Source organism: Nocardia sp. NPDC041819 (assembly GCF_055590505.1).
In genome coordinates this window covers 113,571-169,042 of sequence record NZ_JBVJAP010000013.1, presented here as the reverse complement: position 1 = coordinate 169,042, position 55,472 = coordinate 113,571, and the positions used below count along the sequence as shown (strand labels likewise).

53 protein-coding genes (1 of these 53 only partly in view) are annotated in these 55,472 nt (G+C 69.7%); 27 read left to right on the top strand and 26 right to left on the bottom strand.

Going from position 1 to position 55,472, the window contains the following annotated elements; all coding sequences use genetic code 11:
- Positions 1-18: 18 nt before the first annotated feature.
- Together ACZ6DL_RS29695 and ACZ6DL_RS29690 are read right to left on the bottom strand one after the other, a co-directional pair.
- Positions 19-3,312: an AAA family ATPase gene (locus ACZ6DL_RS29695; protein WP_466056024.1), complete on the bottom strand. Its 3,294-nt coding sequence runs from the start codon at positions 3,310-3,312 to the stop codon at positions 19-21.
- Between the two features lie 34 nt (positions 3,313-3,346).
- Positions 3,347-4,522 carry an exonuclease SbcCD subunit D gene (locus ACZ6DL_RS29690; RefSeq protein WP_466056022.1) on the bottom strand — a complete coding sequence of 392 codons (1,176 nt, stop codon included), beginning with the start codon at positions 4,520-4,522 and terminating at the stop codon, positions 3,347-3,349.
- Positions 4,523-4,818: 296 nt separating this feature from the next.
- Between ACZ6DL_RS29690 and ACZ6DL_RS29685 the strand changes: the two genes are divergently transcribed.
- On the top strand, positions 4,819-5,964 hold the full coding sequence (locus tag ACZ6DL_RS29685) for a DNA recombination protein RmuC (protein WP_466056020.1): 1,146 nt from the start codon (positions 4,819-4,821) through the stop codon (positions 5,962-5,964).
- A gap of 58 nt (positions 5,965-6,022) precedes the next feature.
- A complete protein-coding gene (locus tag ACZ6DL_RS29680; RefSeq protein WP_393233904.1) occupies positions 6,023-6,889 on the top strand; it encodes a DUF6542 domain-containing protein in 867 nt (288 codons plus the stop codon).
- Positions 6,890-7,036: 147 nt separating this feature from the next.
- Here the strand turns inward: ACZ6DL_RS29680 and ACZ6DL_RS29675 are convergent, their stop codons facing one another.
- Positions 7,037-8,047: a 4-hydroxy-3-methylbut-2-enyl diphosphate reductase gene (locus tag ACZ6DL_RS29675; protein ID WP_357036068.1), complete on the bottom strand. Its 1,011-nt coding sequence runs from the start codon at positions 8,045-8,047 to the stop codon at positions 7,037-7,039.
- Between the two features lie 296 nt (positions 8,048-8,343).
- Here ACZ6DL_RS29675 and ACZ6DL_RS29670 point away from each other — a divergent pair, with 296 nt between their 5' ends.
- The 4 genes from ACZ6DL_RS29670 to ACZ6DL_RS29655 are packed head-to-tail and all read left to right on the top strand — an operon-like array spanning position 8,344 to position 10,941.
- On the top strand, positions 8,344-9,006 hold the full coding sequence (locus ACZ6DL_RS29670) for a lipid droplet-associated protein (RefSeq protein ID WP_466056017.1): 663 nt from the start codon (positions 8,344-8,346) through the stop codon (positions 9,004-9,006).
- Positions 9,003-10,325, top strand: a complete 1,323-nt coding sequence (gene xseA / locus ACZ6DL_RS29665) for an exodeoxyribonuclease VII large subunit (protein WP_466056015.1) — start codon at positions 9,003-9,005, stop codon at positions 10,323-10,325. The genes ACZ6DL_RS29670 and xseA overlap by 4 nt, the downstream gene beginning before the upstream one ends.
- Before the next feature lie 2 nt (positions 10,326-10,327).
- Positions 10,328-10,600 carry an exodeoxyribonuclease VII small subunit gene (locus tag ACZ6DL_RS29660; RefSeq protein ID WP_466056013.1) on the top strand — a complete coding sequence of 91 codons (273 nt, stop codon included), beginning with the start codon at positions 10,328-10,330 and terminating at the stop codon, positions 10,598-10,600.
- Positions 10,597-10,941, top strand: a complete 345-nt coding sequence (locus tag ACZ6DL_RS29655) for a VOC family protein (RefSeq protein WP_040869583.1) — start codon at positions 10,597-10,599, stop codon at positions 10,939-10,941. Before ACZ6DL_RS29660 ends, ACZ6DL_RS29655 begins: the two co-directional genes overlap by 4 nt.
- Before the next feature lie 18 nt (positions 10,942-10,959).
- Here the strand turns inward: ACZ6DL_RS29655 and ACZ6DL_RS29650 are convergent, their stop codons facing one another.
- Positions 10,960-11,457: a GNAT family N-acetyltransferase gene (locus ACZ6DL_RS29650; RefSeq protein ID WP_466056011.1), complete on the bottom strand. Its 498-nt coding sequence runs from the start codon at positions 11,455-11,457 to the stop codon at positions 10,960-10,962.
- A gap of 196 nt (positions 11,458-11,653) precedes the next feature.
- Positions 11,654-12,220: a DUF4245 domain-containing protein gene (locus ACZ6DL_RS29645; protein WP_040869587.1), complete on the bottom strand. Its 567-nt coding sequence runs from the start codon at positions 12,218-12,220 to the stop codon at positions 11,654-11,656.
- Positions 12,221-12,350: 130 nt separating this feature from the next.
- Here ACZ6DL_RS29645 and glpX point away from each other — a divergent pair, with 130 nt between their 5' ends.
- Together glpX and ACZ6DL_RS29635 are read left to right on the top strand one after the other, a co-directional pair.
- The gene (glpX, locus tag ACZ6DL_RS29640; protein ID WP_062972466.1) at positions 12,351-13,394 is read left to right on the top strand and encodes a class II fructose-bisphosphatase; all 1,044 of its coding nucleotides are present in this window, start codon (positions 12,351-12,353) and stop codon (positions 13,392-13,394) included.
- Between the two features lie 446 nt (positions 13,395-13,840).
- Entirely contained in the window at positions 13,841-15,244 is a 1,404-nt protein-coding gene (locus tag ACZ6DL_RS29635) for a class II fumarate hydratase (RefSeq protein ID WP_466056008.1), read from the top strand.
- A 273-nt stretch (positions 15,245-15,517) separates the two neighbouring features.
- Here ACZ6DL_RS29635 and ACZ6DL_RS29630 read toward each other — a convergent pair whose 3' ends face one another.
- From ACZ6DL_RS29630 to ACZ6DL_RS29615, 4 genes are all read right to left on the bottom strand, one after another.
- The gene (locus ACZ6DL_RS29630) at positions 15,518-16,375 is read right to left on the bottom strand and encodes an acyl-ACP desaturase (RefSeq protein ID WP_466056006.1); all 858 of its coding nucleotides are present in this window, start codon (positions 16,373-16,375) and stop codon (positions 15,518-15,520) included.
- Between the two features lie 122 nt (positions 16,376-16,497).
- Positions 16,498-17,100, bottom strand: coding sequence for an LGFP repeat-containing protein (locus ACZ6DL_RS29625; RefSeq protein WP_466056004.1), 603 nt, complete (start codon positions 17,098-17,100; stop codon positions 16,498-16,500).
- A gap of 189 nt (positions 17,101-17,289) precedes the next feature.
- A complete protein-coding gene (locus tag ACZ6DL_RS29620) occupies positions 17,290-18,675 on the bottom strand; it encodes a PhoH family protein (RefSeq protein WP_357036043.1) in 1,386 nt (461 codons plus the stop codon).
- A gap of 266 nt (positions 18,676-18,941) precedes the next feature.
- Complete coding sequence (locus ACZ6DL_RS29615) at positions 18,942-19,310, bottom strand: DUF488 domain-containing protein (RefSeq protein ID WP_062972470.1); 369 nt, start codon at positions 19,308-19,310, stop codon at positions 18,942-18,944.
- Positions 19,311-19,396: 86 nt separating this feature from the next.
- Here ACZ6DL_RS29615 and ACZ6DL_RS29610 point away from each other — a divergent pair, with 86 nt between their 5' ends.
- A complete protein-coding gene (locus ACZ6DL_RS29610; protein ID WP_466056002.1) occupies positions 19,397-19,669 on the top strand; it encodes a hypothetical protein in 273 nt (90 codons plus the stop codon).
- Between the two features lie 7 nt (positions 19,670-19,676).
- Here ACZ6DL_RS29610 and ACZ6DL_RS29605 read toward each other — a convergent pair whose 3' ends face one another.
- Positions 19,677-20,099, bottom strand: a complete 423-nt coding sequence (locus tag ACZ6DL_RS29605; RefSeq protein WP_466056000.1) for a limonene-1,2-epoxide hydrolase family protein — start codon at positions 20,097-20,099, stop codon at positions 19,677-19,679.
- 23 nt (positions 20,100-20,122) lie between these two features.
- Complete coding sequence (locus ACZ6DL_RS29600) at positions 20,123-20,839, bottom strand: TetR/AcrR family transcriptional regulator (protein WP_466055998.1); 717 nt, start codon at positions 20,837-20,839, stop codon at positions 20,123-20,125.
- A gap of 111 nt (positions 20,840-20,950) precedes the next feature.
- Between ACZ6DL_RS29600 and ACZ6DL_RS29595 the strand changes: the two genes are divergently transcribed.
- The 5 genes from ACZ6DL_RS29595 (at position 20,951) to ACZ6DL_RS29575 (ending at position 25,263) form a co-directional block, all read left to right on the top strand.
- Positions 20,951-22,147 (top strand): FAD-dependent monooxygenase, encoded by a 1,197-nt coding sequence (locus ACZ6DL_RS29595; RefSeq protein WP_466055996.1) that lies wholly within the window; start codon positions 20,951-20,953, stop codon positions 22,145-22,147.
- A gap of 199 nt (positions 22,148-22,346) precedes the next feature.
- Positions 22,347-22,733: a hypothetical protein gene (locus ACZ6DL_RS29590; protein ID WP_466055994.1), complete on the top strand. Its 387-nt coding sequence runs from the start codon at positions 22,347-22,349 to the stop codon at positions 22,731-22,733.
- Complete coding sequence (locus ACZ6DL_RS29585) at positions 22,730-23,311, top strand: DUF3558 domain-containing protein (protein ID WP_466055992.1); 582 nt, start codon at positions 22,730-22,732, stop codon at positions 23,309-23,311. The genes ACZ6DL_RS29590 and ACZ6DL_RS29585 overlap by 4 nt, the downstream gene beginning before the upstream one ends.
- A gap of 18 nt (positions 23,312-23,329) precedes the next feature.
- Positions 23,330-24,526, top strand: a complete 1,197-nt coding sequence (locus tag ACZ6DL_RS29580; protein WP_466055990.1) for a hypothetical protein — start codon at positions 23,330-23,332, stop codon at positions 24,524-24,526.
- A complete protein-coding gene (locus ACZ6DL_RS29575) occupies positions 24,523-25,263 on the top strand; it encodes an ESX secretion-associated protein EspG (protein ID WP_393233863.1) in 741 nt (246 codons plus the stop codon). Before ACZ6DL_RS29580 ends, ACZ6DL_RS29575 begins: the two co-directional genes overlap by 4 nt.
- 91 nt (positions 25,264-25,354) lie before the next feature.
- Here the strand turns inward: ACZ6DL_RS29575 and glyA are convergent, their stop codons facing one another.
- Positions 25,355-26,650 (bottom strand): serine hydroxymethyltransferase, encoded by a 1,296-nt coding sequence (gene glyA, locus ACZ6DL_RS29570; RefSeq protein ID WP_466055987.1) that lies wholly within the window; start codon positions 26,648-26,650, stop codon positions 25,355-25,357.
- Between the two features lie 113 nt (positions 26,651-26,763).
- A complete protein-coding gene (locus tag ACZ6DL_RS29565) occupies positions 26,764-27,342 on the bottom strand; it encodes a TetR/AcrR family transcriptional regulator (protein WP_466055985.1) in 579 nt (192 codons plus the stop codon).
- A gap of 94 nt (positions 27,343-27,436) precedes the next feature.
- Here ACZ6DL_RS29565 and ACZ6DL_RS29560 point away from each other — a divergent pair, with 94 nt between their 5' ends.
- Positions 27,437-27,895 (top strand): PaaI family thioesterase, encoded by a 459-nt coding sequence (locus ACZ6DL_RS29560; protein ID WP_373283909.1) that lies wholly within the window; start codon positions 27,437-27,439, stop codon positions 27,893-27,895.
- 43 nt (positions 27,896-27,938) lie between these two features.
- Here the strand turns inward: ACZ6DL_RS29560 and ACZ6DL_RS29555 are convergent, their stop codons facing one another.
- Positions 27,939-29,138, bottom strand: coding sequence for a DUF885 domain-containing protein (locus tag ACZ6DL_RS29555; protein ID WP_466055983.1), 1,200 nt, complete (start codon positions 29,136-29,138; stop codon positions 27,939-27,941).
- 181 nt (positions 29,139-29,319) lie between these two features.
- Between ACZ6DL_RS29555 and coaA the strand changes: the two genes are divergently transcribed.
- A complete protein-coding gene (coaA, locus tag ACZ6DL_RS29550; RefSeq protein ID WP_040869612.1) occupies positions 29,320-30,252 on the top strand; it encodes a type I pantothenate kinase in 933 nt (310 codons plus the stop codon).
- Between the two features lie 6 nt (positions 30,253-30,258).
- Here the strand turns inward: coaA and ACZ6DL_RS29545 are convergent, their stop codons facing one another.
- Positions 30,259-30,858: a hypothetical protein gene (locus tag ACZ6DL_RS29545; RefSeq protein ID WP_466055981.1), complete on the bottom strand. Its 600-nt coding sequence runs from the start codon at positions 30,856-30,858 to the stop codon at positions 30,259-30,261.
- A 61-nt stretch (positions 30,859-30,919) separates the two neighbouring features.
- The gene (locus ACZ6DL_RS29540) at positions 30,920-31,699 is read right to left on the bottom strand and encodes an isoprenyl transferase (protein ID WP_062972490.1); all 780 of its coding nucleotides are present in this window, start codon (positions 31,697-31,699) and stop codon (positions 30,920-30,922) included.
- A 259-nt stretch (positions 31,700-31,958) separates the two neighbouring features.
- Between ACZ6DL_RS29540 and trhA the strand changes: the two genes are divergently transcribed.
- On the top strand, positions 31,959-32,597 hold the full coding sequence (gene trhA / locus ACZ6DL_RS29535; RefSeq protein ID WP_466056089.1) for a PAQR family membrane homeostasis protein TrhA: 639 nt from the start codon (positions 31,959-31,961) through the stop codon (positions 32,595-32,597).
- Positions 32,598-32,642: 45 nt separating this feature from the next.
- On the top strand, positions 32,643-34,271 hold the full coding sequence (locus tag ACZ6DL_RS29530) for an adenylate/guanylate cyclase domain-containing protein (RefSeq protein ID WP_466055979.1): 1,629 nt from the start codon (positions 32,643-32,645) through the stop codon (positions 34,269-34,271).
- 161 nt (positions 34,272-34,432) lie between these two features.
- Here the strand turns inward: ACZ6DL_RS29530 and ACZ6DL_RS29525 are convergent, their stop codons facing one another.
- The 5 genes from ACZ6DL_RS29525 to mca form a co-directional block, all read right to left on the bottom strand.
- Positions 34,433-36,487, bottom strand: coding sequence for a thioredoxin domain-containing protein (locus tag ACZ6DL_RS29525; RefSeq protein WP_466055977.1), 2,055 nt, complete (start codon positions 36,485-36,487; stop codon positions 34,433-34,435).
- A gap of 600 nt (positions 36,488-37,087) precedes the next feature.
- Positions 37,088-37,666: a TIGR03086 family metal-binding protein gene (locus tag ACZ6DL_RS29520; protein ID WP_393233841.1), complete on the bottom strand. Its 579-nt coding sequence runs from the start codon at positions 37,664-37,666 to the stop codon at positions 37,088-37,090.
- 415 nt (positions 37,667-38,081) lie between these two features.
- Entirely contained in the window at positions 38,082-39,392 is a 1,311-nt protein-coding gene (locus ACZ6DL_RS29515) for an FAD-binding oxidoreductase (RefSeq protein WP_466055975.1), read from the bottom strand.
- A gap of 160 nt (positions 39,393-39,552) precedes the next feature.
- Positions 39,553-39,831: a hypothetical protein gene (locus tag ACZ6DL_RS29510; protein WP_466055973.1), complete on the bottom strand. Its 279-nt coding sequence runs from the start codon at positions 39,829-39,831 to the stop codon at positions 39,553-39,555.
- A complete protein-coding gene (gene mca, locus ACZ6DL_RS29505) occupies positions 39,828-40,712 on the bottom strand; it encodes a mycothiol conjugate amidase Mca (protein WP_466055971.1) in 885 nt (294 codons plus the stop codon). Before mca ends, ACZ6DL_RS29510 begins: the two co-directional genes overlap by 4 nt.
- Positions 40,713-40,814: 102 nt before the next feature.
- On the opposite strand from mca, the gene ACZ6DL_RS29500 reads away from it, so the two are divergent.
- Both ACZ6DL_RS29500 and greA read left to right on the top strand, forming a co-directional pair.
- Positions 40,815-41,285, top strand: coding sequence for a DUF4307 domain-containing protein (locus tag ACZ6DL_RS29500; protein WP_466055969.1), 471 nt, complete (start codon positions 40,815-40,817; stop codon positions 41,283-41,285).
- Between the two features lie 297 nt (positions 41,286-41,582).
- Entirely contained in the window at positions 41,583-42,077 is a 495-nt protein-coding gene (greA, locus tag ACZ6DL_RS29495) for a transcription elongation factor GreA (protein WP_040869622.1), read from the top strand.
- A gap of 97 nt (positions 42,078-42,174) precedes the next feature.
- Here greA and ACZ6DL_RS29490 read toward each other — a convergent pair whose 3' ends face one another.
- Positions 42,175-43,317 (bottom strand): cystathionine gamma-synthase, encoded by a 1,143-nt coding sequence (locus ACZ6DL_RS29490; RefSeq protein WP_466055967.1) that lies wholly within the window; start codon positions 43,315-43,317, stop codon positions 42,175-42,177.
- Positions 43,318-43,549: 232 nt separating this feature from the next.
- Here ACZ6DL_RS29490 and ACZ6DL_RS29485 point away from each other — a divergent pair, with 232 nt between their 5' ends.
- On the top strand, positions 43,550-44,725 hold the full coding sequence (locus ACZ6DL_RS29485) for an acyl-CoA dehydrogenase family protein (RefSeq protein ID WP_466055965.1): 1,176 nt from the start codon (positions 43,550-43,552) through the stop codon (positions 44,723-44,725).
- Between the two features lie 96 nt (positions 44,726-44,821).
- On the opposite strand, the gene ACZ6DL_RS29480 is transcribed toward ACZ6DL_RS29485, so the two are convergent.
- Positions 44,822-45,808 (bottom strand): membrane protein, encoded by a 987-nt coding sequence (locus tag ACZ6DL_RS29480; protein WP_466055963.1) that lies wholly within the window; start codon positions 45,806-45,808, stop codon positions 44,822-44,824.
- Between the two features lie 278 nt (positions 45,809-46,086).
- Between ACZ6DL_RS29480 and ACZ6DL_RS29475 the strand changes: the two genes are divergently transcribed.
- Positions 46,087-47,721: an HD domain-containing phosphohydrolase gene (locus ACZ6DL_RS29475; RefSeq protein WP_466055961.1), complete on the top strand. Its 1,635-nt coding sequence runs from the start codon at positions 46,087-46,089 to the stop codon at positions 47,719-47,721.
- A gap of 287 nt (positions 47,722-48,008) precedes the next feature.
- Complete coding sequence (locus ACZ6DL_RS29470; protein ID WP_466055959.1) at positions 48,009-48,488, top strand: DUF4254 domain-containing protein; 480 nt, start codon at positions 48,009-48,011, stop codon at positions 48,486-48,488.
- A gap of 95 nt (positions 48,489-48,583) precedes the next feature.
- Here ACZ6DL_RS29470 and ACZ6DL_RS29465 read toward each other — a convergent pair whose 3' ends face one another.
- The gene (locus ACZ6DL_RS29465; RefSeq protein WP_466055957.1) at positions 48,584-49,972 is read right to left on the bottom strand and encodes a cystathionine beta-synthase; all 1,389 of its coding nucleotides are present in this window, start codon (positions 49,970-49,972) and stop codon (positions 48,584-48,586) included.
- 103 nt (positions 49,973-50,075) lie between these two features.
- On the opposite strand from ACZ6DL_RS29465, the gene ACZ6DL_RS29460 reads away from it, so the two are divergent.
- The 3 genes from ACZ6DL_RS29460 to ACZ6DL_RS29450 are packed head-to-tail and all read left to right on the top strand — an operon-like array spanning position 50,076 to position 52,709.
- Positions 50,076-50,537 carry a hypothetical protein gene (locus ACZ6DL_RS29460; RefSeq protein ID WP_040869630.1) on the top strand — a complete coding sequence of 154 codons (462 nt, stop codon included), beginning with the start codon at positions 50,076-50,078 and terminating at the stop codon, positions 50,535-50,537.
- Between the two features lie 59 nt (positions 50,538-50,596).
- Positions 50,597-51,448 (top strand): SGNH/GDSL hydrolase family protein, encoded by an 852-nt coding sequence (locus tag ACZ6DL_RS29455; RefSeq protein ID WP_466056087.1) that lies wholly within the window; start codon positions 50,597-50,599, stop codon positions 51,446-51,448.
- 40 nt (positions 51,449-51,488) lie between these two features.
- Positions 51,489-52,709, top strand: coding sequence for an acetyl-CoA C-acetyltransferase (locus ACZ6DL_RS29450; RefSeq protein ID WP_466055955.1), 1,221 nt, complete (start codon positions 51,489-51,491; stop codon positions 52,707-52,709).
- A gap of 57 nt (positions 52,710-52,766) precedes the next feature.
- Here ACZ6DL_RS29450 and ACZ6DL_RS29445 read toward each other — a convergent pair whose 3' ends face one another.
- Together ACZ6DL_RS29445 and ACZ6DL_RS29440 are read right to left on the bottom strand one after the other, a co-directional pair.
- The gene (locus ACZ6DL_RS29445; RefSeq protein WP_466055953.1) at positions 52,767-53,630 is read right to left on the bottom strand and encodes a Bax inhibitor-1/YccA family protein; all 864 of its coding nucleotides are present in this window, start codon (positions 53,628-53,630) and stop codon (positions 52,767-52,769) included.
- A gap of 133 nt (positions 53,631-53,763) precedes the next feature.
- The gene (locus ACZ6DL_RS29440) at positions 53,764-54,915 is read right to left on the bottom strand and encodes a class I SAM-dependent methyltransferase (protein ID WP_396981388.1); all 1,152 of its coding nucleotides are present in this window, start codon (positions 54,913-54,915) and stop codon (positions 53,764-53,766) included.
- 224 nt (positions 54,916-55,139) lie between these two features.
- On the opposite strand from ACZ6DL_RS29440, the gene ACZ6DL_RS29435 reads away from it, so the two are divergent.
- On the top strand, positions 55,140-55,472 hold the 5' portion of the coding sequence (locus tag ACZ6DL_RS29435; RefSeq protein ID WP_040869644.1) for an AMIN-like domain-containing (lipo)protein. Its footprint extends 243 nt past the window's final position; the window shows 333 of its 576 coding nt (coding positions 1-333); it begins with the start codon at positions 55,140-55,142; its stop codon lies off the right edge, out of view.

Sequence of the window (55,472 nt, the reverse complement as noted above, 5' to 3'; positions counted from 1 at the left end):
CGCTGGGGAGGCCCACGCTCAGGCGATGGTCGCTCGCAGGTGGGAGCCCGCGCGGCCGCGCAGGACGTGCAGGCGGCTGGGGATGCGTTGACGCATCTCGTCCACGTGGCTGACCACGCCGACCACGCGGCCGCCCGCGCGCAGTTCGTCCAGCACGCCCATCACGGCGTCCAGGGTGTCGGCGTCCAGGCCGCCGAAACCCTCGTCGATGAACAGGGTGTCCAGCACGAGGCCACCGGATTCGGCGGCGACGGTGTCGGCCAGGCCGAGCGCCAGCGACAGCGAGGCCATGAAGGTTTCGCCACCGGAGAGCGTCTTGGCCGGGCGGATGGCGCCGGTGTAATCGTCACGGATGTCCAGCCCGAGGCCGCCGCGGCGACCGCGCGGACCGGCCTTGTCCGAGTGGACGAATTCGTAGCGGCCGCCGGACATCCTGCGTAACCGTAGCGATCCCGCTTGGGCGACTTCTTCCAGACGGGCGGCGAGGACGTAGGAGTGCAGGGACATGCGGCGGTTGTTCGCACCGCGCCCGGCGACCACGTCGGCGAGACCGTCCAGTTCATCGAACGCGCGCTGGGCCGGCGCGATCCGGTCCACGGCGGCCCAGAGCTGGCCGCCGAGGTCTTCGAGCTGGCCGGCCCGCCTACTCGCTTCGGCATGGGTGGCTACCGCCGCGTTGAGCGCGGTCTGCGCGTCCGCCACGAGAGCGTCGAGCTCGGCCGGATCGCCGGGCTCCTGCTCCGCTGCCGCCCGGATCTCCGGTTCCTCGAGCACCGCTTCGGCCGCGGCTCGGGCACGGTCGGCGGCCACGAGTTCCGCGTCGATCTCGGCCTGCTGCCGCGGGCTGCGGGACGCGGCGGCGACGACCTTCGCGTAGGCGGTCAAGAGCGCGACATCGTCGCGAGCGGTGACGGCAGCGGCGGCGAGGCGCAACGGGTCATCCGGACCAGCGGAGCCGGGGGTGACCGTCTCGCCGGATTCGGTGAGGTGAGCCGAATTCGCGCCAGGCGAACCCGTCCGGTCGGTCGCGGCCGAACCAGCGGAGCCGGAAACACCCGTCTCGCCGGAGTCCAGCGACAGAGCCGAACCCGCGCCGGGCGATCCCGCCTCATCGGTGGCGGCCGATGCGCCGGGAACAAGCAGCGGACCGCCGAACTCGCCCTCCGGCACGAACCCCGCGGCGCGCGCGAGGTTGCGGACCCGATCGGCGATGACCGACACCTGTTCTCGCGCCGCCACAGCTTCGGCGCGGGCGTCGCGCAGGGCGGTGGCCTCGCCGACGAGGGCGGCGAGCCGTGCACGGCGGCGGTCGATGGTCTGGTCGGCGCCCGCCGCGGTACGCAGCCGTTCGGTGAGTTCGACCAAGCGCTCCTCGGCGGAGACGATGGTGGCGGCGACCGCGCTGCGGCGCGCCTCGGATGCGCGCAACTCCTCGTGCAGGCGGGCCTCGCCGTCGCGCAAACGGGTGAGTTCGGCTTCCAGCCCATCGGCGTTCGCGGCCAGTTCCGAAGTGTCCTCGTAGCGGTCGGTCGCGGCGCGCAGCGCGGCGGCGAGTTCGACACGGTCGGTATCGCCGCCGCGAGCGATGAGCGCTTCGATCTCGCGCTCGAGCCCGGTGATGCGGGCCAGCGCGCGGTCGCGGGTGCCCTCCGCCGCGCGCTCGGCCGACACGGCGGCCTCCTCCTCGTCCTTGGACACCGCGGCGTCGGTGGGCCGGGCGGGTGCGGGATGCTCCGCCGAACCGCAGACCGCGCACGGACTCCCGTCCACCAATTCGCCGGCCAGTTCGGCGGCCATCCCGCTGAGCCTGCGCTCGCGCAGATCCAGTACGCGTTCCTTTGCGTCGAGATGCGCGGTGCGGGCGGCGTCGAACTCGATCCGGGCGTGATCGAGCGCGGTGCGGCGGGCCGCCAGATCGACCGCGGCCGTCGCGGCGGTCTGTAGCCGCTCGGTCTCCGCGGTGATGCCGGGCAGGGCCGCGGCCGCTTCGGCGGCCTCACGCAGCCGGGCCTCGGCCGCGGTGAGCGCGGCGGGCAATTCGTCACGCCGCGTGGCGAGTTCGGTGACGCGCCGGGCCAGCGTCGCGTCCTCGGTGCGCAGTGTGGCGAGTTCACCATCGAGCCTGGTCGCGGTGGCGGCATCGGTCCGCACCTCGTCCAGCGCGCCGATCTGCGCGCTCCAGCGCTGGATCGCCGCGTCGATGTCGGCATCGTCCCGGACCTGCTCGCCGTCGGGATCGACCAGTTCGGCGCCACCGAGTTCGGCGCTCTCCGGTTCCCGCAGCCTGGCGGCGAGTCGCTGGGCCGCGGCCTGCTTTTCGCCGTCGCGCCTGCGCTGGGTTTGCACCGCCGAACGCGCTTCGTCGATAGCGGCCGCGACCGGTTCGGCCCGGCGAGCGAGGTCGAGTTCGGCTTGCAGCTCGGCCCGCCTGCCGGTGCCCGCGGCATAGTCGTCCAGCTGGGCGCGCGCCACGCTCAGGCGGCGGCGCAGCTCGCGCAGCCGACGCGCCTGTTCGGCCTGCTCGCGGACGCGCGCCGAATCTTGTTGGCAGCGTTGTACTTCCGCGACGGCGGCGGCGAGATCGGCGCGTGCCGTGGCCAGCAGGTCCTGCGACCATCCGACGCACTCGGTGGGACCGACCGAATCCGCCACTCCGGCCGCCATACCCACTTGCGTGATCAGCCGCTTCACGCCGTCCGCGCGAGCGTCCAGGTCCGCTTCGGCGGCGCGGCGCTTGTCGGCGAGCCACTGCTCTGCGGTGCCGAAACGTCTGGTATCGAAGAGCTTTTCGAGCAGTTTCTCGCGATCTTCGTTGTCCGCGCGCAGGAAGCGGGCGAAATCGCCCTGCGGCAACAGCACCACCTGGAAGAACTGGTCGGCGCTCATGCCGAGCAGGCGCAGCACCTCCTCGCCGATATCCGGTATCCGGGACAGGTTCTCCCCGCGGCCGTCCAGCCAGCTCAGCGTCGCCTTCGGGTTGATGGTGCGTGTGCCGGTACCGTCGCGCTTCGCGCGCTGGAATTCGGGGCTGCGGGTCAGGCGAACGCGCCGCCCACCCAAGGTCGCCTCCAAGACCACTTGCGGTGGTGTCTGCTCCGGGGCGTGATCGGAGTGCAGTCGCTTGCTCTCCCCGCGCGCGCCGGGGACCCTGCCGTAGAGCGCGAACGCGATGGCGTCCAGCACCGTGGTCTTGCCCGCGCCGGTCTGACCGTGCAGCAGGAACAGCCCGTCGGCGCCGAGCGCGTCGAAGTCGACGACCGTGGTGCCGGCGAACGGACCGAACGCGGTCATCTCGAGCTTGTGCAGCCTCATCCCGCCGCGCCTACGCCCGGCTCCGGCAGGACGCTCATGCGGTCAGTTCCTCGGCGGCGGCCACCGCGGCCACCTGCTCCGGCTCCGCGACGGCAGCGGACAGCGCCCGCTCCAGCCAGCTCATCTCGCTCGAGCTGGGTACACCGCGGACGTCGGTGAGGAAGCTGCGGGCTACTTCGATGTCGCGGCGGCCGTGCACTCGCTCACGGTAGCGCAGCTCGGGGCTCCCCTCGGGCCGCGCCCATTCGACGTGGACGGCGTAGGGGAACCGTTCGCGCAGTTTGCGCATGGCGTCGACCGGGCGGGCGACGTCGGTGAGCACGGCGGATACGTAGTGCTGTTCGGCCACGCTGTGCTGCGCGCCGCTCAGCAGCTCGTCCAGGGTGCCGGTCAGTTTGCTCAGGCCACGTACCGTCGGCAGGTCCCGGCGGCGCACCGCGCGCAGACCGGACGCGTCCAGGTCGACGATCCAGACGGCTTTGCGATGCGCGTTCTCACCGAACGAATACGGCAGCGGCGAGCCGGAGTAGCGGACCTGCTCGGCGAGCGTCTGCGGCGAATGCAGGTGGCCGAGCGCCACGTAGTCGATGCCGTCGAAGGCGGCCAGCGGGACCGTCTCCACCCCGCCGACCGAGATCGAGCGCTCCGACCCCGTGGATTCCCCGCCGACCACGAAGGCGTGCGCCAGCACGACCGTCCGCGCCCCCTGTCGTCGCGCGATGTCGGCTCGCACCCGGGCCATGGCCGCGTCGAGGATCTCGGCATGCGAACGCGCTTGCGGCACTTCTAGTTCGGCGCGGGTGATCTCCGGCTCCAGGTACGGGATGCCGTAGAACGCCACCGTTCCGTGCGCGTCCTCGAGCAGAACGGGGTGATCGGCGTCGGCCACGGTGGTACGCAGATGCAGCCCGCCCGCCGCGGCGAAACTCGCGCCGGCGCCCAGCCGGGCGGGCGAATCGTGATTCCCCGAGGTGGCGACGATCTGGGCCCCCGCCGCCCGGATCGCCTCGAATCCACGGTTGCACACCGCGATCGCGTCGGCGCTCGGAATCGACCGGTCGTACACGTCACCCGGTAGCACCACCACGTCGACCGACTCCTCGGCCACCAGCTCCGCGATGGCGGCCAGTGAACGCGCCTGATCGGCAAGCAGATCGACCCCATGGAACGTGCGCCCGATGTGCCAGTCCGAGGTGTGCAGCATCCGCATGCCGCGAAACCGTAGGGCAACCCACCGACAGACTTCAATCGCACCGCCCGCTGCGCCGGGTTCGCCCAGCAAGGGCCCGGCGTGTCCGGCGGAGGGGACGGACGTGTTCGAGCCGGTCGGCCCGCCGAGTCGAATCATCACATCTCGCATGGGCTCCCGAACCCGACTCCGGATGCCGGATTCCGGATGGTCCGCGGAACGCGCACGGAACACGCTGGCAGAACCGGGTGCCGACTCGATGCCGAACAGTTGCCGGGTGCGCGATCTTGTCGGTGACCTACGGCACTATCTGCGCTATGACCGCACCGATGCTCGTCGCACTGACGCTGGTGTTCGCCGCCGGTTTCGGCCTGGGCTGGCTGAGCCACGCCGCACGGGCCGGACAGCGCGCCACGGCGGCGGAAGCGCGGCTCGCGGTCGCCGCCGACAACGAACGGCTGCTACGGCAGTCGCTCACCGCGGCCAACGAGGATGCCGCGCGGAGGCATTCGCACGCCGTCGGCGCGATGGTGGAACCGCTGCGCGCGGCGGTGGGGGCGTTGAACGAGCACATCCAGCAGGTGGAGCGGCAGCGGCTCACCGCGTATTCCGGCCTGCGCGAACAGGTCGCGAACATGCAGCGCACCTCGCACCAGCTCACCGGGCAGACGGGGCAGCTGGTCGCGGCGCTGCGCGCGCCCCAGGTCCGGGGCCGATGGGGCGAGATCCAGCTGGAGCGGGTGGTAGAGCTGGCCGGGATGACCAGGCACTGCGACTTCGGCACCCAGGTGACCCGCACCGGTCGCGACGAGGGCGACCGCACGGTGCGACCGGACCTGGTGGTGCGCCTGTCCGGCGGCAGGCACATCGTGGTGGACGCCAAGGTGCCGTTCGCCGCCTACCTGGACGCCTGCGGCACCGACGACCCCGACGTGCGCGCCGAGCTGCTCACCCGGCACGCCAAGCATCTGCGCGCGCATGTCGATCAGCTGTCGGACAAGGCGTACTGGGCCGCTTTCGATCCTGCGCCGGAATTCGTGGTCTTGTTCGTGCCGGGCGACCCGTTCCTGGACGCGGCCCTGACCACCGACTCTGAGCTGCTGGAGTACGCGTTCGGTCGCAACGTGATCCTCGCTACCCCGACCACCCTGATCGCGTTGCTGCGCACCATCGCCTTCGGCTGGCGGCAGGAGGCGCTGTCCAGGGACATGGCCACCGTGCAGCGGCTGGGCCGTGAGCTGTATCACCGGCTGGGCATGACGGGCAAGCACCTGGACCGGCTGGGTACGCAACTCGGCAGGGCGGTGGAGGCTTTCAACTACACCGTGGCCTCGGTGGAGTCGCGGGTGATGGTCACCGCGCGCAAACTGCACGACCTGGAGATGGCAGAGCAGGAAGTGCCCGCCATCGGGCGCGTGGATTCCCGGCCCCGCGCGGTGGGCTTCGCCGACGCGGGCGAGTAACCAGGAGTATGGCCGTGCCGCCACGCCGCCACGAGCGGCGGCAACTAGTGTGCATGTCGTGGCTGCTTCCGAACGTGTGCGATCCCGGGTGCCCGCGCCGCAACGCTCGATCCTGCCGTCGGTGCCGGGGATCCCGGTCGGCGCGGCGATCCTGATCGCGGTTGCCTGCACGTTTCTGGGGTTCCTGATCGATGCCGGCGGCGGCAATAACGAGCTGACCGGCACGTTCGCCGCGCTGTACATCCTCGGGTGTGTGGCGGCGGTCGCCGCCGTCCGCTATCGAGGCTTGTTCAGCACGATGGTGCTGCCGCCGCTGCTGCTGTTCGTCGCCGTGCCGCTGGCCTATCAGCAGCTCACCGGCCGTGGCTCGACCTCGCTGAAGGACATCCTGCTGAACCTGGCGATCCCGCTGGTGAACCGGTTCCCGACCATGATGCTCGCCACGGTGGTCGTCCTGCTGATCGGTGGCGCGCGGATCTATCTGCACCGCCGCGAAGAGGAGTCCACTCGTCCGCCGTCGACCCGCCGCGGCGCGGGCTGGGGCAAGGCGCCTGCGAAGAAGACCAAGCCCGGCCGTCCGTCCCGCGGTCTCGCGGACTCGTCACGCCGCAAAACCCGCCGTCCGAAGGCGGAGCCCGCCGAACCCGAGGCGGACGGCTCGGACGAGTCCACCCCACGGCCGGCCCGCCGACCAGCGGCGCAGGTCGCCGATACCCCGCCGCGCGTCGCACCCGCTCGCCCGCGGGAAGGACGGGCGCCCGCCAGGGGCGCTACCCGCCCGGCCGGGGCTGTGCCGCGGCCCGAAGGAGAACCACCGCGCGGCGCGGGCCGTCGCCGCGATATGCCCCCGCATCCCCAGCCCAATGTGCGTTACCGCGAACGTGATTCGGGCCGCCCGGAACGGCGCAGGCCGGAGAACCTGTAGCCGGTTCGCTCGGGTGCGAGGGCGCGGCTACCGCGCCTGCCGACCTCACCACGACGCGACGCGGTATCGGAGGTGTTGCTCGGCCCGCATGCACGCGAGAACCGAGGCGCGCGGACCGGAGCCGGCCCCGTCGGGCGGGGCCCGGCGTCAGCGACGGGCGTCGCGCAGTTCTCGGGGAAGGGCGAAGACGAGGGTCTCGTTGGCCGTGGTGACCGGCTGGACCTCGCCGTAGCCGTGCTCGGCCAGCATGTCCAGCACGCCGCGGACCAGGATCTCGGGCACCGAGGCGCCCGAGGTGATGCCGATCGTGCGAACGCCGTCGAGCCAGGCCGGGTCGACCTCGCGAGCGAAGTCCACCAGGTACGCGGCCTTGGCGCCCGCACCGAGCGCCACCTCCACCAGGCGCACCGAGTTCGACGAATTACGCGAGCCGACCACGATCACCAGGTCGCATTCCGGCGCCATCGCCTTCACCGCGACCTGGCGGTTCTGCGTGGCGTAGCAGATGTCGTCGCTCGGCGGGTCCTGCAGCGCGGGGAAGCGCTCCCGCAGCCGCTGCACCGTCTCCATCGTCTCGTCCACGCTCAACGTGGTCTGCGAGAGCCAGATCACCTTCGACTCGTCGCGCACGTTGACGTTGTCCACCGCGCCGGGCCCGTCGACCAATTGGACGTGCTCGGGCGCCTCACCCGCGGTGCCCTCGACCTCCTCGTGACCCTCGTGACCGATCAGCAGGATGTCGTAGTCGTCGCGAGCGAAGCGCTTCGCCTCCTGGTGCACCTTGGTGACCAGCGGACAGGTGGCGTCGATGGTGTGCAGACTGCGCGCGGCGGCCGAAGCGTGCACCGCGGGCGACACGCCGTGCGCGGAGAACACCACGACCGCGCCCTCGGGGACCTCGTCGGTCTCGTCCACGAAGATCACGCCGCGGTCGCGCAGCGTCTCCACCACGTGGCGGTTGTGCACGATCTCCTTGCGTACGTAGATCGGCGCGCCGTGCTTGTCCAGCGCCTTCTCGACGGTTTCGACCGCGCGGTCCACGCCGGCGCAGTACCCGCGTGGTTCCGCGAGCAGCACGCGTTTTCCGCCCTCGGCAAGGGCGTTTCCGACGCCTGCCGAGCGCGCGATTCCGACGTTCAAGGGAATGGCCGAAGACATGCCCACAGGATACGTGCGGACCGCGACCACGCCACGTCCGGGAGTTGCCCGTCACATCCGCGCCGGAGCCGGTGCGTACGGGCCGCGAACTGGGCCGGAGAGCCCGCCGTGGCCGAGTTGCCGACCCGCCGCGGCGAATGTCTCGGACACTCCCGCCGGGACCTGCGTTTATTCTCCGCATTATGAGCACAGCGCCGCGTAATTCCCGCCGATCGGCCGCACGCCGTAAGCGGCGAATATCGGAACCGGGCGCGCCCCTCCTTTGCATAACACACCATTTCGGGCAGGCTAGGACCATGTTTCGACCACCCTTTCTGGCCCGCGTCGCCGCCGGCGCCGCCGTATACGCCCTCGAGGAATCCCGCCGGCTACCCACGGCGGCAATGAATTTCCCGATCACGGCCATCAGTCAGGTACTGCAGACGACGATGCACGTCCAGCAGTTCGTCACCAGCCTGGCCCTGAAGGGCGACGCGGTATTCGACCGGCTGTCCAACCACCCGGTCGAGCAGCCGGAGTGGGCCACTTTCGACGAGGACCTCACCGACGACCCGAGCCCCACCGCTCATCGCGGCAGTCGATTCGATCTCTTCACCGCCGACGATCCCGAACCGTTCCGCGCGAACGAGTCCTTCGCCGCGGACGACACCCGCGCCGAGGCGACCAACGGCCATGTCGCCTCGGTGACGAGGATCGCCGAGGAGCCGGCCGGAGAACCGGAGCCGGGCGACTCGGAAACCGGTCCCGAGCCTGCCGCGCAAGCGCCCGAGATCGCCGAACCGGAAGTCGCCGTCCGCTACGACTACGCCAACATGACCCTGGCCCAGCTGCGCGCCCGGCTGCGCCTGCTGACGATCGAAGACCTCACCGCGCTGCTGGAGTACGAGCAGCGCACCCGCGCCAGGGCGCCGTTCGTGACCATGCTCACGAACCGGATCGCCACTGTGCAGGCCCAGTGACCGAACCCCGGACTCCTTCGTCGCCGACGGCAAGCCGGGGGACCTCCGGCGGGCCCGCCGCCGCACCGGCCAACTCCGCCGAGCACCCCTGGCCGGTGCGTTCGGTGTCCATGAAGGTCGCCCAGTGGATCGACCGGCTCGGCAGCGTCTGGGTGGAGGGCCAGATCACCCAGATCAACCTCCGTCCGGGCACCCGCACCGCGTTCTTGGTGCTGCGGGACCCGTCGGCCGACATGTCGCTGTCGGTGACCTGCGATCCGGACCTCATTCGCAATTCCCCCGTCCCCCTGCAAGAGGGCAGCCGGGTGGTCGTCTACGGCAAGCTCTCGTTCTTCACCGGGCGCGGCACGATCTCGTTGCGCGTCTTGGAGATTCGGCCGGTGGGCATCGGCGAGCTGCTGGCCCGCATCGAACGGCTGAAGGCGCTGCTGGCCGCCGAGGGCATGTTCGATCCCCGGCTCAAGCGCCCGATCCCGTTCCTGCCAGGGACGATCGGCCTCATCACCGGCCGCGCGAGCGCCGCGGAGCGCGACGTGCTGAGCGTCGCCCGCAACCGTTGGCCCGCGGTACGTTTCGAAATCCGCAACACAGCCGTACAAGGACCCACCGCGGTCGCGCAGATGCTCACGGCGCTGGCCGAACTCGATCGGCATCCCGCCGTCGAGGTGATCGTGCTGGCGCGCGGCGGCGGCAGCGTGGAAGACCTGCTCCCGTTCTCCGACGAGGCGCTGTGCCGCGCCATCGTGGCCGCCACCACGCCGATCGTGAGCGCGATCGGCCACGAACCGGACAACCCGCTCAGCGACCTGGTCGCCGATCTGCGCGCGGCCACCCCGACCGATGCCGCCAAGCGGATCGTCCCCGACGCCGCCGCCGAACTGGCCTGCATCCGCGAGCTGCGCGAACGCACCGCCGCCGCGCTGCGCGGCTGGGTGGACCGGGAGACCAGGGCGCTCGCCCAACTGCGGTCGCGGCCCGTGCTGGCCGACCCGCTGCGCGAGATCGATCGCCGCCGGGAAGAGGTCGAACGCCTGCGCACGGCCGCGCACCGCTCGGCCGAACAGCTGATCCGCACCGAATCCACGGCCACCCGGCACCTGCGCGAGAAACTCACCGCCGTCGGCCCCGCCGCGACGCTGGCCCGTGGCTACGCTGTCGTACAACGCGTCACCGGCCCGGAACGGGAGGTGGTGCGCTCGATCGACGACGCGCCCGCGGGCAGTCAGTTGCGCATCCGGGTGGCCGACGGGGCCGTCACGGCCGCCGCGCTCGGCGCCCAGGCGCTCGGCGCGAAGCACACCGACACAGGGAGGAACTGACCTTGGCCGAGTCCGGCAAGTCCACGGGCAAGAACGGGACGGGAGCCGATCCGGCCGACGACGCGGCCGAGATCGCCGGTTTCGGTTACGAACGCGCCAGGGACGAACTCGTCAACGTCGTGAAGATCCTCGAACAGGGCGGCCTCGACCTGGACGAATCCCTGGCCCTGTGGGAACGCGGCGAGGCGCTGGCCACCCGCTGCGAAGAGCACCTGGCGGGCGCGCGCAAGCGCGTCGAGGACGCGCTGCACCGCACCGACCTGGAGCAGGAATGACCATCCGCCGGGCCACACCCGACATCCGCACCACCGACCTGGCCGCCAGCCGGGATTTCTACCGGCTGCTCGGCTTCCAGGAGGCGATGGACCTGGGCTGGGTGGTGACCATGGCCTCACCGTCCAACCCGACCGCCCAGGTCCTGCTCGTAGGTCCCGACGCCGAGCGGCTCCAGCCCGACATGAGCGTGGAGGTCGACGACGTCGACGCCGTACACGCCGAGGTGCTCGCCGCGGGCGCCGACATCGTCTACCCCCTGCGCGACGAGCCGTGGGGCGTGCGCCGCTTCTTCGTCCGCGACCCGAGCGGGACCATCGTCAACGTGGTGAGCCACCGCTGACGACGGTCCCGCGCGCGCTTACCGCGGTGCGGCCGCTACCCGGTACCGCGCGACGCCGTCCGCGCTGCTCACCTGCTCGAACCCGGCTTTCTCCAGCACACGCACCGACGGCGGATTGGACAACTCCACGTCGGCGCGCACCACACGGACGCCCGGCGCGGTGAACGCGTGCGCCGTCAGCGCGGCGGTGGCCTCGGTCGCGTAACCACGACCGCGCCGCGAGGCGACGATGCCGTACCCGATCTCCAGCTCACCGTCGGCGGGCGGCCAGAACAGCCCGATCGATCCGACGACGAGCCCACTCGATCGTTCGACGATCAGCCGGTGCCCGAAGGATCCGAGCCAGTCCGAATGCTCGGCGAGCAAGCCTGCGATGACGCGATCACCCTCGGCCGGGAAATCCGCCGCCCACGCGGCCCGACGCTGGTCGTCGAGCACGGCGGCCGCCGCATCGGCGGTCCACAACCGCAGGATCAGGCGTTCGGTGAGCAGATCGGAGGAAAGGAAAACAGACACGTGACACTCCTGGTCATCGAGAAGAGACCGGTTCGCGTCGGCGCGTCTGCGAAAGAATCAGGGGCGCGCGAACCGGCGAAGGGCATGCGGAATACAGCTGGCGACAGCCATATTCATCGACCTCCGAGATCCGGTTCGGCACGTGTCTCGTACCGCGGCAAACTTAACGGTCGCGCGCGGCCGAAGGCAAGCGTGTTCAGGGCTTCAGTGGTTGCGCCGCGGCGATCGCCTGGGCGAGCGTGGTGAACGCCGCCTGATTGCCCGCGCCGGTGATCAGCACGCGGGACTGGCCGAGGTCGGTGATCCACGCGGTCTCCGACCCCTGCTCGGCGTAGACGATCCACTTCTGCGCGCCGACCTGCTCGGTACCGCTGGCGTACCGGGACCCGAGCACGAACCGGGCCAGCGCCTCCTCGGTCGCGTTGCTCTGGCTGAAACGCATGTAGGTGCCCTGCGGCGTGATGTAGCCGACCGTGCTGACCGGTCCGCCGCCATTGCCGCCGATGGACTCGCGGCTGCCGGAATTCGGCGTCCATTCCGCGGGCAGGTCCGGGTTGCGGATCGGGAACGGCAGGGATCGAGCGTCGGCGGTGAGCGCCGCCCGCGCGTCGAAGTGCGGGATCTGCCCCTGTGTCGGACCGTTCGCCGCGAAACTGCACTGGCTGGCCAGGCCCGCGAAAACCAGCGCGATCAACACCAACGGGATCAGCGACCAGAACAGATCCCGGTAGTCGTTCAGGATGCGTGGCTTTTGGTACGACACGCTCCCAGTATCCACTCGGACGGCGACGCCGCCCCGCGCACCCCGACGCCGCCGAGCAGGGGTGTACGCCCGTGCCACATCGAATGAGACAATTGACCGGTACGTACCGACGCACAGGAGGCACCCCGCAATGACGGCAACTTCTCCCACACCTAGCCGCCGCGAGGCGCCCGACCGCAACCTCGCACTCGAGCTGGTCCGCGTGACCGAGGCCGGGGCGATGGCCGCGGGCCGGTGGGTCGGACGCGGCGACAAGGAGGGGGGCGACGGCGCCGCCGTCGACGCCATGCGGCAGCTGGTCAGCTCGGTGTCCATGCGCGGCATCGTCGTCATCGGCGAGGGCGAGAAGGACGAGGCGCCCATGCTGTACAACGGCGAGGCCGTCGGCGACGGCACCGGCCCCGAAGTGGACTTCGCGGTGGATCCCATCGACGGCACCACGCTGATGTCCAAGGGCGTCCCCGGCGCGATCTCGGTGCTCGCGGTCGCCGAACGCGGCGCCATGTTCGATCCGTCCGCGGTGTTCTACATGCACAAGATCGCCGTCGGCCCGGATGCCGCCGATGTGATCGATATCTCGGCCCCGATCGGCGAGAACATCAGCCGGGTCGCCAAGGCCAAGAACTCCTCGAAGTCCGACCTGACCGTCTGCATCCTGGACCGCCCCCGGCACGCCGAGCTGATCCAGCAGGTGCGCGACGCGGGCGCCCGCATCCGCCTGATCTCCGACGGTGACGTCGCGGGGGCCATCGCCGCGGCCCGCCCGGAATCCGGCACCGACATCCTGGTCGGCATCGGCGGCACGCCCGAGGGCATCATCGCCGCCGCCGCGATCCGCTGTATGGGCGGTGAGTTGCAGGGCATGCTCGCGCCGAAGGACGACGAGGAGCGGCAGAAGGCCATCGACGCGGGCCACGACCTCGACCGCGTGCTGACCACCGAGGACCTCGTCTCCGGTGAGAACGTCTTCTTCTGCGCCACCGGCGTCACCGACGGCGACCTGCTGCGCGGCGTGCGCTACTACGGCGGCGGCGCCTCCACCCAGTCGATCGTCATGCGCTCGAAGTCCGGCACGGTCCGCATGATCGACGCCTACCACCGCCTGACCAAGCTGCGCGAATACTCCTCGGTCGATTTCATCGGCGACGAACACGCGGTCCCGCCGCTGCCGTAATTTTTGGCAGCGCCTGCGGCGCTGCGTGTTCGCGGCCCCTTTGTGGCTCCCGTTCGCGCGACCACCGCTGGCGACTTCGTCGCGGACGCGGTGGCCGCGCGAACGGGAGCCGGGCCGCGAACGGCGCATGCTCGGTCTCGCTTCGCTCGAAACCGGGAGCTGGGGTCAGTGGTTCCGCAATGTGGGGGACCGCGCGCCGTTCATGGTGCCTTGGTCGCTTTCCACCGTGGCGCCCGGTGGCCGGATGGTGCGGCTTTCCGCAGCGATAGTGCGGCAGACCCGGGTCGAGGCGGATGCGACTTCATGCTCGGCCGCCGCCACCCGGGGGCCGTGTGGCACCCACCGAGCGAACGGCTCGTATTCCCCGGCGCATGCCTGCCGAGGTGTGCGAATGACCTCAGGCGTGGCTGCCCCATGGGCAGCGGCTGCGGCATAGGGTCGGGATCATGAGCGAGGAGACGCAGTACCGCATCGAGCACGACACCATGGGCGAGGTCCGGGTTCCGGTGGACGCTTTGTGGCGGGCGCAGACCCAGCGGGCCGTGGAGAATTTCCCGATCAGCGGACGCGGCTTGGAGCGGGCGCAGATTCGCGCGCTCGGCCTGCTGAAGGCCGCGTGTGCCACGGTGAACCGTGACCTGGGTCTGCTCGATCCCGCGAAGGCCGATGCGATCATCGCCGCGGCGAACGAGATCGCCGAGGGCAGGCACGACGACCAGTTCCCGATCGACGTCTTCCAAACCGGCTCCGGTACCAGCTCGAACATGAACGCCAATGAGGTGATCGCCTCGCTGGCCAAGGCCAACGGCGTCACGGTCCACCCGAACGACGACGTGAACATGTCCCAGTCGTCCAACGACACCTTCCCCACCGCAACGCATCTCGCCGCCACCGAAGCGGTCATCACCGACCTGGTTCCCGCGCTGGAGCATCTGCGGCTGGCGCTGCTGGACAAGTCGACGGAGTGGCGCACCGTGGTGAAGTCCGGTCGCACGCACCTGATGGACGCCGTCCCGGTGACCCTCGGCCAGGAGTTCGGCGGCTACACCCGCCAGGTCGCGGCGGGCATCGACCGCATCATGGCGACGCTGCCGCGGCTCGGCGAGCTGCCGATCGGCGGAACGGCGGTCGGCACCGGGCTGAACGCGCCGGAGGGCTTCGGCGCGAAGGTCGTCGCGGAACTCGTGCGCGCCACCGGCATCGACGCGTTGCGCGAGGCCGAGGACCACTTCGAGGCGCAGGCCGCGCGCGACGGGCTGGTCGAGGCGTCCGGCGCGCTCCGCACGATCGCGGTGAGCCTGACCAAGATCGCCAACGACATCCGCTGGATGGGTTCGGGCCCGCTCACCGGATTGGCCGAGCTCCAACTGCCGGATCTGCAACCGGGCAGCTCGATCATGCCCGGCAAGGTCAACCCGGTGCTCCCCGAGGCGGTGACCCAGGTCGGCGCGCAGGTGATCGGCAACGATGCCGCGGTCGCCTTCGCCGGCGCGAACGGCGCGTTCGAACTGAACGTGTACATCCCGGTGATGGCGCGCAACTTGCTGGAGTCGATTCGCCTGCTGGCCAACGTCGCCCGCCTGTTCGCGGACAAGTGCGTGCGCGGCCTGGTCGCCAATGTCGAGCACCTGCGCATGCTCGCGGAGTCCTCCCCCTCGATCGTCACGCCGCTGAACTCCGCGATCGGCTACGAGGAGGCGGCCGCGGTCGCGAAGGAAGCGCTGCGGGAGAAGAAGACCATCCGCCAGACCGTCATCGATCGCGGCTTGCTGGACGAGAAGCTGACCGAGGAGGAACTCGACCGCCGCCTCGACGTGCTGGCCATGGCGAAGGTGAAAGAACAGGACTGACGGAACGGGACTAAGGAACCGGCCGCGTCGCCGCGCGAGGCGGGACCTCCGTCGGCCATCAGGAGCGAGGAACCGGGAATCCTGTCTCGTCGCCACCGCTGAGCGTCGGAGCGATGCCAGAGGAGTCGCGTCCCGGCAAGCTGCGCGGAAACGAAACGCCACCTCGGGAAACCGGGGGTTTGCCGAGGTGGCATTCGACTGGAGATTCCGAACTCCGACCGGGCGACCCGACCGCGAGCGTGGAAGGGAGCGCCCGGTGGCCGGGACGGCGGGTCAGTCGCGCAGGCGCGAGAGTTCCTCGCGCGCCAGCTCGCCGTCCGGGCCCAAGTCGGTGCGGGTGAAGATGTTCCACCGCCGCAGCAGGGGGGCGAAGACCAGCTCGTCCTCCTTGGCGCGGTCGTAGACGCCCGCCTCGGCGAGCACCTCGTCGCTGCTGCGGCCGTTCGGCAGCGTCACCGTGGGGACCTCGAAACCGGCGACCCGGTCGGCGATGGCCCGCACGGTCTGGTCGGGCGCCAGATCCAGGGCGGCGGCGACCAGGTCGGCGAAGAACACCGACTGCAGTTCGTCGTCCAGCGCGATGCGCTCGGCGATGGCGGTGACCAGGGGGTTCTCGCCGAGCGCCGCGGTGTTGCGATGCCGGACCGCGCTGGCGGCCTCCTCGAACGCGCAGTTCGCCAGCACGTCCAGCAAGTGCATCGCCGGGCGGCGGAAGCCCTTGGTCATGTGCTCCATGCGCAACCGCTCCAGTTCGACCGGGTCGACGGCCCTGGTCACCATGAGGTAGTTGCGGATGGTGATCTCGTGGCGGTTCTCCTCGGCCGTCCAGCGGCCGACCCAGCGCCACCACGCGCCGGTGCGCAGGTACTTGCCGATCTCCCGGTGGTAGGAGGGCAGGTTGTCGGCGATCAGCACCGAGACGGTCAGCGCCAGCTTGGCGGTTTCGCTGAGCTCGGACTGCTCCGGCGCCCAGTCGGTACCGCCGAGGAAGGCGAAGTTGCGGCCGTCGTCCCACGGGACGAGGTCGTGTGGCTGCCACCCGTCGGCGACATCGATGTGCTTACGCAGCAGCAGTTCTACGTCCACCGCGAGCGATTCGAGCAATTCGCGATCGGTCAGGAGAGTTTGCACCGAGATAACCTAGCGGCTTGGCCCGCGTAGCGGGGGCGGATGGATGGGATTCATAGGTAACCGGAACCGGAGGCACGGCAACCGGGACCGCACCGCGATCCCGGACGCCGTACATCTGGTTCCTACTTGGGCGTGACGGTGATAGTACCGTTCACCCAGGTGATGGTGCCGCCACTGAAGTCGCTCTGCTTGCCACCGGGGATGTCCTTCTCGTCGCTGACGGGGTAGCCGAGCTGCCCCTGCGCACCGCCGTTGTCTTCCCACGCCTTGCGGATCTCACCCCAGATTACGTGCGGATCGCCGTCCTTGGCCTCGTAGATCGTGCCGCCCGCGAAGTCCTGGTATTCCCCGTCCTCGGGGCCCTTCTCCTCCGCCTCCAGCGGAAGACCGAGCGTGCCGGTCGGGCCACCGAGCTGCGTGTACTTCTCGTAGATATCGCCGTCGACGGCGATCTCACCGCCCGGCGTGGCGATCTTGGTGCCCTCCGCGCTCGCGCCCGTGGTGGCCGTGGCGCCCGTGGTGCCGGTCGACTCCTCTCCGGTGCGCGTCGGGCTACCGGTGCCGCTGCCGGGGCTCATCATCGAGGTGACCATTCCGGTCATGCTGGCCATACCGGTCTTGGCGCTGTCGCCTTTGTCGTCATCGTCGCCGCAACCGGCCAAGACCAGCCCTGCCGCGGCGAGCACTGCGGTGAATCCAGCCGTTCGTCGAGCGAAGTGGTGCATGTCCATCCTCTCGCTGTGGGCTACCGGCACACCACGTACTCCGTGACGACGCCGCACATAGCCTCGGCCGATTGTCAGGCGATGACCCGGTGACCGACAGACGGTCACCGGGTCATACCGAACAGCTATCGCGGCGGATGATACCCACCGGATATGCCGTGAAACACAGCGTGCGACGGCCGTGCGGGATCAGGCGTTCGGGCCGTACTCCTCCAGCATCTCGGTGACCAGCGCCGCGATCGGCGAGCGCTCGCTACGGGTCAGCGTGATGTGCGCGAAAAGCGGGTGACCTTTCAGCTTCTCGACCACCGCCGCGACACCGTCGTGCCTGCCGACACGCAGGTTGTCGCGCTGGGCCACGTCGTGGGTGAGCACCACCCGCGAGCCGGTTCCCAGGCGGCTGAGCACCGTGAGCAGCACGTTCCGCTCCAGTGACTGGGCCTCGTCCACGATCACGAAGGAGTCGTGCAGCGACCGCCCGCGAATGTGGGTCAGCGGCAACACCTCCAGCATGTCGCGGCTGAGCACCTCCTCCATCACCTCGCGGCTGGCCAGCCCGTCGAGCGTGTCGAAGACCGCTTGGGCCCAGGGGCCCATCTTCTCGCTCTCGGTGCCGGGCAGATAGCCCAGCTCCTGGCCGCCCACCGCGTAGAGCGGACGGAAGACGACCACCTTGCGCTGCGTCCGCCGTTCCAGCACCGCCTCCAGGCCCGCGGTCAACGCGAGCGCCGACTTGCCGGTACCCGCTCGGCCACCCAGCGAGACGATGCCGACGCTCTCGTCCAGCAGCAGGTCGAGCGCGATGCGCTGCTCGGCGGAACGGCCGTGCAACCCGAACGCCTCGCGTTCGCGCACCAGCTGCACCCGTTTGTCCGGCGTGACCCGGCCCAGCGCACTGGAGCTGACGCCGAGCAACCGAACTCCGGTGTGGCAGGGCAGCTCTCGCGCTTCGTCCAGATCGATCACCGATTCGGCGTAGAGCTGATCGATGCGCGCGGTGCTGACGTCGAGTTCCACCATGCCGGACCAGCCGGAGGTCACCACGTCCTGGGCGTGGTACTCGTCGGCGTGCAAGCCAACCGCACTTGCCTTCACCCGCAGCGGGATGTCCTTGGACACCAACACCACTTCGCGGCCCTCGGCCGCGAGGTTGAGCGCACAGGCCAGGATCCGGGAGTCGTTGGTGTCGGTGCGGAAGCCGACCGGAAGGACCGCGGGATCGGTGTGGTTCAGTTCCACCTGCAACGTGCCGCCCTCGGTGCCGATCGGCACCTGCTGATCGAGCCTGCCGTACTGCAGGCGCAGATCGTCCAGATTGCGCAGGGCTTCTCGCGCGAACCAGCCCAGTTCGTGATGGTGCCTTTTGGCTTCGAGTTCACTGATGACCACCAGGGGTAATACCACGTCGTGTTCGCCGAACCGCGTGAAGGACCAAGGATCCGACAGCAGGACGGACGTGTCGATGACGAAGGTTGTGCCGGCTGATTGCGAGGGGCGGGCCCCCTTCGCGGCGGCTCCGCCTTTCGCGGAGCTGGAGTTCGCCGAGGGAGCGGAAACGGAGCGTGCAGCAGTCACGGTGGGCTCCTCTGTGTTCGCGCGGCAGTCGCACGAACGATCTCGCTGGACCGGTCCGTCCTGTTGGACCCGACGTTGCCGTCAGGTGCCACGAGGGCCGGGTCCCGGCCCCCTCGTACTGAGTAGCTCAGTCACGGTCAGGACCTCCCGTACGAGCCACACCGCCGCGGCCCGCACACCCGACGCTACCTCCGATTACCATGTCCGCGCTCGGGGACCGGGAGGCGTGTCCGTGAACTTGTCGTAAACTGGCACGTCGCGGCTATTCACCGCAGCACGTCCAGCAGCACCGGAACATGGCTGTGCGCCGGATCCTGTACGGCCGTGAGCAATGTGACCGGACCTTCGGCGGCCAGGTCCCGCAAATCCCGCAAATCTTGCTGAACTTCCGGCGCGGCGAGCTCGGCACGGTAGCGGCGGGCGAATTCCGCGCCTCGCGCGTCCCGGTCGGCGTGGAACCAGCGCCGCAACTCGGTGGACGGGGTGAGGTCCTTGGGCCAGCGATCGACCCGCGCTTGCGCTTTGGTGATACCCCTCGGCCAGAGCCGATCGACCAGCACCCGGGCGCCGTCGTCCGGGTCGGGGCTGTCGTAGACGCGCTTGACGCGGAAGCCGGGCTGCGGTTGCGGGGTCATAGCAGTCATCGCAGCACGGGGTTCGAGCGGCTACGGGATTCGCCACGCCGTCGCTGTCGGCCGATTCGACGGATAGAGTCGCTGGTATGTCCGGTAACGAGGATTTGGAGAAGCTGTCGTCGAAGGAGCTGCACGACCGGGCGATGAAGCTCGCCGTGCGACGCGGTGATGTGAAGTTCCTGTGGCGGTTGCTCACGTCGATCCCGGCGGCGGAAGCCGCCGCGGGCAATGTCGGCGAGAGCGAGGCGGACATCAAGTACGTGCTGCCCATGCTCGACGACTACGTCCACGCGGGTGACGGCGCGGTCGCCGAGGTGTTGCGGCCGGTCTACCTGGAGTACTTGGCCCAGCACTCCTGAGGCCGGGTCAGCCGCGGGTGAGCGCGGCCCGCCAGAGGCCGGCGGCGGTGCCGCGCAGGAAGTTCCCCCAGCTGAAGTGGTCGTGCCACAGGATGATTCGGCCGTCCCGCAGTGCGAACGTGCCGGTGACCCAGAAACCGACCCGCACCGGCCCGAAGCGCAGGTAATCGGTGCGGTCGGTGAGTACGACGTCGCCGTCGGCCGCGATGTGGTGCAGGTCCACCCCGAAGCCGATCGAGTCGCGGCTCAGGCCGCGCAGCACGCCGCCGACGCGGCGGATGCCGCGCAGGTCGGGCAGCGAGGTGTTCTTCCAGACGATGTCCGGGTGCAACAGGTCGATCGCCTCCTCGGCGGCGCCCATCTCCAGCGCGGCGAAGAACTCCCGCACGGTGGTGATCGAGTCCTGTCTCAGGTCGGGTTCGTCGGTCATGGTCCGAGCGTAGGCCGCGCGGGTCATCCGCGGCGCGCGATGAGCACGGCCAGTCCGTCCAGAATGCGCGCGATGCCGAATCTCAGCGCACCAGCCCCTCCCGCGACCGCGCCTTCCTCGGCGAACGCGGCGGCCGTGGCCGGGTATCGTTCCGCCGCGGCCGCCACCATCTCGGCGAACTGGCCCGCGATCTGTTTCTCGAACTCCTCGGCGTCCGCCATCCGCACCTGCTGCGCCAGGCTGCGGGCGTGCCCGGTCAGCAGAACGATGGTGTCCAGGCGTTCGGCGGTGGTGAGCCCGGTCCCGGCGAGCGCGCCCAGCGCGGCTTCCATCCAGGCCAGCTCGTTCGGGCCGATCGGCCGCATGCCGGCCAACGCCTCCAGCGACCAGGGATGAGCGCGGAAGCGTTCGTAGATCGTCTCGCACCACAAGGCCAGCAGATCCCGCCAAGCGTCCTGCGACGTCGCCGCGGCCGCGCTCATCTCCGGCGGCGCGCCCAGCGCCGTGTCAAGCATCAGCGCGACGAGCTCGGCCTTGCCGGGCACGTAGCGGTACAGCGACATCTTCGTGAAGCCGAGCCGCTCGGCCAGCCGCTGCATGGACAGGTGCGCCAGTCCTTCGGCATCGGCCAGCTCGATGGCCTCCGCGACGATCCGCTCCAAGGACAGCGCTGGTTTGGGGCCCCGCTTGGGGCGCTGACCGGTGCCCCAGAGCAATTCGAGTGCGGTCGGTGTCGGCATGCCCGAAATCCTTCCGGAGAACGTCTTGACGTGAAACTGTGTCCACCATACTCTTATTCGAGTCCTACGGATACAGTTTCCATTGGACGCAGATTCCGACAGGAGTTCATCATGCGCAACACCACCGTCCTCATCTCCGGCGCCAGCGTCGCCGGACCGGCGCTGGCCTACTGGCTGCACCGTTACGGGTTCGCGGTCACCGTGGTGGAGCGCGCTCCGGCGCTGCGCCCCGGGGGCCAGGCGATCGACTTCAAGGGCCGTACCCACCGCACGGTGCTGGAGCGGATGGGCGTGCTGGAGGACATCGAGCAACGCAGGACGGGCACCACCGACACTGTGTTCGTGGATGAGCAGGGCACCCGGCTGGCCCTGATGTCGGGCGAATTCACCGGCGGCGACGTCGAGATCCTGCGCGGCGACCTGGCCGAGATCCTCTACCGGCGCACGGCAGACCACTGCGAATACCTGTTCGGCGATTCGATCACCGCGCTGACCGAGAACGCGGACGGCGTCCACGTCGAGTTCGAGCACGCGGACGCCCGCACCTTCGACCTCGTCTTCGGCGCCGACGGCATCCACTCGCGGGTCCGCAGGCTGGCGTTCGGCCCCGAGCGCGACTTCGTGAAATACCTGGGCTACTACTACGCCGTCGCGGGCGCCAGCCCATGGAGCGGCAAGACCACCGGAGCACGCGAGCGGGTGACCGCGCACGCCCACAACGCTCCCGGACGACTCGCGATCAGCGGTGGCCCGAAGGCACAGCAGATGTACATGTTCGCCTCCCCCGAACTCGACTACGGCCGTGACGACAGCGCGGCCCAGCGCCGCATCCTCGCGGAGACCTACGCCGAGGTGGGCTGGGAAGTACCGCGGATGCTCACCGAGCTGGCCGGATTCGACGACTTCTACATGGACACGATCAGCCAGGTGCGCATGCCGGACGGATACACCAAGGGACGTGTCGCGCTGGTCGGCGACTCCGGATACGGAAACACGCTCGGAGGGTTCGGCACCGGGCTCGCCGTCGTCGGCGCGTACGTCATCGCGGGCGAGTTGGCATCGGCCGGCGGCGATCACACCGTGGCGTTCGCCCGCTACGACGAGATCATGAAGCGCTACGCGAAGATCGCGGGCAACAGCAACGCCGGTCGTTTCCTGGCGCCGAAGACCGCGCGCGGCATCAGGATGCGCAACTGGTTCTTCGATTCCCGGCTGTTCGCGTTGATGACGAAATACAGCGACAACGCCGCCAACGACATCGATCTGAAGGACTACCCCGCACTGGTCGGCGCGGCGAACCCGCGCTGAGCATTCGTCAGCGGCCTTGACAACGATCGGATCGGCCGCGCCCATCGGGATTCGGCACAACCTCCCAGTTCGGAACCGTCGCGCCGCCGACGACGAGCGGCACGACGGGGCGCACCGAGAAGTCGGCTGTGTTTCGATGGAACCGGAGTGCGGCGGGACGCGTCTATAAGGTCAGACGGCACTGACGGAAGGGGCGGCGATGGCGGACAGCCCGTTTCCCGGGTACATCGAAGCTGCGAAAACCGGGGCGCTGCGGGTACGGATGGACCCGCAAGGGTTCGTGGAGATCGACCAGGCCTGCCAGGATTTGATCGACGCGCTCGTGGCGGCGCAAACCGACGCTCGCGAACTCGGCGAGCGGCAGCACTGGGGTCTGGGTGAGGACGATTCGAAGCTGACCTCCGCCGTCGAGTTGGTGCGGCTGTTCCGCGAGAAAGCTTTCGGCGGCCCGAACAACGCGTTCGACACACTGACCGAGTACATCTCCGTGGCGCAGGAAATCCGATCCATGTTCCAGTCCATCCGCGATGGCTACGTTCGGACCGATACGGAATTCGCGGCAGCGATGCGGGAGCTCCGCGTATGAAGGCCGACACAGGCGTTGTGGCAACCCGGTTCGTCGCGGGAGCGGTAGGACTCGTCCTGCTCGCCGGATGCGGCGACTCGACGACACCGAGTGAACCGGCGACGTCGACCACCGGCCCGACCGGTTCCGGCCCGAGCACATCGTCCGGGGCGAATGCACAGTCCGCGTTCGATCCCTGCACCGCGCTGACGCCCCAGTTTCTCGCGGAGCGGCAGTGGGACTCGAGACCCCCGGAACCCAGACAGGACAGCCAAGGCGGCATCACCTGGAAGGGCTGCCGTTACGTCGCGCGGGCTGGCTACGGATTCGTCGTCGAGACCACCAACGGCACCCTCGACCAGGTTCGCAGCAAATACCCCTCCGCCGTAGACATTTCCGCAGTGGATCGGAGAGCTGTGCGCTACGAAGCCCGTCCGGATGTACCCGGTGGCTGCACGATCAACGTCGAGATGAGGTCCGGCTCGCTCTACATCCTGACGAATGTTCCGCAGACGTCGGCGAACAAGAACCTCGTCGCCTGCGATATCGCCACCGATATCGCCCGAGCAATCGCACCACTGCTGCCCGCGGGCAGCTGAACACCGGGGGAAGCGATCATGAGACAGACCGACGGCCGCGCGATCACCAATCCGGAGAACGCGCACAGTTTCTCGCACGCGGAGATCAAGCAGGCCGCCGACGCGATGAATCCGGCAGGGCTGGAAGGGGCGTTCGCGGCGTGGTCGGCCATCGCGGCGGCGGTCACGAACGCGGGGCAGCGGTTCGAGAACGCGATCAAGAACGCGGTGGAACAGAACTGGGAAGGCGCGGCGGCCGACAGCGCGGTGCGCGGCGTGCGGGACTACGCGGCGCGGGTGGGCGAACTCGGCGAGGCCCTCGGCGCGCAGAGCCTGCCACTGTCGGCGGCGGCGGACGCGGCGGCCAAATTCAAGGCGTCGGTGCCGGAATTGGTGGACGCCTCGGCAGGCGCGGGGAATGCGGAACAGCGCAACTCGCGTGAGGAACAGGCCCGCGACGAGATGAACACCCAGTACATCCAGCCGTACGGGGCGACCGCTCCGGCCATTCCGACGCTGCCGCCACCGGTGGGTCCCGCCGCCACGACGCCGACGGGGATCGAGGCGGGCACCGGTACGGTTGTGAACTCCGACGTGGGTGCACAGCCGGTGAACGCCGACCGCCCCGCCGACACCTCTTCCTCCAGTGACGAGCCTTCATCCGAAGGCACCGCCTCGGCCGCTGATGCGGAGGAGGAAGGCACCTCGAACGAGCCTGCGCGGCCGGCGGCGGAGGACACCTCGGAAACCACCACGCCACAGGCCGTCGCACAAGGCCAGGACACGGCGACCACCGCACCGGTATCCACTACGAGCGCACAGACGACGACAACCTCGGGCACGCCGCTCGTGTCCACGACGACGCCGCCTACCAGCGCACCCGCCGCCGTCGTCCCCGCAGCGTTCGACGGCAGACCGAACGGCACACCGGCCCGGCAGGCCACGCCCGGTGCGGCCGGAACTCCGGGCGTCGCGGACAACGAGGCGCGGTCGGGCACTTCTCGCCCTGCCCAACCCGCCGCCCCCGGGGCGGCGAATCCCCAGACCAGCACGGTGGGACGCCCAGCAGCGCCCGGCGGCGCGGGGTACTCGGGCATGGTCCCACCGGGGCTGCGCGGCAGGCGCACGGACGACGACGAGCACAAGTCGCCGAAGTACCTGCGCACCGAGGAACACGCGAAGGAATTGCTCGGCGAAGTGCAGAAGACCGTGCCGCCCGCGCTGGGCGAGAAATGACGGCGCAGTGGTCGCTGTCGGCCGAGCAGTTCGCCGCGGCCTGGTTCGGCACGGGGCTGGATCGCATGCCGTTCCCATTCCGATTCACCAGCCGGTTCCCCGGCCTGCACGAGTACCGGGAGTATCAACGGCAGTTCCGCGCCGAGCTGGGCCGCGACGAGCGTCTGCCCCTGCGCAGCGCGATCACCACGCTCGCCGGTCCCGACTGGCGCATCGAACTGTTCGGTCACGACAACACGCGCGAGGGCGTCGAACTGCGTGCCGTCGCCGCTGGGACGCGCACCGGATCCGGTGTGCTCGCCGTGCAGACGCCGGGCCCGGACGGCGGCCGAGTCCGGTTGCGCCGCTACCGAACCGATCAGCTCGCCACCGAATTGGCGCGCTTGCTGCCGGACACCCCGGCCGGAACGGTCGGCGAGAAGAGCTTCCTGCTCGATGACCTCAACGACGATCGCCCCGATGTGTTCGGAAACGCGCCGGCCAGTCAGGCCAAGGAACGCTACCGGCGTTTCTGGCGGCAATCGTGCACCACCCGCGGGACCGCGGTCGTGCTACTCGGCCCGCGCAACGCCGAACCGCTGCGCACCGGCCGCCTCCGCTGGATCGACACGCCGGATGGCCGCTATTGCGAGGTGCCCGCCAATCGCGCTCTGATGATCCGCCCCGGCACCAGCGCCGACATCACCCGATACCTGGACGAGTCGATCGTGCGGGCCAAGGCGCGCCTGGACCGGTGACCCCAGCGGCGACGAGTGGCACATGGTCGCGGCATTTCCCGAGAAGGGAACTCCAGGCTGTGCCACTCGCGGCGCTGCGCGGAACCCGGCGTCAGCCCAGCAGGCGCCAGTCCTCGAGGCCGTCGTACAGCGGAACGTCCTGCGCCAGCTTGCTCACCCGGGCGCGCAGTGCGTCCAAGTCGGCGCCGCCGGCCAGCGCGCTCCCGATGATGTCGGCGACCTCGGCGAACTCGGTGTCGCCGAAGCCGCGGGTGGCCAGGGCGGCGGTGCCGATCCGCAGGCCGGAGGTGACCATCGGGGGCCGCGGGTCGAACGGAACGGCGTTGCGGTTCACGGTGATACCGATCTCGTGCAGCAGGTCCTCGCCCTGCTGGCCGTCGAGTTCGGAGTTGCGCAGGTCGACCAGCACCAGGTGCACGTCGGTGCCGCCGGTGAGCACGCTGACGCCCTTGTCCTTGACGTCGGCGGCGGTGAGCCGCTCGGCCAGGATCTTCGCGCCCGACAGGGTGCGCTCCTGACGGTTCTTGAACTCCTCGCCCGCGGCGATCTTGAAGGCGACGGCCTTGGCGGCGATGGCGTGCATGAGCGGACCGCCCTGCTGGCCCGGGAACACCGCGCTGTTCAGCTTTTTCGCGTACTCCTGCTTGGCCAGGATGAGGCCGGAGCGCGGACCGCCGAGAGTCTTGTGCACGGTGGAGGACACCACGTCGGCGTAGGGCACCGGCGAGGGGTGCAGACCGGCGGCGACCAGGCCTGCGAAGTGCGCCATGTCCACCCACAGGTACGCGCCGACCTCGTCGGCGATCGAGCGGAACGCCGCGAAGTCCTGATGGCGCGGGTAGGCCGACCAGCCCGCCACGATCACCTTCGGACGCGCCTGAAGGGCGATCTCGCGCACCTCGTCCATGTCGACGCGGTGGTCTTCCTTGCTCACTCCGTAGGAGTGCACCTCGTAGAGCTTGCCGGAGAAGTTCAGGCGCATGCCGTGGGTCAGGTGACCGCCGTGCGCGAGGTCGAGACCGAGCAGCTTGTCGCCCGGGTCCATCAGCGACATCAGCACCGCGGCGTTGGCCTGCGCGCCGGAGTGCGGCTGCACGTTGGCGAATTCGGCGCCGAACAATTCCTTGGCGCGGTCGCGCGCCAGGGTCTCCACCACGTCCACGTGCTCGCAGCCGCCGTAGTAGCGCCGCCCCGGGTAACCCTCGGCGTACTTGTTGGTGAGCACGCTGCCCTGCGCCTGCAGCACCGCGCGCGGCACGAAGTTCTCCGAGGCGATCATCTCGAGCGTGTCGCGTTCGCGGGCGAGCTCGCCTGCCATCGCGGCAGCAAGCTCCGGATCGAGCTCACCGAGAGACTGGGAATTGACAGAGGCGGTCGTCTGCGTCACGACCTCAGTCTATGGGCCGCGGGCCCGGCCCTCGAGCAGGGGGTTCACCCCCGTCGGCGCGTCGTGCGGTACGGCCGTGACGTGCGACACTCTCGGCGCGCACCGCACCATGGTCAGCGGGAGTCGTCGTCCTCCGGGAGGTAGCTCTCCAACAGCACCGCGAGATGCCGCTGCGCGTCTTCCAGCGGGCGCGTGGACTTCATGGCCCGCGCCTGGATGATGGCTCCCTCCATCGCGCTGAACGCGAAACTGCTGAACGAGCGCGCGTCGGCGGCGGTCATGCCCGCCGAGACCAGCGCCGAGCCGAGCCGCTCGTGCCAGGCGGCGAACACCTCTCCGGCGGCCGCCTGCACCCGGGGCTCGGACTCGGCCAGCGCCGCCCCGACGACCGGGCACCCGGCGCGATAGCCGGTCTTCCGCAGCGCGGGCACCCACCAACCGAGCAGCGAATCGAACCAGCGGCGCGGCGGCGCGGCGGTGACCTTGTCGATCACCTCGCCGATCCGCGCGCCCGCCACCCGGGTGGCGGTCTCGACCAGCTCGCTCTTCCCCGCCGGGAAGTGCTGGTAGAGCGAGTTGCGTGAGGCGTTGCTGCGTTCCAGCAGGGTGGCCAGTCCCGCGGCGTGCACACCCTGCTCGCGGACCAGTTCGATGGCGCTTTCGATCAGCCTGGCGCGCGGCCCTGCGGTCATGCGAGCTCCTTGCTCGAGGGTTGCGTGAACCGATCGGTCCATGTTGCAATCATCTCAGATGTGGACCGATCGGTTCATCGAAAGGATGGGATTGATGTCCGAAGCCACGGTCGACCCGGCGCGACTGTCCGGTCTCGAACTCCTGCGCACCGCGATGAGCCGGACGGATCGCCCGCCGTTCATCGGCGATCTGCTCGGCATGGAGGTCGACGAACTCGAACACGGCAAGGTGGTCTTCGCGCTGCGCACCCGGCCCGACTTCGCCAACCCGCTCGGCACCACCCACGGCGGCATCTGCGCGACCCTGCTCGACTCGGTGATGGGCTGCGCGGTGCACACCACGCTGGAGCCCGGCGTCGGGTACACGACGCTGGAGCTGAAGATCAACTACATCCGGGCCGTGCCCACCGGCGGACAGCGCCTCACCGCCACCGGCACCACGATCCACGTCGGGCGCACCACCGCGACCGCCGAGGGACGGGTGGTCGACGAGCAGGGCCGCCTGGTCGCGCACGCCACCACCACCTGCGTCATCTTCCGCGCACAACAGTGACCCGAGGAGCACTCCGACCCGAATGTTCCCGCCGGACACCGGCTCACGCGGCCGCGCGCAACGCTCCCGGCGTGAGCGGCTCGTCGAGCAGCCTGCGGAAGCGGTCGGCCCGGTCCTCGGCGTCGGCCGCGCGATCGAGCCACCCGCCCAGCAGTCGGTACCCCTCGACGTAGGTGGAGATGTACGCCCGCCACAGCGGCGAGGACAGGAAGCGCAGCGACTGGCGCGCCCGCTCGGGCGTCGTCAGGTTCCATTTCTGCAAGAACTCCGCCACCTCGTCCTGCGACCGCCCCCGATCGTGCAGCAGCAGTGCGGCGTCCTGGCGCACGCTCAGCAGCTTGGCGGAGGCGTTCGAAAGGCGTTCGGCTCGTTCGCCGTCGAAGCGCAGTCCCAGATCCGCGTAGATCTCCTGCGCCCACTTGCCCCAGCCGGGTCCGACGATCGAGCGCAGGGCCAGATCCGCGAGCCCCTCGGCCATCAGGCACTGCGGCGTGTTCACCAGGAACAGCGTCTGCTCGGCCTGCCCGGTGGCGACCAGCCCGGCCTCCTTGCGGCAGTGCTCGGTGTGGTGCCCCGGGTAGGACTCGTGCGCGATCAGCTGCGGCAGGTGCGCCATGTGCTGCTTCAGGTCGGAATTGATCGCGACCCGGGAGTGGTAGTTGCCCAGGTAGTAGTTGAACCCGGACCACGGCTTGTCCCCGACCACCTCGTAGGTGACGTGCTCGTGGTCGGGCAGCGGGTAGCGGGCGCGGACCAACTCGCGCAGCGCGCCGGAGAACGCCTCGACGCAGACCTGCAGGCGCTCGGGCGGGATCTCATCGGCCTTGCGGTGCGCGGCCACCCGTTCGGCCAGCGGACCGTCCCCCGCGAGCACCTCGTCCATCTGCCGGTGCGCGTCGCGGTAGTCGTCCACGTCGCCGGGCGCGATATCGACGTCGAAGTAGGCGCTGACCTCCTCGACGAACCCGATGTCGTCCCCGGCGAACTTCCGCCCGGAACACTCCAGCGCGCGCAGGTGCACGTCGAGGAATTCGGCGCGCTGCGGCGCCAGCCCGGCCTCCGGCACCGCAGCACGCAACTCGGCGGCACGACGAGCCAGCTCACGCGGCTGCGGCGCGGGCGCGTTCTGCACCTCGCGGCGCAGTGCGGGGTCGCCGGTATAGGCGTCGACGAACCCTTCCTCCAGCCGGTCGAAGGCGAGGCCGAGCCGCAAGTATTCGGTCACGAGCGGATGCGCATCCATGCCAGCCGACATTAGCGGTTCACACCTGCGGCATCGAGTCGGTTACCAACGGGTAGTGGTACCCCGCTCATCCCACGATGTTGACGCGGAGCAGAATTCGGCTATGCGGCGACAGCTAGACCGAATCTCACCGGATCCGCACCCGCACTGTGCGTGTTTGCCGAAATGGAGCGTCGGGTAAGTGGCACGAATGAGCGAGCCGAGTCCCTACGTGGAATTCGACCGGAAACAGTGGCGGACCCTGCGTAAATCGACTCCCCTGGTGCTCACCGAGGAAGAACTGATCGGCCTGCGCGGTCTCGGGGAACAGATCGATCTCGAGGAAGTCGCGGAGGTCTATCTTCCGCTCGCTCGTCTCATCCACCTGCAAGTGGCCGCCCGTCAGCGGCTGTTCGCCGCGACCGCGACCTTCCTCGGCGAAACCCATCCCGACCAGCAGGTACCGTTCGTGATCGGCGTCGCGGGCAGTGTCGCGGTGGGCAAGTCGACCACCGCGCGCGTGTTGCAGGCGCTACTGGCCCGCTGGGATCACCACCCACGGGTCGACCTGGTCACCACCGACGGATTTCTCTATCCCACCGCGGAACTCACCCGGCGCGGCATCATGCACCGCAAGGGTTTCCCGGAGAGCTACGACCGCCGCAAGCTGCTGCGATTCGTCACCGAGGTGAAATCCGGTGCGGCCGAAGTCTGCGCACCGGTGTATTCGCACATCTCCTATGACATCGTGTCGGGCAAGCAGCACTGCGTGCGCCAGCCCGACATTCTGATCGTGGAGGGTTTGAACGTGTTGCAGACCGGTCCGCGCCTGATGGTCTCGGATCTGTTCGACTTCTCGATCTACGTCGACGCGCGTATCGAGGACATCGAGAAGTGGTACGTGCAACGGTTTCTCACCCTGCGCAACACCGCTTTCGCCGATCCGAACGCGCATTTCCACCACTACTCCGGATTCACCGACGAACAGGCCACCGCCGCCGCACAGGAGATCTGGAACAACACCAACCGGCCGAATCTGGTGGAGAACATTCTGCCCACCCGTCCGCGCGCCACCCTGGTGCTGCGCAAGGACGCCGATCACAGCATCAACCGGCTGCGGCTACGGAAATTGTGATTCCGCTTACAATTTCCACGCCTCGTCCAGGCGCCGGGCGACGTCGATATCGCGGACCGCGGCGATGTGCGGCTTACGGATCTCGGCGGAGATGTAGCGGGCGACGAAACGCTTGATCTCGTGATCGACGCTGGCGAGGATGCGCAGCAACTGCCCGCGCTTGGTGGCGGCGGCCACATCGACGCGCACGTCGGCCGGCCGCGGTTCGGCGATATCGATCACCACCCGCAGTGGCGCGGCCGTGCGCACCGTCAGGTGCAGGTGCACGGTGCCCTCGACGTGGAAGCGGTGCCGATCGACCGTCAAGTCCAGCAGCAGGTCGACCTCGAGCGGGATGATCAGCTCGAACGCGATCGTCTCTTCGCCGTGACGGCGCAGCCGGGACGCGCCGAGCTGAACCTCCGCGGTCACCTTGGCCAGGCGGCCCGGCCCGACGCCGATCGGGCCGAAATCGAAGGCCGTGCCGGTCAACTGTGCGAATGCGCCGGAGATGCGCTCTTCCGAGGCGGCGTACTCCAGGAAGCGTCTACCGAACTCGGCATAGTTGATGAAGTCGCCCGCTTCGCGCCGGACGGCTTCGGCGGGCGGTTGGCCGAACGCGCTCATGAGACCGCACGGTACGCGAGAACGGCGGAGGTGGCGCCGATTTCACCGGCCCGAGGTCGACTCAGACGCCGAAACGGCGATGGCGCGCGGCGAAGTCGCGCAGTGCCCGCAGGAAATCCACCCGGCGGAACTCCGGCCAATACGCCTCGGTGAACCATATCTCCGAGTATGCGCTCTGCCACAGCAGGAACCCGGAAAGCCGCTGCTCGCCGGACGTGCGAATGACCAGATCGGGGTCGGGCTGACCGGAGGTGTAGAGGTGCTGGCCGATGGCGTTCACGGTGATCGACTGGACCAGGTCCTCGCCGGTTTCACCCGCGGCGATCTCCTGGCGGACCAGCGAGCGCACCGCGTCGGTGATCTCCTGCCTGCCGCCGTAGCCGACCGCGACATTGACGTGCACACCGTCGCGGCCGTCGGTGCGCTCGGCGGCGGTGCGCAGCCGCTTGGCGATCAGCTCGGGGAAGCCGTCGAGCGAGCCGACGATGCGCACGCTCCAGTTCTGTTCCGGCGCCGACAGCTCCTCGACCACGTCGGTGATCACCTCGAACAGCGTCTCCAGTTCGTCGGGATCGCGCTGTAGATTCTCGGTGGACAGCAGGTAGACGGTCACCATCTCGATGCCCTCGGCCTCGCACCAGCCGACCAGCTCGGCGATCTTCAGCGCGCCGACCCGGTGGCCGTGACTGACGTCGGTGAAACCGTTCTCCCGCGCCCAGCGGCGATTGCCGTCACACATCACCGCGACGTGCCGGGGATGTTGTTTGCCGGCCAGCTGCCTGGACAGCCGGGCCTCGTAGATGCGATACGGCAGACCCCGCACCTGACTCGGAAGTTCCACGCGGGCAACCCTACGCCTCGGGGGCACGATCACGGCATCGACCGCGATAGGCCGGTAGAGTGGCCGGGAGCGCGCAAGTTACGGTTGCGTAGGTTACTGACGGGTTAGCCGGGCTCGTCGATACCGGGCCCGCAGGGCCGCGAACAGAATCGTCCGGCTGCCCCTCGAGGAGGTACTCGTGTCCGAATCGGTCGGCGCCACCCACCCGGCACCGGTCCCGCCGGTCCCCGGCTCGGCGGGCGAAGCCCTCGCCGAGGCGTTGGTCAAGCCGCGCCTGCGGGGCTGGATCCATACCTGGGCCGTCGGGGTCGCGGCGATCGCGGCGATCGTGCTGATCGCCACCGCCGCGACGATCTCGGCGACCGCGGGATGGTCCACGCTGATCTACGGGCTCACCGTGTGCGGGCTGTTCGGCGTCAGCGCCGTCTACCACCGGGTGACCTGGCCGACCGCTCGCGCTCGCATCAGGATGAAGCGAGCCGACCACTCGATGATCTTCCTGTTCATCGCGGGCAGCTATACCCCCTTCGCCCTGCTCGGCCTGCCCGGACGCACCGGACAGACCCTGCTGGCCGTGGTCTGGGCGGGCGCGCTGGCCGGAGTGGCGCTGAAACTCCTCTGGCCGACCGCTCCCCGCTGGGTGGGCGTTCCGCTGTATCTGCTGCTCGGCTGGGCCATCGTGCCGGTGGCCGGACAGCTGAACAATCAGATCGGCATCGCGCCGCTGATTCTGCTGCTGATCGGTGGCCTTCTCTACAGCGGCGGCGCGATCCTCTACGCCACCAAGTGGCCGAACCCGTGGCCGGACGTCTTCGGCCACCACGAGTTCTTCCACGCGGCCACGGTGCTCGCGGCACTGACCCATTACGCGGCGGTCTGGCTCGTCGTCTTGCGCTGAGCGAATAGAGTCGACGGGGAGGTCGGACGAGGAGGGGCGGATCCCATGATCGCGAAGCTCGTCGTCTGGGCGCTCAAAGCCAGGGGTGGTCTGGCCGCGCTGGTCACCACGGCGAATCTCAGCGGCCTCGCGGTGATCGTCACCCAGCTGTGGCTGAACGGGTTCCTCGGCAGACTGGGCCCGGATTGGCCGCGGGCGCTGGCCTTCGTCGGCATCTACCCCGCCGTCGGGTTCGTGGCAGGCATCGTGCTGGCGGTGCGCGACCGCAAGACGTACTTCGGCTGGCTCGACGCCGCGCGCAAGCCGACCGAGGTGGAGGCGCGGCGCCTGCTGCACCTGCCCGTCGCCATCACCATGCGCGCGCTCGCGCTGTGGATTCCCGGCGTGATCGTGGCGACCGTGATCTTCGCGCAGCTGAGCCCGCACAACGACCCCGGCGTGACGGCGGCGCTGTTCACCATCGGCGCCTTCGAGTCGGCGGCGGTCACCTTCCTGATCGTGGACCGGTTGATCCGCCCGACCATTCCGGTGGTGGCCCGAGTGCTCGGCTGGACCATGCACTGGAGTTCCTCTGTGCTGGTGCGGGTCGTGCTGACCTGGGCCGTGGCGGCGGCGCTTCCGCTGCTCATGCTGATCGTCGTGCTGGCCGACCCGGCGGCGGCCGCATCCGACCGGGTGCGCACCGCCATCTACCTGTCCGGGGTCGGCATCGGAGTCGGCGCGCTGGCCACGGCATTCCTCGCTCGCGCGGTCGCCGCGCCGATGCGCACCCTGCGTCAGGCGCTGGACCGGATCGCCCAGGGTGACTGGGGAGCCCGGGTGCCGATCGGCAGTACCAGCGAGATCGGCAGGTTGGAGCATTCGGTCAACGAGCTGGCCGCGAACCTGCGCGAACGCGAGCGGATGCGGGAGGTGTTCGGCAGGCATGTCGGGACGGAGGTGGCCGAGCGCGCGCTCGCGGGCGGGGCGGACCTCACCGGCGACGTGCGCGAGGTGTCGGCGCTGTTCGTCGACGTGACCGGGTCGGTGGAGCTGTCCACCGGGCTGCCGCCGCAGGAGTTCGTGGCCAAACTCAACCGGCTGCTCGCGATCGTCGTCGCGGCGACCGAGGAGAACAACGGCCTGGTCAACAAGTTCGAGGGCGACGCGGCACTGTGTGTCTTCGGTGCGCCGATCGCGCTGCGCGACAACGCGACCCCGGCCCTGCGGGCGGCGCGGCGCATCCGGGACGAGGTGCTCGCCACCGGCGAACTCGACATCGGGATCGGCGTCGCACGCGGACCGGTCTTCGCGGGCGACGTCGGCTCCGACACCCGGCTCGAGTTCACGGTGATCGGCGACGCGGTCAACGAGGCCGCCCGCCTCACCACGGCGGCCAAAGAGGTGCCGCGGCGGATCCTGGTGAGCCAGGCGGTGATCGAAGCCGGCGCGGAACACGAACGCGCCAAATGGACGTTCTACGACACCATCGTGCTACGCGGCATGAAGGAGCCGAGGGTCTGCTGGACCGACATCGACAGCTCCGGCGCGCGGCCCGAGTCCACGAGCACCCGCACCGATCAGCCCGAGCTGCCGCCGGACACCAATCCCGTCATCGAAATCCACACCACCGCACCCGAGCCCGAGGGCACCAGGACACCGGGCGCAGAGCTCGACGCCCCACCTCGTCGCTAGGGACTCCCTTCCTCGAAGCCGGAAGTCATCGTGTTGCAGAGTGTCGCCTTGGACCAGGGCGCGCCTGGACGGTCCCACGGACTGGCGCCGCACCTTTCGATACGCCGACCAGGCATCGATTCGCCCGCTCGGGCGCGAGCCGCTGGATCGCCCTATTGCCGCTAGTTCCGCTGGAGCGCCGCCCGGAGCTGGTCCGGAGTGGAGACCGGGAGGTCGCACACGGAGCCTCGGCAGACGTAGGCGGCGGCCGCGTCACGGACCAAGGGCCGGTCGGCAAGGAGCGGCACGGCGTTCGGCGCGGCGGCGAGGACGACCGAGCCACCCGGGGCGGCCGAACGAGCCGCGGCGAGCAATTCGGTGGGCTGGGCGGCTGGTTCGGCGGTCGCGATGGCGACCTGCAAGGGACCGCGCAGGGCCGCCTCGGCGACGGCGAGCCACTGACCCGCCGAACGGGGCGCGCGCGCCAGCACGATCGCGCCGCGCTCGAGGGTGCGGTCGGCGAGTTCGCGGTAGCGGACGGCTCGTTCGGGGTCGCTCGTGGCCGCGGCGGTGAGCAGCGCTTCGGCCAGCGCGGAGGCGCCCGCGGGAGTGGCGCCGTCGACCGGGTCACGCGGGCGGGCGACGAGGGTTTCGGCGTCGTCGGCGGTGTCGAACCAGCTGCCCGGCTGGTCCGGGTCGGCGAAGTGCTCGATGGCGAGGTCCAGCATGCGCTGGGCGTCTTCCAGCCAGCCGAGTTCACCGGTGGCCTGGTGCAGCGCCAGCAGGCCGGTGACCAGCCAGGCGTGATCCTCCAGGATGCCGGGCGCGGTGCCTGCGACGCCGCCGAGCGATGCGCGCCGCAGCCGCCCGTCCACCACGTGCTCGGCCAGCAGGAAGCGCGCGCACCGGACGGCGGCGGCGGTCCACTCCGGCTCGTCCAGCGCGGACGCGGCCTCGGCGAGCGCGGTGATCGCCATTCCGTTCCACGCGGTGACCACTTTGTCGTCCCGGTCCGGCTGTGGGCGGCGGTCGCGGGCCGCGATCAACGCCGCTCGCACGCGTTCCACCCGCGCGGCGTCCTCCGCCGTGGCGGGCTCGACGTACCTGGTCGGCACCGAGGTGCCCTGTTCGAAGTTCCCGGCGGTGGTGACGCCGAAGAATCCGGCCGCCCATGCCCCGTCGATCGGCCCGAGTTCGCCGGCCAGCTCGGCGGGCGTCCACACATACGTCGCGCCCTCGACGCCCGGCTCGCCGGGCTCCAGGTGAGTGTCGGCGTCCAGCGCGGAGGCGAAGCCGCCCTGTGCGGTCCCCAGGTCGTCCAGCAGGAACCGTACGATCTCCCGGGTCACTCGCCGCGACAACGATTCCGGAGGCGCCGGGGTGCTGCGCCGGGCCAGGTGCGCGTAGGCGCGCAGCAGCTGCGCGTTGTCGTAGAGCATCTTCTCGAAATGCGGCACGACCCATCGGGCGTCCACCGAATACCGCGCGAATCCGCCGCGCAGCTGGTCGTAGATGCCGCCGCGTGCCATCGCCTCGGCGGTGCGGGCCACCACCTCGATCACCGCGCCGTCACCGGTGCGCTCCCAGTGCCGCAGCAGTCCCTCCAGCAGCGCCGACGGCGGGAATTTCGGAGCGCCGCCGAACCCGCCGTGCTCGGCGTCCTCGTCGCGCAGCACGGCGGCGACGGCGTGGGCGAGCAACTCCGGGGTGATCGTCAGGTCCGTGTCGGGCAGTCCCGCCGTCTGGTCGCGCAGGGCCGCCGCCACCTGCGCGGAGGCCTGGTTCACCTCGTCTCGCCGGGTGCGCCAGGTCTCGGTGATCGCGGTGAGCAACTGGGTGAACGACGGCATGCCGCCGCGCGGAAGCTTCGGGTAGTAGGTGCCGCAGTAGAACGGTTCACCGTCGGGGGTGAGGAAACAGGTCATCGGCCAGCCGCCCTGACCTGTCATCGCGACCGTGGCGTTCATGTACACCGCGTCCAGATCGGGCCGCTCCTCCCGATCGACCTTCACGCAGACGAAGTTCTCGTTCATCTGCTCGGCCGTGGCCGTGTCCTCGAACGACTCGTGCGCCATCACGTGGCACCAGTGACAGGACGCGTACCCGACCGAGAGCAGGACGGGCACGTCCCGCTCGCGCGCTTCGGCCAGTGCCTCCGCATCCCATTCCCGCCAGTGCACCGGGTTGTCCGCATGCTGGCGCAGGTACGGGGACGTCGCCTCTCCGAGCCGGTTCATGGCTCCACCGTACGGCGCATCCCGGCGCCGTGCGGGCGGCACGGCCGGTGGTCTCGACTCGTGGTCCGGACATCCGCCGCGAACGACTACGTCACCGCTGAGGCAGCAGGGGCGCTCTCGCCACCGCGGTACGAACCCCACCTGACGGCCTACTGGGCGGAGAAGGCCGCGGGGCAGGACTCGCCGTGCCGAAACTCGAGGGCTCGTGGTGGGGCGACTCCGACGCGCAGGCAACGGTTACTTTCGTGTTCACTGGATTGGTCGCGGGCTCGAGCCCCGTCCGGATCGATGCGATTCCGGTAGCTCGATCGGTAGAGCGGTCCACGGCAGGCTCCTCGGATCCGTCGACTCGATTCGCTCGGGCCGGTATTTCGTCTCCTGGAGATCTCGGGCGTCCGATGTGCCGTGCGGGAGCGGCTGAATTCGGTTCGGCCGCTCCCGCACGAGAAATGCGAATGTCGGTTATCGGTAGGATATTCCGGCTCGAAGTCATTTCCATTCACGCCGTCGGAACGGCTACCGGTGGCCTATGGAGAATTCACGGCAACCGGATGGAGTGCGCAAGCCCCCTGCCGCGACGGAGGGGCTCGTTCCCGCCGACTAGGCGGTTCGGGCAAGTACTTCTCGACCCACGTACGCCAACAACCGACGGTGCGCCGGTTCGTCGTCGGCGACCGCGACTTCGGGCCCGAAAACGCCGGGCCCGCGGAATGTATCGATGCCTCCCATGGCTTGCATGGTGGCGAGCAGTTCGCCACATAGCTCGTCGTCGGCCAGATCCGGCCGATCGATGGCCACCGCGATATCGACGCCGTGCACGAGGAGCTCGGTGAGATGCACCAGTGCCGCCGCGGGACCGGGGAGTTCCCCGAGCGAGATGGCCACCGTGCCGTCCAGCGCGTCGAGCCGGTGCCAGGCGGCGCGGTCCACCTCGGCCGCCGCGGCGTACGCCCCCTGCGGATCACCGCCGAGCCAGTCGGATTCGTGCTCGGCGCCCGCGTCCGTGCCGCTCAGCGCTGCCGCGAAGATGTGCATGCCGCCCACGGTGTGGTTGAGCACGGCGCGGACATCCCACTCCCGGCACGGCGTCGGCGCCGCCAGACCCGCTCCTCCCACGGCGGCGACGATCGCTCCGGTCGCATCCAGTGCACGGTCGATCTGTCCGATCACGTTGTCCATGAGCATCCTTCGGTCGAGCGGTCTGGCTGAATTGGTAACACAGGACGCCGACAAGTGCGCGGTAATGCGAACACCACCTTGCGCCGAGATAGTTGCCGGGGGTGTGCTTGTCGGGACCGCGAACAATCCGGCTACGATCTCGTCCGGTTCGCTCGAGCGAAGTCGCGATGCGTTTCCGGTACGCGGGAAACGGCTACTTCGGGTTCGACTTCTGCTGGATACATTTCGGGCGCTCGACACACCGAGCAGGCCGTCGCCGCCTTTTCTCGGACACCCCCGAACAAATTGATATGCGACACTCACCGACGCGGTGTTCCGGACGATTCCGTTCCCCGAGGCGGGCCGCGACGCCGACTGGCCTTTCGAACAGCAGAGAGCCGAGACCCCGGCCGGTCTCGGCCCCGCCGCCGTCGGTCTATCCGAGCACCGGATAGTTGGCCCGGATGACACCGTGCGGGTCCCGGGCGCGCTTGATCTCGCGCAGCCGGGTTAGCGTCGCGGAATCGAAAGCGGCCGAGGCGGTTTCGCCGGGTGTGAGGAAGGTGTACGGCTTGCTGCCGCTGACCTGCCCGCTCACCGCGTCGACGAGGGCGGTGCGCCGCGCGGTCACCGCGTCGACGAGGTGCGGCAGCCCGAGGCCGAGACAGTAGAGCAGGTACGGCTCCGCGATCGGGCCGCGCGCGCCCCCGTCCGGCCCGGCGGTGGCCATGGCGCCGCCCAGGTGCCGGATCTGCACGTTCGCCAGCGGGGCGACCGGCTCATCGATCAGGGCCTTGACCACGGCGTCGCCGAGATCGGTGAGCTGCTCGGCACGCGACAGCGACGGGCTCGGGTCCGTCGGTTCGCCGGTGACCGCGCCGATATCGGCGGGCCCGAAAACGCCGCGCCGGTCGAGAATCGGGTTCCCGATGGCGTCGAGCCGCGCGAGCAACGCACGCCCGCGATCCGGATCACCGAGGTATACCGCGTCCAGGCCGACCATGGGCGGTGCGTCCGGGATCTGCAAGCGCTGGAACCACACGCTCAGGTCCTCGGGCGCGGCGGCGGTGATCTCCTGGAAGACGTCGAAGACCTCGCGGATCCGCGCTTCGGGCCACAGGGTGCGACCGCCGAACAGCTCCGGCGCGGGAAACAGGTCGAACTCGAGCGCCGTCACCACGGCGAAGTCGCCACCGCCGCCGCGCAGCGCCCAGTACAGGTCCGGATCGCCCTCGGCCGTGATCCGCCGCCGAGCGCCGTCGGCGTCCACCACCTCGAACGCGCGCACGGCGTCACTGGCCCAGCCGTACTTGCGGCCGAACCAGCCCATACCGCCGCCGAGGGTGTAACCGGTGACGCCGACTACCGGATTGCTGCCCGCCAGGCCGGTCAAGCCCTGCCTTGCAGCGGCGGCCTGCACCCGGCCCCACGCGGCCCCGGCGCCGACGCGCGCCACCCGCCGCTGGGCATCGATCTCGATGTCGTCCAACTGCCCGGTGCGCACCAGGATCGCGTCGGGCACTGCGCCGGACGCGCCGTGACCGGTCGGCTGGGTCACCACCGGCGCGCCGACGCGGGCGGCGTACCGGACCACGGTCGCGATGTCGCCCGCGTCGCCGGCCCGCACCACGGCGGCCACCGGCTGGGTGACCGTCGTCGTCCACGGCCTGGCCGCGGTCTGGAAACCCTCGTCACCGGCCACCAGCACGCGACCGGGCAGCGCGGCGCGCAGTTCGTCGAATGTCATTGCTCGTCCTGACTCTCAGCGTTCGGAAGCAGACGCGAGCGACGAATACGTGAGCCGGCCCTCCGGACGGGACGGGCCGTGGTTCGTGCCGCGACTACCTCATCGACGAAAGAGAGCGCGGAAAAGTGACAAAGAGCGGATCGGCGGGCTCAGCGCCCGGTCAGCTCGATTCGGCGCGCCCTTCCGGACCCGCGCCTTCGGTCCCGTCGGCACGACGGGTGACGCCGTGCTCGGTGCCCTCGTCGGCCTCCTGGTCCGGTTCGGGGTGCTCGGGCTCGAACGTCGCGGGCAGGCCCTTGATGTGCCGGTTCATCGAGCGGATCAGCAGGAAGGTCCCCGCGAGCAGAAGCAGGACGATGACCAGACCCAGCGGCGACGCCTTACCGAACTCGGGGCCGGTCGGCGTCCCGGGCGTCTGGGCGAGCAGGACCAGCGTCACGACCGCTCGTCCTCGATGCCCGCGAACAGGTCGTTCTCCGGCAGCTCGGTGCGCACCCGGGTCTTGGCCAGCTCGAACTCCTCGGTCGGCCACAACCGCTGCTGCATCTCCAGCGGAACGGCGAAGAACGCGCCGTTCGGGTCGATCTGCGTCGCGTGCGCGCGCAAGGCGTCGTCGCGCTGCGGGAAGTACTTGGCGCACTCGATCTGGGTGGTGATCCGGGCGAACATGTCACCGCGCTCTGCGGCGTACTTGCGCATCCGGTCCAGCCATTCCTGCATCGGGAACGGTTCGCCGAGACGCTCGTACTCCGCGGCGAAGGCTTCCATCCGCCGCATGCTGAAGCCGTGGTCGTAGTACAGCTTGAGCGGTGTCCACGGCTCCCCCGCCTCGGGGAAGCGCTCGGGATCCCCGGCCGCCTCGAACGCCGCCATCGATACCTCGTGGCAGCGGATGTGATCGGGGTGCGGGTAGCCGCCGGTCTCGTCGTACGTGGTCATCACGTGCGGCTTGAACTCGCGCACCACGCGCACCAGGGCCTCGGTGGCCTCCTCCAGCGGAACCAGCGCGAAACTGCCTTCGGGCAGCGGCGGCATCGGGTCACCCTCGGGCAGCCCCGAGTCGACGAATCCGAGCCAGTGCTGGCGCACGCCGAGCGCGCGCGCCGCGGCGGCCATCTCCTCGCGGCGGATCTCGTGGATCCGCTCCAGGACGCCGGGGGTGTCCATGGCCGGGTTCAGGATGCTTCCGCGCTCTCCGCCGGTCAGCGTCACGACGAGGACGTCGTGTCCTTCGTCTGCGTAGCGGGCGGTCGTCGCGGCACCCTTGCTGGATTCGTCGTCTGGGTGGGCGTGCACCGCCATGAGGCGAAGGCCACTCACGTCTCGTTCTCCGTCGCTCTCGGTCGCGGGTGTCGGGGCTTCGTTACCTATAGTTCCATTCGACCCACATTTGTTCCGACGTACCCCCCGGGAGCGACCACCATGAGCCAGCCCGCGCCGGAGCCCGGCGGTGACGCGAAGGCCGCGGCGGCGTCACCGGGCCTGCCTCCCGCCGACCGGTACGGCACCCGGCCCCCCGAGCCGCGCCGCTGGATCGTGCCGGTGCTCGGTGTACTGGTGGCGCTCGCCGGACTCGGCGTGGCCTATCTCGGTTACCAGAAGTACGGGCCGGAGGACATCGAGGCCGAACAGCTCGGCTATGTCGTCGTCGACGACTCGACCATGACCATCCGGCTCAAGGTCACCCGTGCCGACCCGGAGCGGCCGGTGGTGTGTTTCGTCCGCGCGATGGCGCGCGACGGCTCCGAACTCGGCCGACGCGAAGTGCTGGTCGAACCGTCGAGCAGCGGGACGGTGGAGCTGACCACCGTCGTGCGCTCGTCCGCGCGGCCCGCGTCGGGCAGTGTGTACGCGTGCAGCGATCGGGTACCCGGCTACCTGCGAGCTGGCTGATTTCCGCGCATACACCGGCGACCTGCCTACGAAATCAACTCCGACCTGCACATTTGTGAATCATGCTAAAATGGCGTGATACACGGTTCCGGGGCTCGGAGCCGTGTTTGCTGCATTGGCGGCCAGCGCTGACGGTTCGGGCTTGCGAGCTTGCCCGCGACCAGGGCCTGTCGGGGTTCGATGAACTTCCCAGGATCGCTCTAGCCGTCGACTGGTGCATGCCCGCTTCCGGGTGGGTACACGCCAGTGCTCAGGGAATCCCGGCCTGCCGGGAACAACTACTAGGGAGTGATCGAGATGACTGAGACGCAAGTGACCTGGCTGACCCCGGAGTCGCACGACAGGCTCAAGAGCGAACTCGACGCGCTCATCGCCAACCGTCCGGTCATCGCCGCCGAGATCAACGAACGCCGGGAAGAGGGCGACCTCAAGGAGAACGGCGGGTACCACGCCGCCCGCGAGGAGCAGGGTCAGCAGGAGGCGCGCATTCGCCAGCTTCAGGAACTGCTGAACAATGCCAAGGTCGGCGTCGCACCGACCAAGTCCGGCGTCGCGCTTCCCGGGTCGGTCGTCAAGGTCTACTACGACGGCGACGAGACGGATACCGAAACCTTCCTGATCGCCACCCGCGAGGAGGGTCTCAGCGATTCGAAGCTGGAGACCTACTCGCCGAACTCCCCGCTCGGTGGCGCGCTCATCGACGCCAAGGTGGGCGAGACCAGGGAATACACGCTGCCCAATGGCAACACGATGAAGGTCACCCTGATCAGCGCCGAGCCCTACCACAGCTGATGCACTCGGCCGTGGCCCCACGCCCGGCCGACACCCCCGCGGACACGAGCGGCCGCGCCCGATCATCGGGTGCGGCCGCTTCCTCATATCCGTGAACCTAGCTCAATGCCTGCTCGATGTCCGCGAGCAGGTCGCTGACATCCTCGATACCGACCGAGAGCCGCACCAGATCGGCGGGCACCTCCAGCTCGGACCCCTCGGTGGAGGCGTGCGTCATCGCGGCCGGATGCTCGATCAACGACTCGATACCGCCCAGCGACTCGGCGAGGGTGAACACCTCGGTCCGTGAGCAGAATTTGCGCGCGGCCTCCACGTCGCCGTGCAATCGCACCGAGATCATCCCGCCGAACCGGCGCATCTGCTTGCCCGCGACGGCGTGGCCCGGGTGCTCCGGCAGACCGGGGTAGATCACCTGCGAGATCGAGGGATGCCGGGACAGGAACTCGGCGACGGTCTCGGCGTTGTCGCAGTGCCGGTCCATCCGCAGCGCGAGGGTCTTGATACCGCGCAGTGTGAGGAAAGCGTCGAACGGGCCGGGGACGGCGCCTGCGCCGTTCTGCAGGAACGCGAACGCCGCGTCGAGTTCCGGATCGTCGGTGATCAGCGCGCCGCCGATGACGTCGGAGTGGCCGCCGAGGTACTTGGTGGTGGAGTGCACCACGATGTCGGCGCCGAGCAGCAGGGGCTGCTGGAGATAGGGCGTCGCGAAGGTGTTGTCGACGACCAGCTTCGCGCCCGCCGCGTGCGCGACCTCGGCCAGTGCCGGGATGTCGCCGATGCTCAGCAGCGGGTTGGTCGGGGTCTCGATCCACACCAGCTTGGTGTTCGGGCGGATCGCAGCACGCATCTCGTCGACGTTGAACACGTGCGCGGGCGAATGCTCGATCCCCCACCGGCTGAAAACCTTGTCGATCAGCCGGAAGGTGCCGCCGTAGGCGTCGTCGGGGATCACGATGTGATCGCCCGGACGCAGCGTGGCGCGCAGCGCGCAGTCGGTCGCGGCCATGCCGGAGGCGAACGCCCGGCCGTAGCGGCCCGATTCCAGCGCGGCGAGGTTCGCCTCCAGCACGGAGCGCGTCGGGTTGCCGGTGCGGGCGTACTCGAAACCGCCGCGCAGACCGCCCACGCCGTCCTGGGCGAACGTCGAACTCGCGTAGATGGGCACATTCACCGCGCCGGTCTGCGGATCGGGTTCATACCCGGCGTGCACGGCCCGTGTGGAGAATCCCAGCTCGCTCATGAGGGTCAGCCTAATCGGGGCGATCCCCGGGCAACTTCCAGGTGTGCGCATATCTCGGCCGCGCCCGCAGGAGAATCGGGCAAATCTCCACAATGGCGTCGACGCAGCGGGATCCGGCCCCGCCGGTCCGGTCGATTTCCGCGACTGACGGAGTCGCGTCGGAAATCTTCCGCTCGAGAGCAGGGGACGTGAGTTCGGTCTCACCGGACCGGCCCCCATTTAGGCTGACTCCATGGTCACCGTGGAAGAACTGTTCGCTACCGACGCACTGCTGTCCGAGGACGAGCGCGAGATCCGGGACACCGTCGCGGCCTTCGCGGCCCGGCGGCTGCGACCGCACATCGCGGACTGGTTCGAGGCGGGCACCTTCCCGGCCCGCGAGCTGGCCCCGGAGCTGGGCGAGCTGGGACTGCTCGGCATGCATCTGGAGGGATACGGCTGCGCGGGCATGTCGGCGACCACCTACGGCCTGGCCTGCCAGGAGCTGGAGGCGGTCGACTCGGGTGTCCGCAGCATGGTCTCGGTCCAGGGTTCGCTGGCGATGACCGCGATCCACGAATTCGGCTCGGAGGAACAGAAGCAGCAGTGGCTGCCGGAACTGGCCGCGGGCCGGGCGATCGGCTGCTTCGGGCTCACCGAACCCGACTTCGGCTCGAACCCGGGCGGCATGCGCACCCGGGCGAAACGCGACGGCGCGGACTGGGTGTTGAACGGCGCGAAGATGTGGATCACCAACGGGTCGGTGAGCGACGTCGCGGTGGTCTGGGCGCAGACCGAGGACGAGGGCAAGCAGGTGATCCGCGGGTTCCTGGTGCCCGCGGGGACGCCCGGGTTCACGGCGCGGGAGATGCGCCGCAAACTGTCGCTGCGCGCGTCGGTCACCGCGGAACTGGACTTCGACGACGTGCGCCTGCCCGCCGACGCGGTGCTGCCGGGATCCCGAGGGCTGGCCTCGCCGCTGGCCTGCCTGAGCGAGGCGCGCTTCGGCATCGTCTTCGGCGCGCTCGGCGCGGCACGCGAGTGCCTGACGTCGACCATCGAGTACACCAGGACCCGCGAGGTGTTCGACAAGCCGCTGGCCGCCTACCAGCTCACCCAGGCCAAGCTGGCCGACATGGCGCTGGAGTTCGGCAAGGGGCAGCTGCTCGCGCTGCACATCGGGCGGCTGAAGGACCGCGGCGTGGTGACACCGGAGCAGGTGAGCGCGGGCAAGCTGAACAGCACGCGCGAGGCCATCGCCATCGCCCGGGAATGCCGCACCATCCTCGGCGCCAACGGCATCACGCTCGACTACCCCGTGCTCCGCCATGCGAACAATCTGGAGTCGGTGCTCACCTACGAGGGCACCGCGGAGGTGCATCAGCTGGTGCTCGGCCGGGCCCTGACCGACGCGAATGCCTTCCGCTGACAAGCGGTTTCGGATGAATATTTGCTGAATCGTGTTCGAATAACGGTGCTGCCGAGAGGTGAGTTCTGAACCGAAGAAAACTGAAAAATTGCTGATCTAGCGGAAATCGTCATCGTCAGGGAAGTCGAAGTATTCGCGTGCCGGCGGGTGGGCGCCGCCGGACCTCGCCCCATCGCCCCGGTGCTGTCCCCGACTTCGCGCACCGTGCTGGTGCCGTTGCCGCCCCGGGCCGTCCTGCCACGGCACGCCCTCCCCGCGGTCGACCCGACGGTCCCACTGCCATTCCGCGCCGGGGTCCGGCCGGTCTTCCCACTGCTGCCCCCGCGCCGCCTGCTGATCCATCCACAACTGCTCACGAGCCGCGTCCGAGCGGCCGCGCTGGTAGGCCGCGGCATGTCCGCGAACCGCGGGCATCTCCTCCTCCAGTTCGCTGAGCCAGTTCTCCCAGCGCTGCTGCATCGGGCGGACCATCCCGCCGCCGAGGCCCACCACCAGGATGCCGCCGATGGTGGCGAGCACCGTGATGAGGATCGGCAGCGTGACGGAGGTGGCCACGCCGATCTGGTTCAGCGCCGCGACGATGCCGATACCCCACACGAACACCGCCGCGATCCGGCCGAGCATCGCGCCGTAGGACAGACCGCCGAGCAGGCTGCCGACCATCTCGCGCGTCGCGTGGGCGACCGCGCCCGCGACGACCAGGATGACGATCGCGACGCCCGCCTTGGGCAGCCAGGCGACGATGCCGTTGATCGTGTCGCTCACCGGATTGGACCCGAAGACCCCGAAGCCCAGTTGCAGCGCGAGCAGCAGGATCGCGTAGTACGCCAGTTTCGCCAGCAGATCGCGGGCGTCGTAGCGACTGCGCGACAGCAGCTGCCGGATCCCGCCGCGCTCGGCGAGGCGATCGAAACCGACCCGCTCCAGCACCTTCCCCACGATCGTGGCGACCGCTTTCGCGGCCAGCCAGCCGATGAGCAGGATGAGCAGGAACCCGGCGAGTTGGGGTACGAACCTCGCCACGGAACTCCACGCGTCGGACAAGCCCTGCTGGTAATCGATAGCCGAACTGGAGGTGCGCATTACCTACCCTTCGCTATCCGTCGACAACATGACGTTTGCCACGATGACATATTGCCCGGTTATACCTCTGGACTTCGCTCGGCAACGCGATTTGCGAATAAGTTGCCAAAATCTGATGGACGAGACACGACATCGAAATAGGCCCCTCCGGGCCGAACGGCCGTCCAGCGGGCGATCCGGCGCGGGCTCGGTCCCGTGATGTGATCCGGACGCGGATTACGGTCCGGGAGAACCGAATTGGTCCTGCGCGCGCCGCGAACGGACACTACTGTCGGTGCATGTCGTCGATCCGCGCCGCCGAGGTCCTCGCGGCACTGTCGCTGACCACCGATCTCGCCACCGGGATGCCGTTGGAAAAGGGGCTGGCCACCTGCCTGATGGCCACCCACCTCGCCGAGCGGATCGGGCTGCCGGACGCCGAGCGTCGCGCCGTCTTCCTCGCCGCGCTGCTGGCCGCCCTCGGGTGTACCGGCCGCGCCTCGGAGAACGCGGAGTCGTATGCCGACGACATCGCCTTCCAACGCGCGTGCCATGTGCTCGATCCCGGTGATTCCACCGTCTTCACCGCGCAGCTGCGCCGATTCGGCAACTGGTCGCCCGCCGCCCAATCCGCGCTGCGCAATCGATTCGTCGCGCAGGTGCGGGCCGGAGCCCCGCGGGCCCTGCGCTCGTCGAGCGAGATGGTGCGGGCGCTCGGATCGCGACTGGGCCTGCCGGATGCCGCCGTTCGCGCGCTGACCGAGGTGGAGGAACGCTGGGACGGACTCGGTGCGCCGGACCGGCTGCGCGGGGAGGCCATCTCGCTCGCCGGACGGATCCTGCACGTGGCCGAACAGGCAGTGCTCGCGCTGGAGGGGGTCGGCGAGCAACCCGTGGCCGTCCTGCCGGTGGGGGTCGGCTTCCCGCGCGAAGGAACCGAGCATCGGGCGGACGGGTCCGGGCACGACCCGGCGCGTCCCGCGCTGAGCGGCGTGGCGAGCCGGCAGGGTGTCGTCCTGCGCGAGTTGCGGCGACGGGCCGGTGGCCACCTCGACCCCGACCTGGTCGCCGTCTGTGACGCCGATGCCCTCCGCGCGGTGCTCGACGTCCCAGACCTGCTCGCCGCCGTCCTCGCCGCGGAACCGGGAGCGCAGGCCACGCTTCCGTCCGCCGAACTCGACCGGCCCGGCCTCGCGCTGGCCATGGTCGTCGACCTGAAAGGCCGTTACCTGCTGGGGCATTCGGCGCACGTGGCCGGACTGGCCGATGCCGCGGCCTGCCGGATGGGCGTGCCCGCCGAGGACCGGGCGGCACTGCGCGCCGCCGCCCTGCTGCACGATCTGGGCCGGGCCGCGGTGTCCAGCACGGTATGGGACCGCGGCGGCCCGCTCGGACCGCGGGACTGGAAACGCGTACGGCTGCGCGGTTATTGGACCGAACGCATCCTGCGCCGCTGCCCCGGGCTGGCGGGTCTGGCCGAGCTCGCCGCAGGACACCACGAGCGGCTCGACCCCAGCGGCTATCCCCCGGACGAGCGGGAGGCTTCGCCGGGGGCCGGATTACTCGCGGCCGCGAACATTTTCGCGGCCTGCACCGAAGCGCGACCTTATCGTCCGGCCGCTCGTCCGGAGGAAGCCGCGGCCCACCTCGGCGCCGAAGTCGCCGCGGGCCGCCTCGACGGTGACGCCTGCACCGCCGTGATCGCCGCCGCCGCGGACCGCCCCCGCCCCGGCGGCCACGGCCTCTCCACCACCGAGATCGACGTCCTGCGCCTGTCGGCTCGCGGCCGCTGCGGCCGGGAGATCGCCGCCGAACTGCTCCTCCCCGAACGCACCGTCACCCACCACCTCACCGAATTGCGCGCCAAGACCGGCCACCGCACCCGGGCGGGCGCCGCCGTCTTCGCCATGTCCCACCAACTCTTGCCCGGCTGACCCGGCTCGCCCGCCGAAACACGTTCGCGCACAGGGCTCGCAAGGCGTGGGTGCGCTAGGCCTGCCTCACACGAGTCGCAGGCGGGATGGGTAGAGGATTGTTACCTCTTGTCATTCAGGTGCCATATGGGTGTCACCGTCAGGCCAAGGGGAACGCGGATGATAGTGGGGGACCAGGGCATTGGGGCGATGCCTCCACCGCCACACCATCGGAGGTGCGAAGATGCACACGTTGACGATCGACCCTCACGCACCGTGGTCGGTTCCGAATGCACTGGGAGCCTGCCATGTTCGTGCGTGACCATCTGCCCCGGCGCTCCCACGGCCTCGCGCGCCGGCTACCGGATCAGCGCGAACTGGTGGCCGCCTTCGGCGGTCATCCGAGTGATCCGGCGGACGACCACCCCCTGCTCGGCTGGGCCGCGACGCTCGCCGCGCTGCACCGCAGGCGCCACCGCGATCCGCTGGCCGCGGCCGGAATAGATTGCCGCCGAGCGGAATTGGTCGCCACCATCGACGCGTGGGTGATCGACCAGCTGCCAAGGAAGCGGTCGACCGATCATCTGCGCGCCGAATCCGTCGGCGCCACGGTCGACCGCATGGCCGCCGCGCACGTCCACGCCAGCCACCTGTTGCACACCGCCGAGAAGGTGTCCGACGCGCGCGTGCACGCCGCCTGGTACCGGCTGGCCCTGCTTGCCGACGAATGGACCGACCTGATCACCGGCGGCGTGCGCGAAACGGTGCGCGGCAGGAGACCGGCGTAGGCCGGCAGCCGAAAGGCGCCCTACTCGCCGCACCGCCCCGTGCGGTACGGCGAGTCGGCGCTAGAGCATCGTTGTCCGGATCGGTCGGTGTCCGCTTACTTGCCCAGGGTGCCCGTGCTGAGGAAGCCGAGCAGGTCGTGGCGGGTGATCACGCCGACGGGCTTGCCGTCCTCGACGACCATGAGCGCGTCGGTGTCCGAGAGCGCCTTCGTCGCGGCGGAGATGGGCTCGCCCGAACCGATCAGCGGGAACGAGGGGCTCATGTGCTGGGCCACCGAATCGGTCAGGTGGGCCCGGCCCTCGAAGACCGCCGACAGCAGATCGCGTTCGGACACGCTGCCCGCGACCTCGCCCGCCATGACCGGCGGCTCGGCGCCGACGACGGGCATCTGGGACACGCCGTACTCGCGCAGGATCTCGATCGCATCGCGCAGCGTCTCCGACGGGTGGGTGTGCACCAGGTCCGGCAGCGCGCCGGACTTGCCCCGCAGCACATCACCCACGAGTGGTTCGGCGATGCCGTCCAGCCGCTCGCGAAGGAAGCCGTAGGAGCTCATCCATTCGTCGTTGAAGATCTTCGACAGGTAGCCGCGACCGCCGTCCGGCAGCAGCACCACGACCACCGCGTCCGGATCGCGACGAGCCACCTCGACGGCCGCGACGACCGCCATGCCGCAGGAACCGCCGACCAGCAGGCCCTCCTCGCGGGCCAGCCTGCGGGTCATGTCGAAGGAGTCCGCGTCGGAGACCGCGATGATCTCGTCCGGCACGGCGGGGTCGTAGGCCGACGGCCAGAAGTCCTCGCCGACGCCCTCGACGAGGTAGGGCCGTCCGGTGCCGCCGGAGTACACCGAGCCCTCCGGGTCGGCGCCGATGATCTGGACCTTCCCGCCGGAGACCTCTTTCAGGTATCGGCCGGTGCCGGTGATGGTGCCGCCGGTGCCGACACCCGCGACGAAGTGGGTGACCTTGCCGTCGGTGTCGCGCCAGATCTCCGGGCCGGTGGTCTCGTAATGGCTGGCCGGACCGCCGGGGTTGGAGTACTGGTCGGGCTTCCAGGCGCCGTCGATCTCGCGGACCAGGCGGTCGGAGACGCTGTAGTAGCTGTTCGGGTGGTCCGGCGGCACCGCGGTCGGGCAGACCACGACCTCGGCGCCGTACGCGCGCAGCACGTTGCGCTTGTCCTCGCTCACCTTGTCGGGGCAGACGAACACGCAGTTGTAGCCGCGCTGCTGCGCGACCAGGGCGAGGCCGACGCCGGTGTTGCCGGAGGTGGGCTCGACGATGGTGCCGCCCGGCCGCAGCTTCCCGGACTGCTCGGCGGCGTCGATCATCTTCACCGCGATCCGGTCCTTCGAACTGCCGCCCGGGTTCAGGTATTCGATCTTGGCCGCGACCAGCCCCGCGTTCGGTCCCACGACCGAGTTCAACCGGACCAGCGGCGTGTTGCCGATGAGATCCACGACATGATCCGCGATGCGCATGGCCCCCATAGTTGCAGACGCACTAACTGTGAGTTCGCGCACGCCGCGCGCAGCGGCCTCGGAGTGCGCGCGAACCGGCGCCCGCAGCCTTAGGATCGCTGCCATGAGGCAGCCGAACATCGCCCGCGCCGCAACGCTTCTGGCCGGATCGGCGCTGGCTCTAGTGGTCGGATCCGGCGCGCAGGCGGAGGCCGCGACCGTCGAATTCCCGCAGGTGCCGACGCTCGCGCGCGGCGGTCTGTGCTGGACCAGCATCCGCACCTGGGCCGACACCGGTCCCGAATGGCCGGGGCGCGCCATCCTCAATGTCCGCGCGCTCCCCGTGAACGGTATCGGGCCCGGTATCTACCCGCTGGCGCCGCTGTGCGAGGTCCGCACCACCGTCGCGTGGCGCAATGTGACCACCGGGGCGACGGGCAGCTACGACAACGTCGTGGTCACCGGTATCTACGGCAGCATCCAGTACGCGCTGTTCCAGGACACCGGCCCCGGCCTCGTCGAGGTCACCGTCTCCACCGACGCGGCGAGCATCCCCGCTCGCGGCAGCTTCGTCGTACCGGGCTGACCTCGTTTTCGTAAAATTCCGACGTGAGCGCACCTCAGTTCCGCTGGCGCACCGCGGCGATGACCGGGGCGGCGGCCGTGCTCGCCGGCTCCGGTGCGGGAACGGCGTGGTGGGCGACCTATCGCCTGCTCATGGCGCAGGCGGGCGTCGCGCGCGGCATGATCGGCCGGGACACCTCCAAGCCGCCGGAAGCCGACGGCATCTATACCGCGGGCTGCGCGGAGCCCGAGCCGTGCCGGGCGGGTAAGCCCGCCGACCTGCATCTGATGATCTTCGGCGACTCCACGGCGGCGGGACTCGGCTGCACGGTGGCCGACGCGGTGCCCGGCGTTCGCCTGGCCCGCGGACTCGCCGAGGCCACCGGGCGGCGGATCCGCCTGAGCACCAAAGCGATCTCCGGGGCCACCTCCAAGGGCTTGGCCGGTCAGGTTGACGCGATGTTCGTCGCGGGCCCGCCGCCGGATGCCGCGGTCATCCTCGTCGGCGCCAACGACGTGACCAAGAAGCACTCGATCCGGGCCTCCGCGCGCAGACTCGCCGCGGCGGTCGCCCGGTTGCGCCGCGCCGACGCGGTGGTGGTGGTCGGCACCTGCCCGAACTTGGGCATCGTGACCGCCATCCCGCAGCCGCTGCGCACCGTCGTGCAGAACTGGAGCACGCGGCTGGCCAAGGCGCAGCACGTGGCGACGACGGTGGCGGGCGGGCACCCGGTACGGATGGGCTACCTGCTCGCACCCGAGTTCCGCGCCGCGCCCGAGCTCCTGTTCGCCGCCGACGGATTCCACCCCTCGGCCGCGGGCTACGAACTTGCCGCGGCGAAATTGCTGCCGGTGCTGCTGGACGCACTGGGCGGGACGCACGCTTCCGGTACTCGGCGACGGGACGTAGATTCGGTACGAACCCACGAGTAACAAAAGGGTTCGCCAGAACCGTCCGACCCAAGGAGTCCTCATGCCCGAGGCCGTCATCGTTTCGACCGCACGCTCCCCGATCGGCCGTGCCCGCAAGGGTTCGCTGGTCGACCTGCGGCCCGACGATCTGACCACCCAGATTGTGCGGGCAGCGCTCGACAAGGTGCCTGCCCTGGACCCCGCCCAGATCGACGACCTGATCCTGGGCTGCGGCTCGCCGGGCGGTGAGCAGGGCTTCAACATCGCCCGCGTCGTCGCCGTGCAGCTCGGCTACGACTTCGTGCCCGGCACCACGGTGCACCGCTACTGCGCTTCGTCGCTGCAGTCCACCCGGATGGCGTTCCACGCGATCAAGGCGGGCGAGGGCGACGTGTTCATCTCCGCCGGTGTGGAGACCGTGTCGCGGTATGTGAACGGTTCCTCCGACAGCTGGCCGAACACGCAGAACCCGCTGTTCGCCGAGGCGCAGGCGCGCACCGCGAAGACCGCGGAGGGCGGCGCGGGCATCTGGCACGACCCGCGCGAGGACGGCCTGATCCCCGACGTCTACATCGCGATGGGCCAGACCGCCGAGAACGTGGCGACCTCCACCGGCATCACCCGCGAGGACCAGGACCGCTGGGGCGTGCGCTCGCAGAACCGCGCCGAGGAGGCCATCAAGAACGGCTTCTTCGACCGCGAGATCACCCCGGTGACGCTGCCGGACGGCACCGTGGTCAGCAAGGACGACGGCCCGCGCGCGGGCGTCACCTACGAGGCGGTCTCCGGGCTGAAGCCGGTGTTCCGTCCGGACGGAACCATCACCGCGGGCAACTGCTGCCCGCTCAACGACGGCGCGGCCGCGCTGGTCGTCATGAGCGACACCAAGGCCAGGGAGCTGGGCCTGACGCCGCTGGCGCGGATCGTGTCCACCGGCGTGTCGGGCCTGTCGCCGGAGATCATGGGCCTTGGCCCGATCGAGGCCTGTAAGCGCGCGCTGGCGCTGGCGGGCAAGACCATCGACGACATCGACCTGGTCGAGATCAACGAGGCGTTCGCGGTGCAGGTGCTCGGCTCGGCCCGGGAGCTGAAGATCGACGAGGACAAGCTGAACGTCTCCGGCGGCGCGATCGCGCTGGGCCACCCCTTCGGCATGACCGGCGCCCGGATCACCACCACGCTGATCAACAACCTGCAGACCCACGACAAGCAGTTCGGTCTGGAGACCATGTGCGTCGGCGGCGGTCAGGGCATGGCGATGGTCATCGAGCGCCTGAGCTGACCCGGATACGAGAAGGGCGGTCACCGGAACTCCGGTGACCGCCCTTCTGCTGGATGGCTAGTCGTTCTGGAAGTAGCTCAGCAGTCGCAGGATCTCGACGTACAGCCAGACCAGGGTGACGGTGAGGCCGAGGGCCACGCCCCAGGCCGCCCGCTCCGGCGCCTGCGCGCGGATCAGCTGATCGGCGGCGTCGAAGTCGAGCAGGAAGCTGAACGCGGCGATGGCGATGACCACCAGGCTGAACACGATGGCCAGCGGGCCGCCGTCGCGCAGGCCGAGGCCGCCGTCGATGAAGAAGCTCGCGACCAGGTTGCCCAGCATCAGCACCAGGATGCCGATCATGGCGCCGACGATGATCCTGGTGAAGCGCGGCGTCACCCGGATGGCGCCGGTCTTGTAGACCACCAGCATGCCCGCGAAGACACCGAACGTGCCGAGCACCGCCTGACCGATCAGCGCGCTACCGCCGACCCCGCCGAACTCGACATTGGTGAACATGAACGACAGCGCACCGAGGAACAGGCCCTCGGCGACGGCGTAGGACAACACGAGCACCGGGTTGTCCATCTTGTTCGCGAAAGTCGCCACCAGCACCAGCGCCAGGCCGACCAAGCCGCCGACGATCACGAACAACGGCGCGAGCGAGGTGTTCGCGTTGGTGAGTCCGTACGAGATGATGGCGGACAGGGCCAGCACCGCGAGGGTGATGCCCGTCTTCGTCACCACGTCGTCGATGGTCATCGACCGGGTGGTGGCAGGAGCCTGCTGATAGGGCTGCGGTTGCTCGCCGTACTGCTGCGGATACCGGCCGTACTGGTTGCCGAACTGTCCCGCGGAGGTCACGCCCGAACCGAAGCTGGCGTATCCACCGCCCTCCTGCCTGGGCAGGTTCCTGAAAACCGGATTGCTCGTGGTACGCATGTGAACGGCGTCCCTTTCTGGAGTCGTTGCCGCTGTTCATCGAGTTCTTCACTCGACATCCAACTGCCCTGTCCAACGTTTGTCATCCGTCGCGAGTTCCCGGAGAGTCTCGCCGAGACGGACAATTCGGACTCTACCGCTGTCGTGAGTCGTGCAGGCCACGCACCGAGCGAGTCACGGTGAACTTCCGGTTGCGGCCGACCACTTCGGTCCGGCCCACCATCCGTTCGACCACGGCCCGATAGTTCAGATGCGAGTTGTACACCGTCCACAGCTCCCCGCCCGGGCGCAGCACCCGCCCGGTCTCGGCGAACATCTTGATCGCCGATCCGGTGTGCACGGCCGCGCCGACATGGAACGGCGGATTGCACAGCACGAGGTCGGCGCTGTTGTCCGCGGCGGAGGACATGGCGTCGTCACGCACGGCGCACACTCGGTCGGCGACGCCGTTCGCCTCGGCGGTCGCCCGCGCCGAGGCGACGGCGGCGGCGGATTGATCCGTGGCGGTCACTTTGATGCCCGGCCGCGCCGTGGCCAGCGCGACGGCCAGGATGCCGGTGCCGCAGCCGAGATCGATGGCGTCGCGGGCGTCCGGCTTCATCAGTTTCAGGTGCTCGAGCAGGAATCTGGTGCCGATGTCCAAGCGCGCCCCGGAGAAGGCCGCGCCGTGCGCGACCACATCGAGACCGAGTTCGTCCAGCCGATCGCGCACCGGAAACGGCCTATCCGCCACGGGTTTGGGTCCGGTCACCAGCAGCGTTCGCGACTTCTGCCTGCCACGGCTGGCGCGCACCTCGGAGAACGATTGCGCCAGAACGTCGTTCATCGACTTGGTCAGATACTTGTCCCGCCCGCCCGCGAACACCTCGACCGCCGGATCCGCGTAACGCGCGATGGCATCGGCGACCTCGGCCAGCCCGGCCAGCACCCGGGGCAGGCGAAGCAGCACCACCCGGGCATCACGCAGCAATCCGGGGCCGAGCGGGTGCGCCGTGTAGCGATCCGACAGACCCGCCGCACGGGCGTTGTTGGCAAGGGCGAGTTCACCGGTGAGCAGATCCTGATGCACCCGGACGTCGCGCAGATCGTGCCCCGCGATGGCGCCGAGAGTCAGAGCGCCGTAGGCGTCACCGATAACGGCTACCTTCCCGCTATCCACAGTCGCCAGGGCGTCGGCCGCGACGTCGAGGATCAGCCGATCGGCGGCGTCCACGGCGTAGAGATTCAGTGCCTCCACGTCCGGATACCGCCGCAGCCGGCTCAGTACGTCCTCGACATCTCCCACACCTCAAGTGTGCTAGATCGTTGCCGAACAGTCGCGCGCACCCCGCCCAATCGTTCTCGCCGCCTTCTCCGCAGCGCGGTTCGCGCACTGAACCGCTGCGGGACAAGCGGTTCGGCGGACACCGTGCTCCCGATCGCCGCCACGCCGCGCCCGACCACAGGCGAATCAGCCGCAACGCCCTCCGGTTACGCCATCCGGCGCGTTTCGCTGAGTAGCATCGGGCCATGCGCAACAGGATGGTGCTCATGGTCGCGGTCGCGACGGCACTGCTCGCGGGCTGCGGTGACGGCGACTCGCAACCGGGCCTCCCGGTCGCCTCCAGCACCGCGACGCCTGCCGCGGTCGCGCAGGCTCCTGTGCCGGGGGACACCGCACCGAAGCAGGGCAAGCCGTCCGGCGACGCCGCGCTCACGGTGACCGACGTTCGCCTGGGGCGTCAGCCCGGCTTCGATCGTGTGGTCTACGACCTCGGCGGGGTCGGTACGCCCGGCTGGCTCGTCCGGTACACCGACCGTGCCGTGCAGGACGGCAGCGGCAATCCGGTGGACGTGGCGGGC

Excerpts from the sequence above, each read along its gene's own strand:
- ACZ6DL_RS29475 (WP_466055961.1), top strand. The coding sequence starts at position 46,087 with ATGTCGTCGATCCGCGCCGCCGAGGTCCTCGCGGCACTGTCGCTGACC.
- greA (WP_040869622.1), top strand. The coding sequence starts at position 41,583 with ATGACTGAGACGCAAGTGACCTGGCTGACCCCGGAGTCGCACGACAGG.
- ACZ6DL_RS29455 (WP_466056087.1), top strand. The coding sequence starts at position 50,597 with ATGACCGGGGCGGCGGCCGTGCTCGCCGGCTCCGGTGCGGGAACGGCG.
- ACZ6DL_RS29615 (WP_062972470.1), bottom strand. The coding sequence starts at position 19,310 with ATGACCCCGCAACCGCAGCCCGGCTTCCGCGTCAAGCGCGTCTACGAC.
- ACZ6DL_RS29655 (WP_040869583.1), top strand. The coding sequence starts at position 10,597 with ATGACCATCCGCCGGGCCACACCCGACATCCGCACCACCGACCTGGCC.
- ACZ6DL_RS29585 (WP_466055992.1), top strand. The coding sequence starts at position 22,730 with ATGAAGGCCGACACAGGCGTTGTGGCAACCCGGTTCGTCGCGGGAGCG.
- ACZ6DL_RS29485 (WP_466055965.1), top strand. The coding sequence starts at position 43,550 with ATGGTCACCGTGGAAGAACTGTTCGCTACCGACGCACTGCTGTCCGAG.
- ACZ6DL_RS29545 (WP_466055981.1), bottom strand. The coding sequence starts at position 30,858 with ATGAGCGCGTTCGGCCAACCGCCCGCCGAAGCCGTCCGGCGCGAAGCG.
- ACZ6DL_RS29460 (WP_040869630.1), top strand. The coding sequence starts at position 50,076 with ATGAGGCAGCCGAACATCGCCCGCGCCGCAACGCTTCTGGCCGGATCG.
- ACZ6DL_RS29675 (WP_357036068.1), bottom strand. The coding sequence starts at position 8,047 with ATGTCTTCGGCCATTCCCTTGAACGTCGGAATCGCGCGCTCGGCAGGC.
- ACZ6DL_RS29580 (WP_466055990.1), top strand. The coding sequence starts at position 23,330 with ATGAGACAGACCGACGGCCGCGCGATCACCAATCCGGAGAACGCGCAC.
- ACZ6DL_RS29525 (WP_466055977.1), bottom strand. The coding sequence starts at position 36,487 with ATGAACCGGCTCGGAGAGGCGACGTCCCCGTACCTGCGCCAGCATGCG.
- ACZ6DL_RS29590 (WP_466055994.1), top strand. The coding sequence starts at position 22,347 with ATGGCGGACAGCCCGTTTCCCGGGTACATCGAAGCTGCGAAAACCGGG.
- ACZ6DL_RS29625 (WP_466056004.1), bottom strand. The coding sequence starts at position 17,100 with ATGCACCACTTCGCTCGACGAACGGCTGGATTCACCGCAGTGCTCGCC.
- ACZ6DL_RS29670 (WP_466056017.1), top strand. The coding sequence starts at position 8,344 with ATGTTTCGACCACCCTTTCTGGCCCGCGTCGCCGCCGGCGCCGCCGTA.
- ACZ6DL_RS29515 (WP_466055975.1), bottom strand. The coding sequence starts at position 39,392 with ATGACATTCGACGAACTGCGCGCCGCGCTGCCCGGTCGCGTGCTGGTG.
- ACZ6DL_RS29480 (WP_466055963.1), bottom strand. The coding sequence starts at position 45,808 with ATGCGCACCTCCAGTTCGGCTATCGATTACCAGCAGGGCTTGTCCGAC.
- ACZ6DL_RS29600 (WP_466055998.1), bottom strand. The coding sequence starts at position 20,839 with ATGCCGACACCGACCGCACTCGAATTGCTCTGGGGCACCGGTCAGCGC.
- glpX (WP_062972466.1), top strand. The coding sequence starts at position 12,351 with ATGACGGCAACTTCTCCCACACCTAGCCGCCGCGAGGCGCCCGACCGC.
- ACZ6DL_RS29635 (WP_466056008.1), top strand. The coding sequence starts at position 13,841 with ATGAGCGAGGAGACGCAGTACCGCATCGAGCACGACACCATGGGCGAG.
- ACZ6DL_RS29690 (WP_466056022.1), bottom strand. The coding sequence starts at position 4,522 with ATGCGGATGCTGCACACCTCGGACTGGCACATCGGGCGCACGTTCCAT.
- ACZ6DL_RS29605 (WP_466056000.1), bottom strand. The coding sequence starts at position 20,099 with ATGACCGACGAACCCGACCTGAGACAGGACTCGATCACCACCGTGCGG.
- ACZ6DL_RS29445 (WP_466055953.1), bottom strand. The coding sequence starts at position 53,630 with ATGCGTACCACGAGCAATCCGGTTTTCAGGAACCTGCCCAGGCAGGAG.
- ACZ6DL_RS29490 (WP_466055967.1), bottom strand. The coding sequence starts at position 43,317 with ATGAGCGAGCTGGGATTCTCCACACGGGCCGTGCACGCCGGGTATGAA.
- ACZ6DL_RS29500 (WP_466055969.1), top strand. The coding sequence starts at position 40,815 with ATGAGCCAGCCCGCGCCGGAGCCCGGCGGTGACGCGAAGGCCGCGGCG.
- ACZ6DL_RS29565 (WP_466055985.1), bottom strand. The coding sequence starts at position 27,342 with ATGACCGCAGGGCCGCGCGCCAGGCTGATCGAAAGCGCCATCGAACTG.
- ACZ6DL_RS29595 (WP_466055996.1), top strand. The coding sequence starts at position 20,951 with ATGCGCAACACCACCGTCCTCATCTCCGGCGCCAGCGTCGCCGGACCG.
- ACZ6DL_RS29685 (WP_466056020.1), top strand. The coding sequence starts at position 4,819 with ATGACCGCACCGATGCTCGTCGCACTGACGCTGGTGTTCGCCGCCGGT.
- ACZ6DL_RS29610 (WP_466056002.1), top strand. The coding sequence starts at position 19,397 with ATGTCCGGTAACGAGGATTTGGAGAAGCTGTCGTCGAAGGAGCTGCAC.
- ACZ6DL_RS29450 (WP_466055955.1), top strand. The coding sequence starts at position 51,489 with ATGCCCGAGGCCGTCATCGTTTCGACCGCACGCTCCCCGATCGGCCGT.
- ACZ6DL_RS29555 (WP_466055983.1), bottom strand. The coding sequence starts at position 29,138 with ATGGATGCGCATCCGCTCGTGACCGAATACTTGCGGCTCGGCCTCGCC.
- ACZ6DL_RS29530 (WP_466055979.1), top strand. The coding sequence starts at position 32,643 with ATGATCGCGAAGCTCGTCGTCTGGGCGCTCAAAGCCAGGGGTGGTCTG.
- ACZ6DL_RS29695 (WP_466056024.1), bottom strand. The coding sequence starts at position 3,312 with ATGAGGCTGCACAAGCTCGAGATGACCGCGTTCGGTCCGTTCGCCGGC.
- ACZ6DL_RS29560 (WP_373283909.1), top strand. The coding sequence starts at position 27,437 with ATGTCCGAAGCCACGGTCGACCCGGCGCGACTGTCCGGTCTCGAACTC.
- ACZ6DL_RS29575 (WP_393233863.1), top strand. The coding sequence starts at position 24,523 with ATGACGGCGCAGTGGTCGCTGTCGGCCGAGCAGTTCGCCGCGGCCTGG.
- ACZ6DL_RS29465 (WP_466055957.1), bottom strand. The coding sequence starts at position 49,972 with ATGCGCATCGCGGATCATGTCGTGGATCTCATCGGCAACACGCCGCTG.
- ACZ6DL_RS29470 (WP_466055959.1), top strand. The coding sequence starts at position 48,009 with ATGTTCGTGCGTGACCATCTGCCCCGGCGCTCCCACGGCCTCGCGCGC.
- ACZ6DL_RS29520 (WP_393233841.1), bottom strand. The coding sequence starts at position 37,666 with ATGGACAACGTGATCGGACAGATCGACCGTGCACTGGATGCGACCGGA.